Below are 54729 nucleotides of genomic sequence, written 5' to 3'. Positions count from 1 at the left end.
CGGCACCGACCACGCGATGTTCATCAGCGTCTTCCCGGACGAGCTGATGGCCAGGGTGGTCGACTGCCTCAACGCCGGTCGGCGGTGCGCGGAGAAGAAGTCCGCTCCGCGTTGAACCGAACCCGCCCCGCGTCCGTGTCCGCTGTCACCAGCTGTCGAGAGGAGTGGGTGGATGGCGGCTTTGTGGTCCCGCAAACGGGAGACCGCGGCCGACGAGGCACTGATCCGATCCCTCTACGAGGAACACGGTCGGGCACTGCTGGCCTACGCGACGCGGCTGACCGGTGATCGGGCGGCTGCCGAAGACGTCGTCCAGGAAACCCTCGTCCGCGCGTGGCGGCACCCGGAGGCGCTGGTCAACGGCAAGGGCTCGGTGCGCGGGTGGCTGCTCACGGTGACCCGCAACCTGGTCACCGACCGGATCAGGGCCAAGGCGGCACGGCCCAGGGAGGTCGCCGAGTCCCCGGCCACGCCGCCGGTGCAGCGCGACCACGCGGATTCCGTGGTGGACTCGGTGGTGGTGCTCGAAGCGCTGGACCGGCTCTCCTCCGATCACCGCGACGTGCTGATGGAGATCTACTTCAGGGGGCGCAGCGTGACCGAGGCCGCGGAGGCGCTCGGAGTCCCGCCGGGAACGGTGAAATCGAGATCGCACTACGCGCTCAGAGCACTGCGGGAGACCTTCGGCGGACAGCAGGTCGCACTGAAGGGGGTGGCCGGATGACCACCAACCACGATGCGCAGCTGCTCGGCGCGTACGTGCTGGGCGTGTTGGACGAGCGGGAGGCCCGCGCGGTGGAGGAGCACTTGGCGACCTGCCCGCGGTGCCACGACGAGCTGGCCGAGCTGCGGGCGATGGAAGAGGCGCTGGGGGAGGTGCCCCCGGAGGCGCTGCTGGACGGTCCGCCCGAGGACGGCGACCTGCTGCTGCAGCGCACGCTGCGGCAGGTGCGCGCCGAGCGCGGCGGCCAGGTCCGGCGCAGGCGGGTCGGGGTCGGCCTGGCCGCGGCGGCGGTGGCCGCCGTGGTGCTGGGCGGCGGGTTCGCGGTCGGCCGGGGCACCGCGCCCGACGGCGGCGGCCAGGCCGCGTCGACCGCGCCCGCGCCGCCCGCGGGCACCAAGCTCGGCACGGCGACCGACCCGGCGACCGGGGCGCGGATGACCGTGCAGGTCAGACCGGCCGCGGGCTGGGTGCGGGTGAACGCCTCGGTGGCCGGGATCGCGGCGAACGAGAAGTGCAAGCTGATCGTCGTGTCCAAGGACGGCAGCAGGCAGGAGGCCGGTAGCTGGCTGGTCTCCGCGCAGGGTGAGAAGGACGGCACCAACCTCGACGGCTCGGCACTGGTCGCGCCCGAGGACGTCGCCGCCGTCGAGGTGCGCAACTTCGAGGGCGAGCAGATCGTCACGGTGCCGGTCTGACCCACCGAGGGGGAGACGCGCCCCCGCCCGGAGCACGGGCGGGGGCGCGTCGTCTCACGGCTTGAGCACGACCTTGCCGACGGTGTCCCGGCTCTCCAGCGCGCGGTGCGCCGCGGCGGCCTCGGCCAGCGGGAAGGCGGAGCTGACCACGGGCGAGAGCCGCCCGCTGGCCAGCGCGTGCAGCGCGCGGCTCTCCAGCTCGCGCAGGCTGGTGCCCTGGAACAGGCGCGGCCCCAGCGCGACGGTGGCGGTGAGCCCGCGCGCGTACAGGTCGGGCGTCTCGATCCTCGTCGGCGTGCCCGCCGACCAGCCGAACAGCACGATCCGCCCGCCCACGCCCAGCAGCTCCAGCGCCGCGCGCCCGGCCGCGCCGCCCACGCCGTCGAGCACGGCGGTCACCTCGCCGACCTCGGCGCGCACCCGCTCGGCCCAGTCCGGCGCGGTGTAGTCCACCACGTGGTCCGCCCCCAGCCCGCGCACCAGGTCGAGCTTGCCCGCGCTCGCGGCGCCGACGACGGTCGCGCCCAGCGCGTGCGCCTCCTGCACGAACAGGCTGCCCATGCCGCCCGCGGCGGAGGTCACCAGCACCACGTCGGCCGCGGTCAGCCGGGCCACCCGCAGCACGCCCACCGCGGTGCGGCCGGTGCCGATCATGGCCACCGCCTGGTCGTCGGAGACGTGGTCGGGCAGCGCGTGCAGCGCGGTGGCGTCCGCGACGGCCAGCTCCGCGTAGCCGCCGGAGCGCTGCCCGAGGTGCGCGGTGACGCGCTTGCCCAGCCAGCTCGGGTCCACGCCCGCGCCCAGCGCGGCGACCACCCCGGCCACCTCGCGGCCAGGGGTCGTCGGCAGCGGCGGCAGCGGCAGCGGGCCCGCCTGGCCCGCGCGGAGGTGGGCGTCCAGCAGGTGCACCCCGGCGACGGAGACGGCGACGCGGACCTGCCCCGGACCGGGTTCCGGGTCGTCCACCTCCGCCAGGCGCAGGGTCTCGGCGGGGCCGAACTCGTGCTGTCGGATGGCGCGCATGGTGCTCCCCCTCGGTCGTCGGTGGTCGCGACCGTAAGATCTCCAGTTAACTGGAGGTCAATGGCGTGCTGAAGCACTTCGACCACAACCGGCACCACCACCGGTTCCTGCTGCGCCAGGTGCCGCCGGGGGCGGCCACCGCGCTGGACGTGGGCTGCGGGGACGGCGCGTTCGCGCGCGAGCTGGCCGCGCGCGGGCTGCGGGTGACCGCCGTGGACCGGGCGACCGAGGTCACCGCGGCGGGCGTGGACTTCCGGCGGGCCGACGCGATGGTGGACGACCTGGGCGGCCCCTACGACTACGTCTCGGCCATCGCCTCGATCCACCACATGCCGCTGGGGCCCGCTCTCGCGCGGCTGCGGGACGTGCTCGCCCCCGGCGGCGTGCTGGCGGTTCTCGGGGTGGCCAGGGAGCGCTCCGCCGCGGACTGGGCGTTCAGCCTCGCCTCCGTGCCGCTGAACCTGGTCGCGCGCCTGGTGCGCGACGACCCGCGCGGCGACGCCCCGGTCCTGCGCCCCGCCCTGACGCTGCGCGAGATCGGGGCCGAAGCGGATCGCGTCGTGCCCGGCGCGCGGCTGCGCAGGCACCTGTTCTGGCGCTATTCGCTGATCTGGCGGAAAGCGCCCCCACCGGCGGTCACGGCCGGTTAATGCTTTGACTCCGGTTGTCCGCGAGGGGATAGTCGAAGTCGACGCGGAAAGGGGTGAACTCGTGCGCAGCGAGCAGTTCGACGAGTGGACCGGTGCCGCCACGCGCCGCGTGAACGACCTCATCGCGTCGCTCTGACCTGCGGTCGGGCGTCGCGTCCGGCTGCGGAGGAGTGGTGTTCACGGCTATTGGGAAATCTTTGCGGAGCGATTCGTCGGGATAATTCCGGACGATTTCTCCGAACAGGTGTCCCGGCCTTCATGGGGTGGGTCGGGACGGAGCCCCGGCACGGCGGGGCTCGGCACGAGTGGGTGCACTCCTGTCCGGTTGGGGCGGGAGCGGGTCCGTGCGCCCGCTCCCGTCACGGTGCGTTTGTGCGGCAGACCACAGGGGTAGCCGGGGGGCGTCCGGAGCCCGGAAGGAGGGCTCTCGAGTCCTCTTGGGAGGGCGTGATGTCCCACTCGACCCACGGTCGTGTCAAGGTCGCGGGCGTGCAGCCAGCCCAAGTGCTGGCAGGCCTGCTCGGCCTGGTGTTCCTCGTCGTCGGCGTGCTGGGCTTCCTGCGCACCGGGTTCGGCGACTTCGCGGGTGAGCAGCACGCGATGCTGTTCGGCTTCGCGGTGAACCCGCTGCACAACGTGGTGCACCTGGCCTTCGGCGTGCTGGGCCTGCTGATGGCCACCAGGTCGGGGCTGTCCCGGCTGTACGGCTGGCTGGTGTTCCTGGCCTACGGCGCGGTGCTGGTGTGGGGCCTGATGCTGGTCGGCCTGGTCTCGGTCAACCCGGTCGAGCGACTGGGCAACCCGCTGGCGATCAACGCCAACGACAACTGGCTGCACCTGGGCCTGACCGCGGCGGGTCTGCTGACCGCGGTCCTCCCGGCGCGGCGCAAGGTCGTCGTGGACGAGCCCGAGGTCTACGACCACCACCGGGCGCCGGAGCCGGTGCGCGAGGAGAGCATCCGCGACGAGCACGGGCACCCCGTGCCCGAGCCCAGGGTGGAGTCGATGGACCCGACGGTCACGACCCGCCCGATCGACACCCGGCACGACGCGCACGACGTGCACGGCGGTGTCCGCGGAGACCTCCAGGACCAGACCCGCCACGCGGAGGACGCCGCGTCCAGGGCGCGGCACGCGCGCTAGACCCCACAGCGGAACCCGAGGCAGACCTCACAGCGGAACCCGCGGCGGCGCCGGTGAGCCCGAGAGCTCACCGGCGCCGCCGCGTCCGCGTCAGGAGGGCTCGTCCAGCCGCGCCACCTGCTCGTCGTCCAGCTCCAGCGCCACGCCGCCGACGGCTTCCTCCACCTGGGCCACCGAGCTGACCCCGACCACCGGGATCACCCCCTTGCCCAGCAGCCACGCCAGCACCACCTGGTTCGGCGTCGCCCCCGACTCGGCGGCCACCTCGCGCAGCACCGCCAGCCGCCCGGTCGTGCCGGGGTGGTCGTACGCCTCCGGCAGCGGCTTGCCCGCGTAGCCGCCGAACAGCAGCGACCCGTAGGAGACCAGCGCCAGGTCGCCGTCCGCCGCCGCGTAGTCGAACAGCTCCTCGGTCATCAGCGCGTGACCGGCCTCCGGCAGTCGCGCGCCCGGCCGGGGCCGCAGGTAGCTGTGCCGCATCTGCACCGCCGCGTACCGGGGCCACCCGTTGGCCCGCGACACGGCGTGGGCCTGGGCGATGCGCCACGTCGCGTGGTTGCTGCACGCGATCTCGCGCACCGCCCCGGCTTCCACCAGCGACGCGAACCCGCCGAGCGTGTCCTCCAGCGGCACGCCCCGGTCCTCGACGTGGCTGTAGTACACGTCGATCCGGTCGGTGCCCAGCCGCTTCAGGCTGCCCTCCGCCGCCGCGCGGATGGTGTCCCCGGCCAACCCCTCGGCGTTGTCCAGCCCGGTGCCCGGAGTCCTCGGCCGCGCCCCCACCTTGGTCGCCACGACCAGCGAGTCCCGGTTGCCGCGAGCGGCCATCCACCGGCCGACGGTCTCCTCGCTCTCGTCGCCCGTGCCGCCGTCCCAGAACACGTAGTTGTTCGCGGTGTCCAGGAACGTGCCCCCGGCCTCGGCGAACCGGTCCAGGATGGCGAACGAGGTTGCCTGGTCGACGTACTTGCCGAACGGCAGCGTCCCCAGGCACAGGGCGCTGACCTCGACACCCCCGACGTACTTGGTCCTCATGGCGGCCCATCCTGGGTGCTGGAGCGCGCTCCAGGTCAAGCCTGGCATCCTGGACGGCGATGTCGACGATCGCGAAGTGGGCGCCCGCCGCGCTGGCGCTGGTGCTGGTGGCCAGCCCCGGACTGTGGCGGATCAGCAGGCACGTCATCACCATCGCCCACGAAGCGGGGCACGCGCTGGTCGCACTGCTGACCGGGCGCAGGCTGGAGGGCATCAAGCTCAACGCCGACACCTCCGGGGTGACCGTCTCACGGGGCAGGCCCACCGGCCCGGCCGTGGTGGTCATGTACTTCGCGGGCTACGTCACCCCGTCGCTGCTGGGCCTGGCCGCCGCCGCGCTGGTGACCGCGGAGCTGGCCCGCCCGCTGCTGTGGGCCACGGTGGTGCTGCTGGCCGGGATGCTGGTGATGATCCGCAACGCCTTCGGCGTGCTGTCGGTCGTGCTCACCGGCGCGGTGATGTTCCTGGTGTCCTGGTACGCCACGGCCGAGGTGCAGTCCGCCTTCGCGCTGTTCGTCACCTGGTTCCTGCTGCTGGGCGGGGTGCGCCCGGTGGGGGAGCTGCAGAGCAGGCGGATGCGCGGGCGGGCGCGGCAGTCCGACGCCGACCAGCTGGCCCGCATCACCCGCGTGCCGGGCCTGGTGTGGGTGCTGCTGTTCGCGGCGGTGGCGGTAGGAGCACTGGTGCTGGGCGGCCGGATGCTGCTGCCGGTCTACTGAGCAGTCGGTCCCAGGGCGGGCGACCCGGTCGACAGGAACACGCCGATCCCGTCGAGCACGCGCTGCAGGCCGAAGTCGAACCACGCCCGCAGGTCCACCGGGTCGTCGGCCAGCTCGGCCAACCACGGGTACCACCCCGATCCGAGGGCTCCCGCCAGCTTGCCCCGCTGCGCCGCCCACCACTGCCGATCACCGACCCCGCTCTCGCGGGCGGCCTCGGCCCCGCCGACCGCGGTGGCGGCCATTCCCTGCACGTACCCGCTCACCAGCAGGTACACCGACATCGCGGTGCGGGCGGGCAGACCGGGCAGCGCGGCCAGGAACCGGTCGACCGCGGCGAGCACCGGGCGGCCCAGCGGCGGGCGGGTGCTGGCCAGCACGCCCAGCACCCACGGGTGCCGCTGGTAGAGCGCCCACTCCTGGCGCGCTTCGTGCTCCACCAGCGCCCGCCAGCCCGCGGCCGGGGACGGCTGGTACTCGGCCAGCACGAGCTCCACCATCGCGGTGACGAGGTCGTCCTTGCCCGACACGTGCCGGTACAGCGCCGTGGCCGCCGCGTCCACGCGCGCGGCCAGCGCCCGCATCGACACGGCGTCGAGCCCTTCGGCGTCGGCGAGCTCGACCGCCGCCCGCACCAGGGCGGGGCGCTCCAGGGGAACTCGCGGGCCCCGCTCGACCGGGCGGGCCCGGCGGGTGCCGTCCCGGCGGGCCCGGTAGGCCCTGGCCTGGCAGGCCCGCCCGCAGTACCGCCGAGGCCGTCCGCGAGCCGAGCGGACGATCTCGGCACCGCACTGGGCGCACCGCACGCGAGTCCCCCGTTCCCGCACATCCGATTCCGTGACGAAAATACCCAGTTCAGGGGTCCTCCCGCCGGAGTATCGGACTCGTGCGAACCACGATCAGAACCGCGACCCCCGCCGAAGCCGACCGCGTCGCCAGGGCGTACGCCGAAGCCTGCGTCGACGAAGCGGTCACCGGTTGGGTGTTCCAGGGTGACGCGGTGCCCTTCCCCGCGCTGCTCGCCTCGCTCGACGACCCGCTGCGCGGGGGCGGGGTCGTCGTCGCCGAAGGACCGGACGGGATCGAGGGGGTCTCCACCTGGGTCGACTCCGGCGGGGACGCGCCGCACCAGCCCGCCGAGCAGGCCCTGTCGCCCCGCATGGCCGCGGTGCTGGCCCTGACCGCCGAACGCCACCCCGCTGTCCCGCACCTCTACCTGGCCTCGATGGCGGTCCTGCCCGCCGCTCGCGGCCGGGGGGTGGGCAGCGCGATCCTGCGCCACCGGCTGACCGGGGAGCGGCGGCCGGTGTACTTGGAGGCCAGCACCCCGCGCGCCGCCCGGCTGTACGCGCGCCACGGCTTCCGCCCGCTCGGGGAGGAGATCGCGCTGCCGTGGGGCGGCCCCCGGCTGCGGCCGATGTGGCGGGACGCGCCACGGCGGGGGGAGTCCTGAATGGACCTGGAACCACGTGGTTGAGCCGCCGATCCAGGGGTAACCGGGGCCCATGGTGAGCATCGGCTACTTCCTCTCCTGTGAGGAGCACGGCCCGCGCGAGCTCGTGCAGCAGGCCCGATGGGCGCAGGAGGCGGGCTTCCAGCGGCTGTGGATCTCCGACCACTTCCACCCGTGGAACGACGAGCAGGGCCAGAGCCCGTTCGTCTGGTCGGTGATCGGCGCGCTGTCCGAGGCCACCACCCTGCCCATCACCACCGCGGTGACCTGCCCCACGCTGCGCATCCACCCGGCGGTCATCGCCCAGGCCGCGGCCACCGCGGCGGTGCAGACCGAAGGCCGGTTCGTGCTCGGCGTCGGTTCGGGCGAAGCGCTCAACGAGCACATCTTCGGCGACCGCTGGCCTTCCGCCCCGGAGCGGCTGGAGATGCTGGAGGAGGCCGTCGAGCTGATCCGCGAACTGCACCGCGGCAAGGTCGTCGACCACCGCGGCAGGCACTACCGCGTGGAGAACGCCCGCATCTACACCAGGCCCGAGCAGCCGGTGCCGATCTACGTCTCCGCCTTCGGCCCCAAGGCCGCGGAGGTCGCGGGCCGGATCGGCGACGGCCTGTGCAGCACCATGCCCGACGCCGACCTGGTGCGCCGCTTCCGCGAGGCGGGCGGGCAGGGCAAGCCCACCCAGGCCGGCTTCAAGGTCTGCTACGCCCCCACCGACGACGAGGGCGTCGACACCGCCTTCCGGCTGTGGCCCAACGACTACCTGCCCGGTGAGCTGGCGCAGGTGCTGCCCACGCCCCAGCACTTCCAGCAGGCCGCCTCGCTGGTGACCAGGGACGCGGTCGCCGAGGCGCTGCCGGTCGGCCCGGACCCGGACCGCTACGCCCAGGCCGTGCGCGAGTACGCCGAAGCGGGGTTCGACGAGATCTACCTGCAGCAGATCGGTCCGCGCCAGGAGGAGTTCTTCGAGTTCTTCTCCAGCCAGGTCGCGCCCAAGCTCGACCTGGACCGCTAGCACATAACTCAATGGTGCGCACCACGTTTGCCCCCCAGGGGTGACCGGGTACGCCGTGATCACGAATGACAGCCCGGAGTAGGGGGTCCACCCGATGACCAGCACCGCCCGCCTGCCCAAGCCCGTGACCGAAGTCTGGGACTGGCAGAAGGAAGGTTTGTGCCGCGGCCGCGACAGCGCGGTCTTCTTCCACCCGGACAACGAACGAGGCTCGGCGCGGGCGTCGCGCGAGAACCGCGCGAAGGAGCTGTGCGCGCGCTGCCCGGTCCTGATGCAGTGCCGCGAGCACGCCCTGGCCGTGCAGGAGCCCTACGGCGTGTGGGGCGGCATGGGTGAGGACGAGCGGCGTCGCATCATCGCCGCGTCCCGCCGCCGCGTTCGGGCCGCCTGAGAGCGTCGACGCGGAGAAGACGCGGAAAAGGGGCCTTCCCCGGTGGAGGAAGGCCCCTTTTCGCTGTTCTCCTCGCGCTGTCCGCTCGCGCCCGGCCTACTGCTCCAAGCCCTCGCGCAGCTGCCGCAGCGTCTTGGCCAGCAGCCGCGACACGTGCATCTGCGAGATGCCCACCTTCTGCGCGATCTGGGTCTGCGTCATGTTGCCGAAGAACCGCATCACCACGATCTTGCGCTCCCGCTCCGGCAGCTTCTCCAGCAGCGGGTGCAGCGCCTCGCGCTGCTCGATCGCCTCCAGCTCCGGGTCCTCCTCGCCCAGCGTGCTGCCCAGCGAGATCGAGCTGTCGTCGGCCACCAGCAGGTCGTCCAGCGACGCGCTGTGGTAGGCGTTGCCCGCCGCCAGCCCCTCGTGGACCTCCTCCCGGCTCAGCCCCAGGTGCTGCGCCAGCTCGCTGGGCGTGGGCGCGCGGCCCAGCTCCTGCGACAGCCGCGCCGAACCCGCGTTGATGGCCAGGTGCAGCTCCTTGAGCCGCCGCGGCATCCGCACCGACCAGCTGGAGTCCCGGAAGTACTTGCGGACCTCGCCCATGATCGTGGGCACCGCGAAGGACAGGAAGTCGCTGCCCCGCTCCGGGTCGAACCGGTCCACCGCGTTGATCAGCCCGACCGTGGCCACCTGCACCAGGTCGTCGTGCGGCTCGCCGCGGTGGCCGAACCGGCGGGCGATGTGCTTGGCCACCGGCAGGTGCTCGGTGACCAGCTCATCGCGCAGCCGAACCCGTTCCGGGTCGTCCGCAGGCGTCGCGGCGAGCCGGACGAACAGCGGGGCCAGGTGGTCGTAGTCCCCCTGCGAACCCGTCGTCGCCGACCGCGTCGTGCCCCCGTCCGCCGTCGTCACGCATCCACCATCCCCGAGGACCGCTTGACCAGGTCGATGTGCACCTCGTAAGCCTCCTCGCCCGCCACCGGGGCGACCCAGGTGGTCACCGAGTCGACCAGCGCGCTGAGCACCCGCCAGCCGAAGCTGTCCCGGTCCGGCGGCGCCGAGCGCTCCGTGCCCACCGTGGTGGCCACCTGCACCGCCCCGTCGACCACGACGAACCGGGCGCTGAGCACCGCGCCCTTCGCGGCCAGCGAGATGAGCGTGGAGCAGGCCTCGTCCACCGCCAACTTCAGGTCCTCGATCGAATCCAGGTCGAAGTCCTGGCGCATCGCGATGTCGGCGGCCACCGCGCGCACGATCGACAGCTGGGTGGGATCGGCGGCCATCCGCAGCTCCACCCCGGCCAGGGCGTTCTCCGACTCACCGCTGTGCGGCTCCGTGTGCGACACGCTCACCTCATCGTCCGTTCCTCGTCTCGACGTGCACGACGCTAGCGGTACCCGGATTGATCGTGACTCACACGTGTAACCACCGCGTCGCCTGGGAAGTCTGACTGGTGCACCACGGGAGGCACCTGTTGACCGATCAACTCGCCGACCACCACTGGGGCGTGGAGTTCCCGGCTGACGCCCGACGGCTGGCCGCGATCCGCTCCGACCTGGGTGGTTGGCTTGCCATGGCGGGCGTCGGCGAGGACGACCGCTACGACCTGCTGCTCGCTGTGAACGAGGCGATCAGCAATGCCGTGGAGCACGCCTACCCGCCCGACGAGCGGGGGACCGTGCGGGTTGAGGCGGACGCCACACCGGACGGGCGCGTGCGGGTGGTGGTGGCCGACCGCGGCCGCTGGCGGGTGCCGCCGGTCGCGCTGTCCTCCCGCGGCCGGGGGCTGCTGCTGATGCGCGAGAGCGTCGACGAGGTGGTCGTCGACAGGTCGCCCACCGGGACCACCGTGACCCTCGTGCTGGCCCCCCGGCACCTGGGGGGCGGGACGCTGCTGTCCATCGGGCCCCGCGAGGACGTGCTGGTGCGCCAGTGCGACGGGTGGGTCGAGGTGGTGGTGCGCGGGGACGTGCCCCTGCGCGCCGGACCGGCGGTGCGCCGCGCGGTGCTGACCGCGGCGCGCGGCGGCGCGGTGCCCGTGGTGGTCGACCTGCGCGAGCTGGGGGAGAGCAACGAGGGCCTGGTGCGCAGCCTGCGCGCGCTGGCCGACGCGGCTGCCTCGGCGGGGGTGCGGGTGGTGGTGCGGGCCCCGGAGGGCGGGGCCGCGCACCGGGCCCTGGTCGCGGCGGGCGTGGACCAGGTCGTGGACCTGGTGTCGCACGCTAGCCCCGGCCCGCGGCCTCCACGGCCGCGGCCACCGTCGGGTGAACGTTGAACACCCCGCTCAGCCCGGTCGCCGCCAGCGGCCGGGTGACCGCGCGCGCCACGGCGACGACGTGGAAGTCGGCTCCGCCGCGCTCGCTCTGCTGCGACGCCTCCACCAGCACGGCCAGGCCCGCCGAGCCCAGGAAGCTCACCCCGGACAGGTCGAGCACGACGGCGCGGCTGGTGCTCAGCTGCTCCTTGACCTCGGTGCGCAGGCGGGGAGCGGTGAGCATGTCGATCTCACCGGTCACGGCCACGACGGTGACGTCCGCACCCACCCGCTCGACGCCGATGCCGATCTGCTCGCCCGGCCCGCCGGACTGGACGACCGGCTGCCCGGCTGTGTTCGAGGCCACGACGTCAGGATCGCGAACCGTCACAAAGCTCTCCTCTTCAGCTGCTGTTGCTGGGGTGGGGAGCCCTGGCGCGGTGGACCGGGCCGAACGTGAACTGTGCAGCGTGCGGCCGTGCGCGGCCCCGCCTACCGGAACTCCCCGGCGCGGCTGTTGGCTCAACCGCTGCGCCACTACCGTACGGAGCACGCGCCCCTACCACAAGCGCGCCGGTAGCGGGGTGATCGGCTCCGGTGTAGACGGGGGCGCGGTGTGCGGCGCACCACGCGCGGTGAGCGGTTCCGGCCCCGACCGGTCGCCTGCCCCCTCCCGGCGCTCCGGTGGCCCTTCGGCGACCGAACCGGCCCGGCGGGCGAGCCGCCGTCCTCTCGGGAGGGTGTCCCCGGACACAGTCGCGCAGAATTCGACCGGCGGGATAACGCCACGAGGGTCGTGCGCGACACCCCCAGTGGAGGATGGAGAACATGAGCACCAAGACGGAGACCGGCGCAGAGACCGCGCAGCACCGGGGGCCCCGCCCCGGCGCGGGAACGCTGCCCACCGCTCCGTGCAGCGTGGTCTGGAGCAAGGGCCACGCCTACGTCCTGGAGGGCTTCCGGGCCCGCTGGGTCGGCGTGGACGACCGCGGCCGCCCCCAGGTCCTCTCCGCCGCCGACCTCCAGCGCCGCGGGTGGAGCCGCACCCGCTGACCCTCCGGTCCGCAGCCGGAGCCGCGCCTTCGGGCACGAGTTGGTGAACGTCCGAGCACGATCCGACGCCGGAACGCCGCGGTTCCGCGAGTCCGAGCGCGCGAACCGCGCGTCCGGGGACGGGGGTGCTCCGGGGCCCGACGAGCCCGTGGCCTGCGGACCCCGTCCAACCACACGTTCGGGTGGTCTCTCCCCACCACCGGCTGAACAGGTGGCGGCACGGCCGCGTCGCGCGGCAGCGGCGGGGGCCGTGCCGCCCGTCCTGGCCTTAGCATTTGCCCCGTGCCGCATGACCCCGCCGACCGGCTGCTCACCATCCCGAACGCGCTCAGCGTGGTGCGGCTGCTCGGCGTGCCGCTGTTCCTCTACCTCCTGCTCGGCCCGCACGCCGACGGGTGGGCGCTGGTCGTGCTGGTGGCGGCGGGCCTGTCGGACTGGCTGGACGGCAAGATCGCCCGCTGGCTGGACCAGACGAGCAGGCTCGGCGTGCTGCTGGACCCGGCCGCCGACCGGCTCTACATCCTGGCCACCCTGATCGCCTTCGTCGCCCGCGACATCGTGCCGCTGTGGGTGGCGCTGGTGCTGGTGGGCCGCGAGCTGGTGGTCGGGGCCTGCCTGCCGGTGCTGCGGCGGCTGGGCTACGGGCCGTTCGAGGTGCACTACCTGGGCAAGGCGGCGACGTTCAACCTGCTCTACGCCTTCCCCATGCTGCTGCTGGCCCAGGGCTCCTCGACCGCCGCGCAGGTCGCCCGGCCGATCGCCTACGGCTTCATGGTCTGGGGCGTCGGCCTGTACCTGTGGTCGGGCGCCCTGTACGTCTACCAATTCGTGCTCGCGTCCCGACGGCGGCCGGGGGTGGTGGCCGCGTGAGCGGGACGTGGGAAGATCCGGTGGCGAAGATCCACCGTCATGAAGGAGCGCGCCGCGGTGATTCCCGAGGAGCTCAAGTACACCGAGGAACATGAGTGGGTCCTGCGCACCGGTGACAGCACCGTGCGCGTGGGCATCACCGACTACGCTCAGGAGCAGCTCGGCGACGTCGTGTTCGTCCAGCTCCCGGAGCTCGGCGAGCAGGTGGGCGCCGGGCAGACGCTCGGCGAGGTGGAGTCGACCAAGAGCGTCTCGGACATCTACGCGCCGCTGGCGGGCGAGGTGGTGGCCCGCAACGACGCGCTGGACCAGCAGCCGGAGCTGGTCAACACCGACCCCTACGGCGAGGGCTGGATGGTGGAGCTGAGGCTGACCGACCCGGCGGCGGTGGACGACCTGCTCGACGCGGCCGCGTACCAGGAGCTGGTGACGCAGGGGTGACGTCGATCTTCCGGCGGCTCTTCGGTCGGTGGGGGAGCCGCTCCTCAGACGCCGGTTCAGGCACGATAGGTTCTAGTGGTCTCGACGGTTCCAGCAGCAGGAGGAGAGCTCAGGTGAGCACGAACGACGGGCCAGGCGTCCCGCCCGAGCAGTCCCCGGAGCGGACCTCCGTTTTCCGGGCGGACTTCCTCGCCGAGGTCGAGGGCGCCGACGCGCCCGCCCAGGAGCCGGCGGTCGCCGGTGTCGACGCGCTGCCCGCCGGGTCGGCGCTGCTGGTGGTCAAGCGCGGCCCGAACGCGGGGTCCCGCTTCCTGCTCGACCGCGACACGACCAGCGCGGGTCGGCACCCGGACAGCGACATCTTCCTCGACGACGTGACGGTCTCGCGCAGGCACGCCGAGTTCCGCCGCGAGGGCGGCGAGTTCGTGGTGATCGACGTGGGCAGCCTCAACGGCACCTACGTCAACCGCGAGCCGGTCGACCAGGCGGTGCTGGCCAACGGCGACGAGGTGCAGATCGGCAAGTTCCGCCTCGTGTTCCTGACCGGTCCGGGCGCCGGGGGCCAGGGGGCCTGAGCGATGGGGTCCCGGTGACAGCGGCCGGGCGGCCACAACGCGGGGGGTTGAGCATCGGGGCGGTGCTGGCGCAGCTGCGATCCGACTTCCCCGACGTCACGATCTCCAAGATCCGGTTCCTGGAATCGGAGGGGTTGGTCCGCCCGGCCCGCACCGCGTCGGGGTACCGGCAGTTCACGCCCGCCGACGTCGAGCGGCTGCGGTACGTGCTGTCCGCGCAGCGCGACCGCTACCTGCCGCTGAAGGTCATCAAGGAGCACCTCGACGCCGCCGATCGCGGCAGCGGGGCGGCGCGCCCGGCGGGCGGCGCGGTGGACGGGGTGCCCGTCGCCGACCACTTCGCGGGCGCTCCCGCCCGAGGGCTGACCCGCGAGGACGTGCTGGCCCAGGCGGGCGTGGACCGCGCCCTGCTGGTCGAGCTGGAGCAGGCGGGCCTGCTGGTGCCCGACGCCTCCGGCCGCTACGACGCCGACGCGGTGGCCGTGGCGCGCACCGCGCACGCCATGGCGGTCCACGGCGTGGAGCCGCGCCACCTGCGCTACTTCCGCGCCGCCGCGGACCGGGAGCTGGAGCTGCTGGAGCAGGTGCTGGCCCCGCTGTACCGGCAGCGCGCCGCCGGGGCCCGCGCCGAGGAGACCGCGCGCGAGCTGGCCGCGCTGTCGGTGACCCTGCACACGCTGCTGGTGCGGTCCGGGCTGCGCGACATCGCCGCGGGCCGGGTTGCGCCGAGGTGAACACCCGGTTTTTCGGGACGAGGATCGTCGGCGATTGCGCACAGAGCCCGCTTGGCGGGTAGCGTCGGTAGGGCATTTGGGGAATCCTCGTGGAACACGGGGACGCCAGGGTTTCAGCGCGCTGAGGGAGGCGATACCCGATGAGCGAGATGCGCGTCGTCGGAGTGCGGGTGGAACTGCCCGCGAACCACCCGATCCTGCTGCTGCGCGAAACCGAGGGCGAGCGCTACCTGCCGATCTGGATCGGTTCGGTCGAAGCGACGGCCATCGCGTTGGAGCAGCAGGGTGTCCGCCCGGCCCGTCCGCTGACCCACGACCTGCTCAAGGACGTGATCGGCGCGCTGGGCCGCCAGCTGGAGCAGGTCCGGATCACCGACCTGCAGGAGGGCACCTACTTCGCCGAGCTGGTCTTCGACGGGGACGTGCGCGTCTCCGCCCGGCCCAGCGACTCCGTGGCGCTCGCGCTGCGGATCGGCGTGCCGATCCACGCCGAGGAGTCCGTGCTGGCGGAGGCGGGCCTGATCATCCCGGACGAGCAGGAGGACGAGGTGGAGAAGTTCCGCGAGTTCCTCGACTCGGTCTCGCCCGAGGACTTCCGCGGCGCGGACACCTGATCGGAGACGGACGCGAGGGGCCGTCCGCCGGGCTCGACCCGGTGGGCGGCCCCTCGTCCGTGTTGCGGTGCGTTGTGGATCAGGTTGTCGTGTCACCCGTGCGCCACGCCCGCGCACTGCGCGACATCAGCGCTGAGCGACTAAACGCTCACTAAACGTCGCTCGAATGGCTTACAACGACCGACTGGCTCAACCTCAACCTGAGGTTGAGCTTCGGTGCGTCCCGCGCGTCGCGTTGACCTGCCCCCCGGCCAGTCTTACCGTCGGACCCAGGTGAATCGCCACGGTGTGATTCCGCATCGCGGCGGCTTCACGAGGGGCACCGGCCGTCGTGGTCGGACCGAGGGGAGGCAGGCGTGGTCGAGGAAGCGCCCATCCGGGCCGGATTCGGCGAACAGGGTGAGCTGTTCCCGGACTCCTCGCTGCCGGACGAGCTCGTCGGCTACCGGGGGCCCGCCGCGTGCCAGATCGCAGGCATCACCTACCGCCAGCTCGACTACTGGGCGCGGACCGGCCTGGTGAACCCGACGATAAGGAGCGCGCACGGCTCGGGGAGCCAGCGGCTGTACTCGTTCAAGGACATCCTGGTGCTCAAGGTGGTCAAGCGCCTGCTGGACACCGGGGTCTCGCTGCAGAACATCCGGGTCGCAGTGGACCACCTGCGCAGGCGCGGGGTCCAGGACCTGGCCAGGATCACGCTGTTCAGCGATGGCACCACCGTCTACGAGTGCACCTCGCCGGAGGAGGTGGTGGACCTGCTCCAGGGCGGCCAGGGCGTGTTCGGCATCGCGGTCAGCGGTGCGATGCGCGAGATCAGCGGCACCATCCACGAGTTCCCCGCCGAGCGGGCCGACGGCGTCGAGGTCGACAGCGCGGCGGAGGACGAGCTGTCGCGGCGCAGGCGCACCCGCGCCACCGGCTGAACCCGCGCAGGGATTCCCGCGCCGGGATTTTCGCGCTGAGATCCACGTCGCGCTCCGGGGTTCGGAACCGGTTCCGGAGGGTACGCTCCACGCGCAGTCGCTTTATCCCGTGCGGGAGAGTCCGAGCCAGTCTCGGCGCCGAAGGAGCAAATCCTCCCCGGAACCTCTCAGGCGCAAGGACCGCGCGGGTGAGACGCCTCTGGAAAGCGGGTCGGTCCGCCGACCCCGCCGACGGTGCAAGCCCGGTTCCGCCGGGTGAAGCTCTCAGGCGCCCGTCCGGGCGGAAGACAGAGGGGGAGGGCACGGCAGCAGCACGCCCGTAGCCCGACGCCGGAGGCGCACCCATGACGCAGGACCGCATCCCCCTCGCCGCGCTCGAACACGGCACCCCCTTCGCCGACCGGCACGTCGGCCCGCGGCCCGCCGAGCTGGCGCGCATCCTCGACGTCATCGGCGTCGGCTCGCTGGAGGAGCTGGCCCAGCACGCGGTGCCGGAGTCGATCCGCGAGCGCGACCTGGTGCTGGACCTGCCCGCCCCGGCCACCGAGACCCAGGCGCTGGCCGAGCTGCGCGCACTGGCCGCGCGCAACCGCCCGATGACCCAGATGATCGGCCTTGGCTACTACGGCACCACCACCCCGGCGGTGATCCGCCGCAACGTGCTGGAGAACCCGGCCTGGTACACCGCCTACACCCCCTACCAGCCGGAGATCTCGCAGGGGCGGCTGGAGGCCCTGCTGAACTTCCAGACCATGGTCGGCGACCTGACCGGGCTGCCCGTGGCCAACGCCTCCATGCTGGACGAGTCCACCGCCGCCGCCGAGGCGATGACCCTGGTCCGCCGCGCGGGCCGGTCGAAGTCGAACAAGTTCGTGGTCGACGCCGACACCCTGCCGCAGACCCTGGCGGTGATCGAGACCAGGGCCGAGCCGCTGGGCATCGAGGTCGTGGTGGCCGACCTGTCGCAGGGCATCGAGGGCCTGGGCCTGGGCGGCGACTTCTTCGGCGTGCTGCTGTCCTACCCCGGCGCCTCCGGCGTGGTGCGCGACCACGCGGGCGTGATCGAGGAGATCCACAAGGCGGGCGCGCAGGCCGTCGTGGCCGCCGACCTGCTGGCGCTGGCGCTGCTGCGCCCGCCCGGCGAGATCGGCGCGGACGTGGTGGTGGGCACCACCCAGCGCTTCGGCGTGCCCATGGGCTTCGGCGGTCCCCACGCGGGCTACATGGCCGTGCGCTCGGGCCTGGAGCGGCAGCTGCCCGGCCGCCTGGTCGGCGTCTCGGTCGACGCCGACGGCTCGACCGCCTACCGGCTGGCGCTGCAGACCCGCGAGCAGCACATCCGCCGCGAGAAGGCCACCAGCAACATCTGCACCGCGCAGGTGCTGCTGGCCGTCATCGCCTCGATGTACGCGGTCTACCACGGCCCGGAGGGGCTGCGCGCGATCGCGACCAGGGCGCACCGGATGGCCACCGTGCTGGCCGCCGGACTGTGCGAGGGCGGCGTGGAGGTCGCGCACGGCGAGTTCTTCGACACCGTCCGGGCGGTGGTGCCCGGCCGCGCCGCCGAGGTGGTGGCCGCCGCCCGCGAACTGGGCGTCAACCTGTGGCGGGTCGACGACGACACCGTGTCCATCGCCTGCGACGAGACCACCACCCGCGAGCACCTGGCCAAGGTGTGGCGGGCCTTCGGCGTCGAGGTGCCGGACGTGGACGCGCTGGACGCCGACACCGCCGACGGCATCCCCGCCGACCTGCGCCGCACCTCGGACTACCTGACCCACCCGGTGTTCCACGCGCACCGCTCGGAGACCGCGCTGCTGCGCTACCTGCGCGCGCTGTCGGACAAGGACGTGGCGCTGGACCGCAGCATGATCCCGCTGGGCTCGTGCACCATGAAGCTCAACGCCACGGCCGAGATGGAGCCCATCACCTGGCCGGAGTTCGCCGAGCTGCACCCGTTCGCGCCCGCCGAGGACGCCGAGGGCCTGCTCACCGTGGTCGCCGACCTGGAGCGGTGGCTGGCCGAGGTCACCGGCTACGACGCGGTGTCGCTGCAGCCCAACGCGGGCAGCCAGGGCGAGTTCGCGGGCCTGCTGGCCATCCGCGCCTACCACCGCGCGCAGGGCTCGCCCGACCGCGACGTGTGCCTGATCCCCTCCAGCGCCCACGGCACCAACGCCGCGTCGGCGGTGATGGCCGGGATGCGCGTGGTCGTGGTCAAGTGCGACCAGCGCGGCAACATCGACCTGGACCACCTGCGCGTGGTGCTGGCCGAGCACCGCGACGACCTCGCCGCGATCATGCTGACCTACCCGTCCACGCACGGCGTGTACGAGGACACCGTGCGCGAGGTCTGCGGCCTGGTGCACGACGCGGGCGGCCAGGTCTACGTCGACGGCGCGAACCTCAACGCGCTGATCGGCCTGGCGCAGTACGGCAAGTTCGGCTCGGACGTGTCGCACCTGAACCTGCACAAGACCTTCTGCATCCCGCACGGCGGCGGCGGTCCCGGCGTCGGCCCGATCGGCGTGCGCGCCCACCTGGCGCCGTTCCTGCCCAACCACCCGCTCCAGCCCGCGGCGGGCCCGGCCACCGGTGTCGGCCCGATCAGCGCCGCGCCGTGGGGCTCGGCGTCGATCCTGCCGATCTCCTGGGCGTACGTGCGGATGATGGGCGCGGACGGGCTGCGCCGGGCCACCCTGACCGCCGTCGCCGCGGCCAACTACGTGGCGCGCAGGCTGGACGAGCACTACCCGGTGCTCTACACCGGCGAGGGCGGCTTCGTGGCCCACGAGTGCATCCTGGACCTGCGCCCGATCACCAAGGCGACCGGCGTGACCGCCGACGACGTGGCCAAGCGCCTGGCCGACTACGGCCTGCACGCGCCCACCATGTCCTTCCCGGTGGCGGGCACGCTGATGGTGGAGCCCACGGAGAGCGAGGACCTGGCCGAGATCGACCGGTTCATCGAGGCGATGATCTCGATCAAGCGGGAGATCGACCGGGTCGGGTCGGGCGAGTGGCCCGCCGACGACAACCCGCTGCGCAACGCCCCGCACACCGCGGCGTGCGTGGCGGCGGAGTGGGACCACCCGTACAGCCGCGAGGTGGCGGTGTTCCCGGCGGGCGCGGCGGCGCCGAAGATCTGGCCGCCGGTGCGCCGCATCGACGGCGCCAAGGGCGACCGCAACCTGGTCTGCTCCTGCCCGCCGGTCTCGGCGTACGGCGGCTGAGCCCCTGGGGCCCACGCGCCGCGCGCGGCGCGTGGGCCCGCTCCGGTCAGAACTCGTAGTGCCCCGGCTCGCCCATCACCCACCTGATGCGGCCGTGGCCGCGCAGCCCCGCCAGCCCGCCCGACGACGCGACCACGGTGAAGGACCGCTCGGCCACGCCGTCGCGGTAGCCGCCGGTGTGCCGGAGCACGAAGGCGCCCGACCGGTCGCCCAGCGCGCCGGTCACCCTGCCCGGCGTACCTGACAGGGCGTGTCAGGTGCTCGTGGAGACTTGGGTCCATGCGCGCGGCACCTGCTCAGCCTGGTCGCCGCCCGCGCGCTGGCCGACGTCGTGCCCGAGCCGGACGGCTGGACCACGGTGCGGGTGCCGGTCGAGTCGGTCGAGCACGCCGTGGCGGACCTGCTGCGGCTGGGCCCGGAGGCCGAGGTGGTCGAACCGCCCGAGCTGCGCGAACGGGTGGTGCAGGCGCTGCGCGGGATGGCGGCGGTCTACCCGGAGGCGCTCGACCCGGTCCAGCGGCCCGCCACCTGAGGACCCGAACGCTCGGTTCGCGGTGTCCGGACGCTCGGTTCGCGCGTCAGTCGGACAGGAGCTGGCCCAGGGCGGCGTCCACGGCTTGGCCGTCCTCGGCCACCGAGACGGTGCCGCCGGTCAGCTCGGCGATCTCGGCCAGCGGCTCCCGCTGCGCGTCCGGGCCCAGCGCGATGAAGCTGATGGCGACGTCCTTGCCGGGTTCGCGCAGCTCCGCCAGCCGCGACTTGAGCTGCGCGAGGGTCAGGCCGCCCTCGTTGGGGCCGTCGACGACCACGACGACCCGGTTGCGCTTGCCGTCCTGGTGACCCGCCAGCGCCTTCTCGTACACCGCGGCCAGGCTGCCGTAGAGCTGGGTGGCCTCGCCCGGCCGCAGTCCGCCGATGCCGTCGAGCAGCTGCTGGCGCTTGGTGCCCACCGGCCCGGTGGGCACCAGCTCGCGGGAGAAGTCCCACAGCCCCAGCGACCCGGACAGCGACCTGGTCACCTGCCCGGTCAGCGCCTGCTTGACCCACTCCACCCGGCTGCGCCCGCCGCCGCCCGGCCGCCCCATCGACTCCGACGAGTCGACCAGCACGGTCACCACCTGCCCGCCGCTCGCGGCGGCCCACGCGGCGCTGATCTGCTGGGTGGTGTTGGCGTCGGCGGGGACGAGCTGCTCGGTCATGCTCGCCCAGCGGATGCCCGGCGACGGCTTGGGCCGCTCGGTGGTCGCCTCCACCCGCAACCCCGCCCTGGCCAGCACCTGCTGCTCCGAGGGCTTCTGGAGGAACTCGCGGAACGCCTGCGCGGCGCGCAGCTGGGCCTCGTCGACCCAGTCGCCCGCCAGTGCGGTGAACGGGAAGTCCGCCACCGGGGTCGGCCCGCCCGCGGCCACCCCGTACAGCGGGTTCAGCGGCGTGGCGCCGTTGTCCTTGCCGGTGTTGTGCCGGTACAGGTCCACCTCGAACACCGGCACGGCGCTGAAACCCGCCGCGTTGACCTGCGGCTTGTCCGCCATCAGCGCCATGGCCTCCCAGGTGCTGGCGGGCGTGTGCTCGGGCTTGGCCGCCACCAGCGCGCTCATGATGCTCTTCACCGGGTCCAGCGCCAGCATGTCGGTGGTCACCGGGCCCCGGCGGTCCGGGCTCGCGCCCGCCAGCGCCGACTGCACCGCCATCGCGGTGGCCGCGTTCGCGGCCGGGTCGGGCATGGCGACCTTCAGCTCGCCCCACTCCGGCTTGCCGAAGCGGGCCCAGCCCTCGCCCGCCATCGCGGGCAGGTCGGTCCACCGGAAGCCGGAACCGGCCTGCAGCGCCTGCGCGCCCTCCTCGGGCAGCGCCAGCAGCACCGGGCTGGCCGCGATGGACACCGGCACCGCGCCGATAAGCGCGTGGTTCTGCGCGCTGAGCCGGTTGGCCCACAGCATCGAGTCGGTGATCCAGGCGTGCGGCTTGGCGCCGAACTTCTCCTCGTCCCACTGCTGGGTCAGGCCCTGCAGCACCATCTCCGAGTCGATGGACTGCACCTCCACCCGGATGCAGTGGTCGTAGACGACCGGGCGCTGGGCGCTCCACCGCTCGGCGACCTCGCGCACCGCCTCGGCCACGCTGGGCGCGGCGTCGATGCGCAGCAGCGCCTCGCCCTGGTCGCAGTCGCCCGCCTGGGCCGCCGCGCGGCGCTCCACGACGCCGCCGACCCAGCTCCAGCCCAACCAGCCGAGCACGAGCAGGACCACCAGGGAGACCACCGCGACGGGCCACTTGGCGATGCCGCGCCGCACCTTCGTCCGCAGCGCGCGGTGTCGAGACATCGTCTTCCCTCTCAGGCGTCGACTACGGCTGGCGAATCCCGACCGACGTCACGCTAACAGGCGAGGTCTGCGGACCGGGTGAAGTGACGCTGAGTTATACCCCGGCGACCGGCGCATCCAAAAGGGTTCGCGTCAACCCGATCAGCGCAGCTCGCAGCGGCGCGGCCTGCTCGGCGAACGCGCTCTGCCGCCGCACGTACTCGGCCCGCCCCTCGGCGGTCTCGATCGGCACCGGCGGGTAGCCCAGCTCCGCCAGGTCGTAGGGGCTGGCCCGCATGTCCAGCTCGCGCACCCGCAGCGCCAGCTCGAAGCAGTCCGCCACCAGCTCCGACGGCGTCGCCGGGTCGAGCTTGTAACTCCACTTGAAGAGGTCCATGGAGGCGTGCAGGCAGCCCGGCTGCTCCAGGTCCACCTGCGTCTCGCGGGTGGGCTGCAGCGCGTTGAGCGGCCGGGCCTGCGGGGTGAAGAAGCGGAAGGCGTCGAAGTGCCCGCACTGCACCCGCTGGGACTCCACCACCGCGTCGGTGCCCGCGCTGCCCAGCCGCAGCGGCCACGCCCGGTGCCGCACCTGGTCGGGCCGCTGCCGGTAGACCATCGCCCACTCGTGCAGCCCGAAGCAGCCGAACCGGGGCGCGCGGGAGGCGGTGGCGGTCAGCAGCCGGTGCGCGAAGGCCACCGTCTTGGCCCGCTCCCGCGCGAACGCCGCGACGTCCAGTTCCACGCCGTCGGCGGTCTCCCGGTAGACCGGCCACCGCAGGTAGTCGCGGGCCTTCCCGCCCTCCAGCAGCACACCGGGACCGGGGTGCCAGCGCTCCAGCCGGGACGGGCGGTGCGAGTAGTAGCTGAACAGGAAGTCCAGGACCGGGTGCTTGATCCCGGCCGCCTTGCGCTCGTGGTGCGGCCCGGTCCACGCCCGCACGCGGGCGGCGTGCGCGTCGCGGCGCGCGGTCCACTCGGCTTCGGACAGGACGACGACCCCCATGCCCACTACGGTACTTCGCCCCCTGTGAGGGCCGGTCCGAGGCACCTGGCAGGGTCGGGGCATGACGTGGGGGCGGTTACAGGCGGTAGTGGTGTCCGGGTCGGTGGGGGAGGGGCTGCTGCTGACCGCGCTGCCCCTGATCGCGGTGTCGATCACCAAGGACCCTCAGCAGGTGGCTCTGGTGAAGGTGGTGGGGCAGCTGCCCTGGCTGCTGTTCTCGCTGTTCGCGGGGGTGCTGATCGACCGGGTGCGGCGCACGGCCGTGCTCGGCGCGGCCTACGCGGTGCTGGCGTGCGCGGCACTGGCGCTGGCGGTGACCGACGCGGTGGGCGCGCTGACCCTGCCGCTGCTGCTGGGCGTCGCGTTCGTGGTGACCTCGGCCCAGGTGCTCGGCGACGGGACCACCGGCGCGCTGCTGCCCGAGGTGGTCGGCCCGGACCGGCTGGCCGCGGCCAACACCCGGCTGATCCTGATCGACCAGGGCGCGGTCCGGTTCGTGGTGCCGCCGGTGGCGGGGTTCCTGGTCGCCTGGAGCGCGGGCGCGTCGGCGTGGGCGGCCTGCGCGGCGGCGGTGCTGGCGCTGCTGCTGACCCGCGGCCTCTCGTCGGCGGCGGTGACGCCGTCGCGCGGCCACCCGCTGCGCGACATCCCGGAGGGGCTGAAGTACCTGGTCGGCACGCGCCTGCTGCTGGCCATCACGGTCGCGGTGGGGCTGGGGTCGTTCGCCTCGTCGGCGTGGCTGGCGATGTTCGCGCTCTACAGCGAGCAGGAGCTGGGCTTGGGGCCGGTCGGCTACGGCGTGCTCATGACCTGCGTCGCGGTGGGCTGGGTGGCGGGGTCCTTCGCCGTGGACCGGGTGGTGGTGCGGCTGGGCTACGCCTGGTCGATGCGGGTGTCGCAGATCGGCACGGTGCTGCTGACGGCGCTCGTCGCGGTGCTGCCGCCGTGGCCCGCCGCCGTCGGCGCGGTGCTGCTGCTCCAGTCGGCCGTGATCATGCTGTGGAACGTGTGCTCGCAGTCCAGCAGGCAGCGGTTCACCCCAGGCAGGCTGCTGGGACGGGTGCTGACCAGCCACCGCGCCCTGGCCTGGGGGCTGACCCCGCTGGGCGCGCTGGTGGGCGGTCTGGTGGGGGCCGGGTTCGGCCTGCGGGCGGTGTGGGTGCTGGGTGCGGCGGTGCAGCTGGTCGCCGCGGTCGTGACCTGGCGCTACCTGTCGCCCGCGGGATTCCGCGCGGCGGAGGAGGACAGGCGCTCCGCCGCCGAACCCGCCTGAGCCCGGCCGCCGCGCCGGGCTACAGCGGGGGCACCAGGCCGGGGAACTTGCGGGCGCCGTTGCAGTGCGGGCACTCCCGGCCGTTGTCCACCGAGCGGGGGACACCGCCGACGACCGCCATGGTCGGGTGCGCGATGAAGCCCGCCCCGCCGCACAGCTGGCAGATGGTGCGGGGTTCGGAGGTCACGCCGAACAGGTCGTCCTCGTCCTCGTCGTCCTCGTCGTCGAACTCGTCGTCGTCCGGTTCGAAGTCGTCGGGCTCGAAGTCGTCCTCGTCGTCCTCGGCGTCGCGTGGGTCCACGGGCACACCGTAATGTCCGACCCGCCCACCGCGCCGGGCGGGCGGGTCGGCCGGGCTCACAGCTCCCGGCGCACGTGGGTGCCGTCGCGGACGGTGCCCACGTACTCCTCCAGCAGGTCCTCCAGCGCCACCACGCCCCGCAGGCCGCCCTCGGGCGACACCGCCCGCGCCAGGTGGCTCTGGGTGCGCCGCAGCGCCGCCAGCGCCTCGTCGAGGCGGGCGTCCACCGGCACCTCCGGCAGTCCCCTGATCCGGCTGGCGGGCACCCTGGTCGAGGCGTCCGCGCCCGCCAGGTCCAGCACGTCCTTGATGTGCAGGTAGCCGGTCAGCCGGTCGCCGTCGGCGACCGGGAACCGGGAGAACCCGGTCGCGGCCACCGCCGACTCCACCTCGCCCATGGTGGGCCGGGAGGACACCGACGTGACCCGCTCCAGCGGCACCAGCACGTCGGCCACGGTGCGCTCGGCCGAGGACAGGGTCTGCGCCAGCCTGCGGTGCTCGGAGTCCTCCAGCAGCCCCTCCTGCCGCGACTGGGCGATCAGCAGCGACAGCTCGTCGGGGGTGTAGGCGGACTCCAGCTCGTCCTTGGGCTGCACCTTGGCCAGCTTGAGCACGCCGTTGGCGGCCAGGTTGAACAGCCCGATGAACGGGCGCACCAGGCGCACGAACGCCACGTGCACCGGCACCAGCCAGATCGCCAGCCGCTCCGGGTTGGCGATGGCCAGGTTCTTCGGCACCATCTCGCCCAGCAGCATGTGCGCCGCCACGACCAGCATCATCGCGATGGTGAACGCCACCGCGTGCAGCACCACCGGCGGCACCGGCAGCGGGTGCAGCGCCGCCTCCAGCAGGTGCGCCACGGCGGGCTCGGCGAGCCTGCCCAGCAGCAGCGAGCAGATGGTGATGCCCAGCTGCGCGCCCGCCAGCATCAGCGACACCTCGCGGCCTGCGGCGATCACCGTCGCGGCGCGGGACACGCCGCGCTCCAGCATCGTCTCCAGCCGGTCACGACGCGCGCTGATCAGCGCGAACTCCGCGCCGACGAAGAAGGCGTTGCCCGCCAGCAGCAGCACCGCCGTCACCAGCGCCCAGCCCTCGCTCATCGGGCCACCCCCGACTCCACGCCAGCCTCCGCGCCGGACTCCACCCTGGCCACCCGCAGCTCGGCCACCCGGTGCCGGTCCATCCGCAGCACCGTGATGCGCCAGCCGTCGACCCGGATCTCGTCGCCGACGTCGGGGATGCGGCCCAGCTGCGCCAGCACCAGCCCGGCCACCGTCTCGTAGTCGCCCTCCGGCATCCGGAACCCGGTCGCCTCGGCCACCTCGTCGTCGCGCAGCAGCCCGGAGACGAGCCAGCTGTCCCGGCCCAGCGGGCGCACCGGCGCGGCCTCGCGGCGGTCGTGCTCGTCGCGCACGTCGCCGACGATCTCCTCGACCAGGTCCTCCAGCGTCACCATGCCCGCGGTGCCGCCGTACTCGTCGACGACCAGCGCGGTCTGCAGGCCCGACGCGCGCAGCCGGTCCAGCAGCGCGTCGCCCTCCAGGGTCTCCGGCACCGTCTGCACCGGCCGGGTCAGCGCCGACAGCGGCGTGGTCGCCCGCTGCCCGCGCGGCACCGCGAAGACCTGCTTGACGTGCACGATCCCGCGCACCTCGTCCAGGTCGCCGTTGTGCACCGGGAAGCGGGAGAACCCGGTCTCCCGCGCCTTGGCCACCAGGTCCAGCACGGTGGCGTCCGCGCGCAGCGACTCCACCCGCACCCGCGGCGTCATCAGCTCGCCCGCGGTGCGGTCGCCGAAGCGCAGCGAGCGGTCCAGCAGGGTCGCGGTGCCCTCGTCGATGGTGCCGTGCTCGGCGCTGGAGCGGACCAGCGCGCCCAGCTCCTGCGGCGAGCGGGCCGAGGCCAGCTCCTCCGCGGGCTCCACGCCCAGCCGCCGCACCAGCCAGTTGGCCGCGCCGTTGAGGCTGTCGATCAGCCAGCGGAACACCTTGGAGAAGGCCGCCTGCGCGCCCGCGACGGCGCGCGCGGTCTCCAGCGGCCGGGCGATGGCCAGGTTCTTGGGCACCAGCTCGCCGAACACCATCGACAGCGCGGTGGCCAGCGCCAGCGCGGTGACCAGCGCGATCGGGGTGGCCGCGGCGGTGGGCACGCCCAGGCCGGTCAGCGCGGGCGACAGCAGCCGGGCGATGGCCGGTTCGGCGATGAAACCGGTGATCAGCGTGGTGAACGTGATCGCCAGCTGGGAGCCGGAGAGCTGGAAGGACAGCGAGCGGTGGGCCCGGTCCACCGCCTGCGCCTTGGCGTCGCCGACCTGCGCGACGTGGGACTCGACGGTGCTGCGCTCCAGGGCGGTCAGCGAGAACTCGGCGGCGACCGCGATGAAGGTGCCCGCGGTGAGCGCCACCACGGCGACCAGGCCGAGCAGGGAGAGCAGGACTTCGGTCACCGGTCACCGCCGGGGGCGACCGGGAGGGTATGGCAGCCGGGTGCGGAACCCGGCTCAGTACTGCATCCGGGTGACTGCGCGTCGCGCACGGAAGGGATCACTCCTCAGACGGGGGTATGGCGTAGGCCGCCATCTTAGGAGCCAACGCACGTCACCGCAGACCGGTTCCCCCAGGTGACGAGGTGCTCGCGCGCAGCACGACCTCGCCCGCGACCCGGATCGTGCGGGGCGTCACGTGCTCCTCGTCGAGGACCAGGCGGGCGGCGCGCTCGCCCATCTCCTCCAGCGGCAGCCGCACCGTGCTCAGCGCGGGCACCAGGTCGCGCAGCGTCGGGATGTCGTCGAACCCGGCCACCGACACGTCGTCGGGCACCACGACGCCGCGCTCCCGCAGCGCCGCCACCGCCCCCGTGGCCATCACGTCGTTGACGACGAACACGCAGGTCGCGCGGGTGCGGGCGGCCAGCAGGTCGGCCACCGCCGCGTACCCGCCGTCCCTGGTGAACCCGCCGTGCACCACGTTGCGGTCGGGCAGCGCCAGCCCGGCGTCGGCCAGGCCCGCGCGGAACCCGGCCACCCGGTCGCGGGCCACCAGCAGGTCCGGCGGCCCGCCCAGCACGGCGAAGCGGCGGTGGCCCAGCGCGGCCAGCTCCCGCGCCAGCGCCCGCGCGCCCGCCCGGTTGCCCGCCACCACGGTGTCGGTGCCCAGCCTGGCCTGCGAGACGCACGCCACCCGACCGCCCTGGGCGGTGAAGGCCCGCAGCTCCTCGGCCAGCCGCGCGGTGGCGGCCCGGTCGGCGGTGCGGCTGCCCGCGATCACCAGCGCCCGCGCCCGGTGCGCGCGCAGCGTGTGCACCAGCTCGACCTCGCGGTCGGGGTCGCGGCCGGTGGTGCCCAGCACGACCACCAGGCCCGCCGCCTCGGCGACCCTGCTCACCCCCGCGGCGATGCTGGAGAAGTAGGGGTCGGAGATGTCGTGCACGACCAGGCCGAGCAGCGCGCTGCTGTTGCGGGCCAGCGCCTGGGCGGGGGCGTTGGGCAGGTAGCCCAGCTCGTCCGCGCTGCCCAGGACCCTGGTCCGCAGCTCGTCGCTGACCTGCCGGGTGCTGCCGTTGAGCACCCGCGAGGCGGTCGCCAGCGACACCCCCGCGTGCTGGGCCACCTCGGCCAGCGTGACCTGCCGCAACGCCACCGCAGCCTCCTGATCGATCCGGTTGCGGCGAGGGTAACCCGCCACTCGGCCCAGGTCCTCGCGCTTCACCACAGTGAGTCGCGCCCGGACACGGGCCGCCACCGCGCTCGGCGGCCCGTGCCGCGTGCGCCGGAAGGCGGTTGAGCCCTCGGGGGTGGTGCGGGGAAGGTGGTGCGATGACCGACGCGCGCACCTCGGTTCGGAGTCAGCTGGACCCCCTCGGCCAGTACGCGGAGAGCCTGGAGGTCAGCGGTGCCGACCGAATGCTGTTCATCAGCGGCCAGGTGCCCACCGACGACGACGGCACCGCACCCCCGGACTTCGGGGCGCAGTGCCGCAACGCATGGCGGCGGGTGCTGGCCGTGCTGGAGCACCACGACATGCGGCCCGAGAACCTGGTGAAGGTCACCACGTTCCTGCGGGACCGCGCGGACAGGCTGGAGAACAGCCGGATCCGGCAGGAGGTGCTGGGTGGCCACCGCCCCGCGCTGACCGTGGTCGTCGCCGACCTCTACGAGGCCGAGTGGCGGGTCGAGATCGAGGCGATCGCCACGGCCTGACCACCCGCGGCCAGAATCACCCCTGCGGGTGGCGAGCGGGACAGCGGGTGATCCGACCGGCGGTAGCCTGCGCGCATGGCACAAGGCGTGTTCCTCATCACCGGCGCGTCGCGCGGCATCGGCGCGGCCACCGCGGAGCTGGCCGCCGAGGCGGGCTACCGGCTCGTGCTCGTCGCGCGGCGGGTGGACGCCCTGGTCGAGCGGGCGGCCCGGCTGGGCGGGCCGGAGCGGGTGTGGGTCGCGCAGTGCGACGTGCGGGAGTGGGCGCAGGTCTCCTGCCTGGTCGACCGGGTGGAGCGGGAGTGGGGCGGGCTCGACGTGGTGTTCGCCAACGCGGGCGTCAGCGTCGAGACCTCGTTCACCACCGAGGAGGGCGACCCGCCGCCGCAGTGGGCCGACATGGTGCTGACCAACGTGTGCGGGCCCGCCTACACCGCCCGCGCCGCGCTGCCCGCGCTGATCCGCTCCGGCGGGCACCTGGTCCTGACCGGCTCGGCGGCCGGGCGCGGGGTCCGGCCGGGCAACCTGTACTCGGCCACCAAGTGGGCGGTCACCGGGCTGGCGCAGGCCATCCGCGCGGAGTGCGTGGGCACCGGGGTGCGGGTGACGCTGGTGCAGCCGGGCCTGACCGACACCGGCGGCATCCCGGCGTCGCGGGCGCGCGACCCGAAGCTGGAGCCCTCCGACGTGGCGCGCGCGGTGCTGTACGCGATCGGGCAGCCGCCCACGGTGGACGTCAACGAGATCCTGGTGCGGCCGGTGGGGCAGCACGCCTACCGCTGAACGCGGAACGGCTCGGCGACCCCCGGAGGAAGGGCCGCCGAGCCGTGGTCGCGGCCTCAGCTACACGTCGAGCCGTTGACCGAGAACGACGACGGGTCGGTCTGCGTGCCGCTGGACGAGGTGTTGAACCCCGCCGACACCGACGCCCCCGGCGCCACCTTGCCGTTCCACGGCAGGCTCGTCCCGGTCACCTCCGCGCCGCTCTGCGCCCACGTCGCCGACCAGCCCTGGGTGATCTTCTGGTCGCCGGGGAAGGAGAACTTCAGCGACCAGCCGTCCCAGGCCGTGGTGCTGGTGTTGGTGATGGTCACGTACGCGGTCGAGCCGGTGGACCACTTGCTCGACTGGTACTGCACCTTGCACCCGGCCGGGGGCGGGGTGCCGCCCGCCTTCTCCGCCGCCCAGCTGGCCACCCACGCCAACCCCGAGTTCCAGTTGATCGTGACCTCGTTGAGCGAGTACGCCTCGATGTGGTCGACGAAGCACTTCTGCGGCTTGCAGCCCTGGAGCAGGCGGGTCGCGATCGGGTCCTGGAGGGCGCTGTTCGGGCCGCCGGAGAGCACGCCGGGCGGCGCGATCGGCAGCGTCGGGTCCAGCTGGCGGGCCCAGTGCCGGTGGTGGACGTTCTCCACCGGCCGGTCGCCGTACCCGGTCACGTAGGAGTAGCTGGTGGGGTTGCGGCCCAGCAGGTAGTGCAGCACCTCGTACACGCCCTCGCGGTACTTGGCCTGGCCGGTGAAGTCGTGCGCCAGCGCCAGCACCGAGGCGTTGTTGGCGACCTGGCCGTTGGAGCCCCACGCGTAGCCGCCGTCCTCGGACCAGTACGCCGCCGGGTAGCCCTGCTCGGCGATCCGCTGCAGGTGCGCGTCGGCGACCTGGGTGAACCGGGCCCTGGTCGCCGCCACGTCCGCGGCGGGCAGGCCGTTGGGCACCAGCGCCAGCGTGATGTCGCCCAGCGGCCCGGTGGAGGCCCAGTAGAAGCCGCCTTCGTTCAGGCTCCGCCCCTTGTAGTGGGGCGAGCCGGTCACGTCGGCGCGGTAGGCGGCCTCACCGGTGGTGGTGAACAGCTCGGCCGCGGCCCAGTAGAACTCGTCGGTGAACGTGGTGTCGCTGTAGGCGCCGCCGCCGGTGCCGTCGTTGGGGTCGGCGATCTTGTCGGGGTTGGCCTTCGCCGCCGCGTAGGCCTTCACCGCGGCGGCCTGCGCCTTGGCGGAGAACTCGGGGTCGATGCCCTTCCAGATGCGGGCCGCCTGGGCGGCCACGGCGGCCATGTTCAGCGTCGCCGCCGTGCTGGTCGCGGACAGCCTGCGCGGCTGCGGGTCCTCGTGCGGCAGGGTGGGCAGCGCGGTCCAGTTCGCGTCGTGGATCTTGTGGTGCACCATGCCGTCCGGCGCCTGCATCTTGAGCAGGAACTCGACCTCCCAGCGCGCCTCGTCCAGCACGTCGGGCACGCCGTTGGCCTTCTCCGGGATCGCCAGCTTGCCGTCGCCCAGCGCGTCGGCCGTGCCCGCCAGCTTGGCGCGCTCGTAGGTGTTGAGCACCTGCCAGGCGGAGATGCCGCCGTTGACCACGTACTTGCCGTGGTCGCCCGCGTCATACCAGCCGCCGCGCACGTCCAGGGTGTAGCCGCACGGCACACCGGTCAGGCAGGGCACGTCCTTGTCGCCCTGGTTGGGCGCGACGTTGATGTGCCCGGCCGGGCGCGCGTAGGTCTCGCCGACGTACTGCGCCTCGATCGGCGTGCCGCTGCGCTGGTGGTAGAAGAACTGCAGCGAGTCGTAGCGCAGCTTGTCGAGGTGGTCGTCGCCGATGTCGAACGGGTAGCTGCTCTCCTCGCCCACGACGAGCGTGTAACCGGTGCCCGCGGTGTCGTAGGAGGAGAAGTCGATCAGGTGCACGGGGTCGCCGGAGGCGGCGTCGACGCCCTTGGGCGTGGTCCGACCGGTGGCCACGGTGGTGCCCGCGGCGTTCTTCAGCGACCACGCCTGCGGGGTGGTGGCGCTGGAGACCAGGGTGGCGCGCTTGGGCGTGCCCGGCACGTACCCGGTCTGGTCGACCTGGACCTTCTTGGGCGGCTCGCCGACGTCGCCACCCGGCGGCTTGACCCCGCCGATCAGCGAGACGTTGTCCACGCACACGGTGTTGCTCGCGGCCTGCCCGCCCAGGTGGAAGGTGACCTGGGCGTTGCCCGCGTCGGGGAAGTCCAGCTCGGAGGTGAAGGTGAAGGTGAAGCGCTGCTTGGTCGTCGTCAGGGAGACGTCGTGCTTGGCGATCTGGCGGTACGGGCTCACACCCTCGCCCGCGACGGCGGCGATGGGCTGCGGCCTGGTGGCGTAGGCGTCGAAGGCCATGGTGTAGGACTGCCCGGCCTCGAACGGCACGCCGTTCTGGCCGATCAGGGCGTCCCACGGGTTGGTCGTGCCACCGGGCACCGCGGCGCACAGCTCACCGCCGACCAGCCGGTTCGTCACGCCCGTGCCCGCCCACCAGGGGTCGAGGCTGCCGGTGCTGAACGAGCCGTTGACGATCCGCTCGTAGTCCGCCGCGCTGGCCGTGCCGGTGGCCAGCGCGCCGCTGACCGCCACGAGCGCGAGGGTGGCGGTGGCTCGACGGCGCCACGGGGAAGGGGGAAGCGATCTCATCGGATTGGGTCTCCTCCGTCTGCTCTGACGGTTGACGACGCTTCTGGGAACGCTCCCTGGGAGCGCTCCCAGGCGACCATAGGGTGACCGCGCGCACATTCACAAGGGTGAAGTTGACCTCCACCCAACTGGAGGTTCGAGGCTGGACCCCGATCGGAGCGACGTGGAGGTGTGCGGTGCGAGCGGTGTGGTTGACAGCTTTCGGCGGGCCGGAAGTGCTGGTGGCAAAGGAAACCCCGGAGCCGAGCGCTGGGCGCGGGGAAGTGGTGGTAAGCGTTTTCTTCGCGGGCCTGACCTTCGTCGAGACGCAGTTCCGGGCCAGCGGGATTGGGCCGTTCGGCCTCCAGCCGCCCGCCGTGCTCGGCAACGGCGTGGGCGGCGTGGTGGCGGAAGTGGGGGAGGGCGTCGACCCGGCGCTGCTGGGCACGCGGGTGGTCACCGCCACCGGCGGTAGTGGCGGCTACGCCGAACGGGTGGCCGTCGACGCGGGCGCGGTGGTGCCGGTGCCCGAGGGGGTGCCGCTGGACACCGCGGTCGCCCTGCTGGCCGACGGCCGCACGGCGCTGCTGAACCTGCGCGCCGTCGGCCCGGTCGCCGGGCAGCGGGTGCTGGTCCTGGCGGCAGCGGGTGGCGTCGGCACGCTGCTGGTGCAGCTCGCCCGCGCGGCGGGCGCGACGGTGGTCGGCGCGGCGGGCGGGGCGCGCAAGGGGGAGCTGGTGCGCGGCCTCGGCGCGGCCGAGGTCGTCGACTACGCCGAGCCGGGGTGGACCACCGACCCGGTGGACGTGGTGTTCGACGGCGTCGGCGGCGAGCTGGCGCGCACGGCCTTCGGCCTGCTCCGACCCGGCGGCCGGATGCTCAGCTACGGGCTGGCGGGCGGGCGGTGGAGCGACGTCACCGCCGAGGAGGCCGCCGCCCGCGGGGTGACCCTGGTGACCGGGGCGCGGCCGGGTCCGGGGCAGGTCCGCGAGCTGGTCGTGGCCGCGCTGGCCGAAGCGGCGGCCGGGCGGCTGGCACCCGTGATCGGGCAGCGGTTCCCCCTGGCGGAGGCGGCCGCCGCGCACGCCGCGATCGAGTCCAGGGCCACGGTCGGCAAGACGCTGCTGGAGGTGCGGTGATGGACGTCGGCATCACGATGCCCGGCGTGGGCGTCGACCCCGCCGCCTTCGCGCGGCACGCGGAGGAGCTGGGGCTGGAATCGCTGTGGCACGGGGACCACCTGATCCCGGTGACGCCGTTCCTGGACAGCACCATGGTGATGGCCGCGACCGCGGCGGTGACCACGCGGATCGGGCTCGGCTTCGGCGTGATGGTCCTGGCGCTGCGGCCGGTCGCCTGGGCTGCCAAGCAGGTCGCCACGCTGCAGCGGCTGTCCGGCAACCGGGTGCTGCTCGGCGTCGGGGCGGGCGGCGACCCGCACGGCGACGCCGCCTGGCACGCGGTCGGCGTGCCGTTCGCCGAGCGCGGCAGCCGCACCGACGCCGCGCTGCGCGTCCTGCCCGGCCTGGTCCGCGGCGAGCCGACGCCGCTCAACGGCCGGGACGTGGTGCTCGCCCCCGGCGCGCCCGTGCCGCCGCTGCTGGTCGGCGGCGACAGCCGGGCCGCCCTGCGCCGCGCCGCGCGGTTCGGCGACCACTGGTACCCCTCCTTCGCCACCACCGCTCGGATCGCCGCGGGCGTGCGGGAGCTGGCCGACCTCGCCGCCGCGCACGGGCGGCCCACTCCGGGCGTCACGGCGGGAGTGCCCGTGGCGCTGGGGGACGTGCCGGCGTCGGCGCTGGAGCGGCGGGTGCGGGCGATGCGCGACTACGGGCTGGGGGAGGAGCAGGCGCGCGAGGTCCTGGTGACCGGCACGCCCGAGCGGGCGGCGGAGCGGTTCGCCGAGCTGGCCGAGGCGGGCGTGGACCGGGTGGTGGCCATGCCGTTCACCGATGACCGGTTCCGGCAGGCCGAACTGGTGGCGCGGGCCGCCGCGGCACGACCCTGACGCGCCGCCGGAGCACGGGAAGTGCGGGTTGCTCAGGGTGGTTCCGGGACGTCGGGCGGTGATTCACCCGGTCGGACCGCTCACCCGAGGTCCGCGCGGGCCGACTAGACCCCTGTGACCCATCGCCGCGACGCCGTGCCCAGGGCGCTGGTCTGCGCGGGCGCGCTGGCCGCGTTCGCCGGGCTGTGGGTGGTGCTCAGCCCGCCGCCGCAGTCGGCGCTCGCCCAGGGCGCGGCGGCCCGCGCGCTGGCCGCCGCGCGGGAGGCGCCCAGCCTCGACGCCGTCGCCGACCGGGTCGCCGGGCAGTTGCCCGAGGACGCCCGCGCGGTCGTCGTGCTGCCCGTGGCGCCGCACCGCCCGCCGGGCCGTGCCGGGTCGGCACGGGTCTGCGTGCTGGTCGGCCAGTTGGACCCGTCGTCGGTGCGGGTGCTGTCGTCGGTGGGCGGGGTGATCGGCTCGACCGAGGCCCCGGACGGCTGGCAGGCCGCGGTGTCCGTGCCGGTGCCGGTGGAACCCCCGCTGGGGGCCGCGCTGTCGCTGCTGCTGGGCGCGGCCGTGCTGGGCGCGGCGGCCACCGAGCTGCCCCGGCGGCGCACGGCCGCGGCGCGGCGGGAGGAGCACCTGGTGCGCGGGCTGTGCGAGCTGCTGCCGGGGCTGCCCGACCGCGCGGCGTGGCGGCTGCGCACCGTGCTGGTCGCGGCCGGGGTGCGGGTGCTCGTGCCGGACGGCGACCCGGTGGACCCGACCGCGCACCGCGTCGTGGGCACCGAACCGACCGGTGACGCGGCGCTGGCGGGCACCGTGGCGCGGACCGTGCGACCGGGCTTCGCCGACGGCGACCGGGTGCTGGTGCCGCCCGCCGTTGTGGTGTTCACGGCTTCCCGCGCTGGTCGTTGAACGTCCTTTATGGAGTATTAAACAACTGTTATGCCCCAACGAGATCACCGCTCATGAGGAGTCTTAACGAACGGGCGTGAGAGCGCTACCATCAAGTGGTCTGGACCTCGCCTCGTCGCTTTGGCGATGTGGCGAACGGGGGCGTGCGGCGGCATCCAACGGCAGCCTTGACTGGTGTAGACCAATCCGGTTGGGTTGCCCCTGTCACGTCCAGGGCGCTAGAACCGGAAGAGGTGATCACGTGTCCAAAATCCGTGCCGCCGCGGCGATCGCGGCGGCGATCCTGACCGCGGCCGTGTCCGTGGTGGTGTCCACGTCAACGGCGTCAGCCGCGACCTGCGCAGCCGCGTGGAGCTCGTCCGCCGTCTACACCGGCGGTGCGACGGCGTCCTACGGGGGCCGCAACTGGCTGGCCCAGTGGTGGACCCAGAACGAAACCCCCGGTACCTCCAGCGTGTGGGCCGACCAGGGCGCGTGCGGCAGCGGCGGCGGCACCGCGCCCGCCTGCGACTACCCCGCGTGGGTGGCGGGCCAGTGGTACCCGGCGGGCAGCATCGTCAGGTACACCGACGGCAAGTACTACATCGCCGAGCACGACAACCCCGGCTACGACCCGATCATCAGCACTTGGTACTGGGAGCCCTACAACTGCGGTGGCGGCGGCACCGACCCGCAGCAGCCGGGCGGTTTCGTGGTCAGCGAAGCGCAGTTCAACCAGATGTTCCCCAACCGGAACCCGTTCTACACCTACAGCGGCCTGACCGCCGCGCTCAGCGCCTACCCCGGCTTCGCCAACACCGGCAGCGACACGGTGAAGCGGCAGGAGGCGGCGGCGTTCCTGGCCAACGTCAACCACGAGACCGGTGGTCTGGTCCACGTGGTGGAGCAGAACCAGGCCAACTACCCGCACTACTGCGACGCCAGCCAGCCCTACGGCTGCCCGGCGGGGCAGGCGGCGTACTACGGCCGCGGCCCGATCCAGCTGAGCTGGAACTTCAACTACAAGGCCGCCGGTGACGCGCTGGGCCTGCCGCTGCTGACCAACCCGTGGCTGGTGCAGAACGACTCCGCGGTCGCGTGGAAGACCGCGCTGTGGTACTGGAACACGCAGCGCGGGCCGGGCAGCATGACGCCGCACGACGCCATGGTCGGCGGGCACGGCTTCGGCCAGACCATCCGCAGCATCAACGGCGCTCTGGAGTGCGACGGTCGCAACCCGGCGCAGGTGCAGAGCCGGGTGGACGCCTACCAGCGGTTCGCAGGCATCCTCGGCACCACGCCGGGTGCCAACCTGTACTGCTGAGCGGTCCGGCGCACCTGGGCGACCCTCACCGGCCGCCCAGGTGCGCCAGCACCGCCCAGCCGAAGGCGCCGGGGGAGTCCAGCCAGGGCAGCGGTCCCGCTGTCGGCAGGACCACCCGCGTCACGTCGGGCAGCGCGTCGGCCAGCGCCTCGACCCAGGTCGACCGACCGCCCCGCGCGGCGCCCTCGACGACCAGCGTCGGCACCGCCAGCGCGCGGCACTCGGCGGCCAACCCGTTGTCCCAGGCCACTTCCGCGCCCGCGACGAACACCAGCGCGGTGACCCGGTCCGGCTGGTCCAGCGCGTACCGCAGGGCCACCAGCGCGCCGCGGCCGTGACCGAGCAGCGCCGTGCGGGTGAGCCGGAAGTGGCGGCGCACCGCGTCGAGGTCCGCGGCCGCGCGGTCCACGTCATCGGTCCCCGGTTCCCACAGCACCAGGCGCAACCGGGAAACCAGCACGTGCGCCAAGGAGCCGAACACCTCGGGGTCGTCGTCGCACAGCACCAGCGGCGCGCCGTCGCCCTGCACCGAGGCGGGCAGGGCGCGTCCGTCGTACGTGGTGACCGAGTGCTCCACGCCCGCGGTTACCCGACCACGCGGCGGATGACGCTGATCGGCCCGATCGAGTCGATGTCGGCGATCTTCACCGGGACGCCCTCGGTCGAGGCGTGCACGGCGCGCACGCCGTCCACCGCCATCGCGACGTGCGACTGGCCGGAGTAGTAGATGATCAGGTCGCCCGCCTGCACCTGGGCGCGCGTCACCGCGCGGCCGACGGTGGCCTGCGTGTAGGTGGTGCGCGGGATGCTCACCCCCACGTGCCGGTAGGCCGCCTGGGTGAGGCTGGAGCAGTCCCACGAGTCGGGTCCGTTGGAGCCGAACACGTAGGGCTTTCCCCGCTGCGCCAAGGCGAAGTCCAGCGCCTTCCCGGCCACGCCCGAGGGCACGGCGACGGCGGAGGTGTCGCCCTTGTCCGCCAGCACCGCCTTCTGCGGCGCGCTGAGCGCGTTGTACTGCGCCCGCGCGTCCGCGACCTGCTTGTCCATCGCGCTCTTGCGGGCGGAGATGTCGTCGGCCAGCTTGGCGGCCTCCTCGGCGGCCCGCGCGGTCCGCTGCTGCGCGTCCTGCGCGCCCGCCCTGGCCTGCTCGGCGGAGTCGACGGCGGCGGAGAGCCTGCCCAGCGCCTCGTCGTTGTCCGCGGCCAGCACGCCCAGCGCGGACATGCGGTCGAGGAAGTCCTGCTGCGAGTCGCTGACCAGCAGCGCGGAGAGCTGGTTGAACCGCGCGCCCTCGAAGGAAGCCTCGGTGAGCAGGTCGACCTGGCCGCGGAACCGCTCCTCGTCGGCCCTGGCCTGGTCGCCGAGCCTGGTCGCCTCGGCCAGGTCGGCGTTGGCCTTGTCCAGCTCGCCCCGCTTGGCCTTGAGGTCTTCCTGGGCCTTGAGGTGGTTCTGGTTCAGCTCCTCCGCTTCGCGCGTGAGCTGGTTGTACTCCTCCAGCGCGTCGGAGGCGGTGCCGGGCTGTGCGCTGGCGGGGACCGGGGTGACGACCGCCGCGGCGGCCACGACCGCGGCGGCCAGCGCCGCCCTGCGCTTGCCGTGAAATTGGCTCACACTATGGTTTACGCGCCGCCGCGGCCATCGGTTCAGAGCCTTGACCCGGATGACGCTCCGGGCTTATGGTCTAGACCACATAGTCGGATGTGACCTCGACCCTGCGCGGTCCACCCGGCTGGTCCGGCCGCCGCGGACGAAACCCTGCCCAGGGGACCCTGCTGAATCCCCTTCGTAAGGAGCTGGACATCACCATGAACCTCACACGCAAACTCGCCGCCGTGCTCGCGGGAGTGGGCATCGCGCCCTTCATCGTCGTGGTCTCGGCCGGGACGGCGAGCGCGCACGGGTACATCTCGTCGCCGCCGAGCAGGCAGGCGATGTGCGCCCAGGGCCGCGTGACCGACTGCGGTCCGATCATGTACGAGCCGCAGAGCGTCGAAGGCCCCAAGGGTCAGCGCAACTGCCACGGCGGGCTGGGCCAGTTCGCCGTGCTCAACGACGACAACCGCAACTGGCCCACCACCTCGGTCGGCAACACGGTGTCGTTCAACTGGACGCTCACCGCCCGGCACGCCACCAGCACCTGGCAGTACTACATCGGTGACAGCAAGATCGCCGAGTTCAACGACGGCGGGCGGCAGCCCGGCGCCACGGTGACCCACTCGGTCGACCTGGGTGGCCGCACCGGCAGGCAGAAGGTGCTCGCCGTGTGGAACATCGCCGACACGCCCAACGCCTTCTACGCCTGCGTCGACCTCCAGGTCGGTGGCGGCGGCACCACGCCGACCACGACGACGAAGCCGCCGACGACGACCACCACCCCGCCGACCACCACGACCTCCCGGCCCACCACCACGACGCAGCCCCCGGCGGGCGGCACGTGGGCGGCCAACACCGCCTACGCGGTGGGGTCGCAGGTGACCTACGGCGGCGCCTCCTACCGGTGCATCCAGGCGCACACCTCGCTGACCGGCTGGGAACCGCCGAACACCCCCGCCCTGTGGCAGCGGCTCTGACCTGGTGACCCGCCTGTCCGCGCCCAGCCGGGCGCGGACAGGCCCTTCGGTAGGGAGAACCGACTGTGCAGCGCATCGTCGCCCTGATGGCGGGGCTGTTCCTGTTGGCGGGCTGCGGCTCCGACGAGGCCCCGGTGGCCGGGAGCGCGGGCGCGCCCTCGACCGCGGCCCAGGCGCAGAACCAGGACCAGGGCCAGGCCCAGGGCCAGGGCCAAGAGCACAACGACGTCGACGTGATGTTCCTGCAGATGGCCGTGCCGCACCACCGGCAGGGCCTGGAACTGGCGCGGCTGGCCAAGGAGCGGGCCGTGCGCCCGGACGTGAAGACGCTGGCCGCCGCCATCGAGAGCACCCAGCAGTCCGAAGTGGACTCGATGACCAAGTGGCTGGCCGACTGGGGCAAGCCGGAAACCGCGCCGGACGCGCAGCTGCACGCCGCGCACGGCGGTGACCACTCCACCAAGCCGGAGTTCATCGCCGAGGTGGCGGGCAAGACCGGAGCGGAGTTCGAGCGGGACTTCCTCAACCTGATGATCGCCCACCAGCACAACGCGGTGGAGATCGCCAAGCTGGAGCGCGAGGGCGGGCTCCACCCGCCGAGCAAGGAGCTGGCGGAGCGGATCTTCCAGTCCCGCACCGCGCAGATCTCGCAGATGCTGGGCTTCTTGGGCTAGCGGCAGTCGGAGGCGCGGACCCGGCTCGTGGCGACCGAACCCGTCGCCGCGAGCCGGGTCCGCCGCTTCACAGGCGCAGTTCCAGGCGGCTGTCGAAGCGGCGGCGCTCGCCGGTGACCGGGTCGGTGAACTCCAGCGCCTTGGCCAGCAGCTGCAGCGGATCGGTGAAGTCGTCCAGCGGCTTCTCGGTCAGCACCGGGTAGAAGTCGTCGTTCCGGATCGGGATGCCCAGCCCGCTCAGGTGCAGGCGCAGCTGGTGCGTGCGGCCCGTGGTGGGCAGCAGGCGGTAGCGGGCCCAGCCTTCGCGGTGCTCGACCAGCTCCACGTGGGTCTCCGCGTTGGGCGGACCGGGCACCTCCTGGGCGGTGATCACGCCCTTGACCTTCTCGATGCGGCTGCGCACCGTCATGGGCAGCGCCAGGTCCGGGTCGTGGCGGGCGATCGCCTCGTACTCCTTGACCACCGCGCGGTCCTTGAACAGCAGCTGGTACTTGCCGCGCAGCGCGGGCTCGACCACGAACAGCACCAGCCCGGCGGTGGCGCGGTCGAGCCGGTGCGCCGGGATGAGGTGCGGCAGACCCAGGTCCCGACGCAACCGCACCAGCGCGGTCTCCACGACGTGCTTGCCCCTGGGGATGGTGGCCAGGAAGTGCGGCTTGTCCACCACCAGGATTGCCTCGTCCCGGTGCACCACCCCGATCTCGAACGGCACCGGCGTCTCCTCGGGCAGGTCTCGGTGGAACCACACCGACTTGCCGGGGACGAAGGGCGCGTCGGCGGGCAGCGGGCCGTCGAGGTCGTGGACCCGGCCCTCGGCCAGCAGCGCGTCGATGCGCTCGGGCGCGACCTTGGGCAGGCGGTCGAGCAGGTGGTCGCGCAGCGTCGTCCACGGACCGTCGTCGGGCATCCGCAGGCGGGCCGGGTCCAGGCCGTGGCGCTGGGGGAGCGGTGGTCGTTGCTTGCGCCTCATCGACCGGCAGCCTAGGCGGCCCGCTCGTCCGGGGGCGCGGGGACCAGCCGGTAGGCGTCCCCGCGCGCGACCACCCGCCCGGCGGTGGGCGGCGGGAAGTGGCTGCCCAGCAGCAGCGTGCCGGTGTCCGCGAGCCGGGCGAGCAGGTCGCGCCGGGTGGTCTCGGCCAGCACCGGGTCGATGTCCACGCAGCTGCTGATGTCGGGGTGCGGCAGCTGCACGGGGTGGTGCAGGCAGTCACCGGTGATCAGCGCCGTGCGCCCGCCGTCGTCCAGCCGCACCGCGACGTGGCCGGGGGTGTGGCCGGGCGCGGGCAGCAGCCGCACGCCGGGGACGACGTCGAGCCCGTCGGCGGGGACGTCGACGAGGTCGAGCAACCCCGCCTGCTCGACCGGGTGCACCGAGTCGCGGAACATCTGCTTGCGCGGCTCGTCCATGTCGTACCCGGCCCAGAACTCCCGCTCGGCGCGGGAGACGAGGTAGCGGGCGTTGGGGAAGGTGGGTACCCACTCGCCGTCCACCGCGCGCGTGTTCCAGCCGACGTGGTCGGTGTGCAGGTGGGTGGTGACCACCAGGTCGACCGACTCCGGCGGGAAACCGGCCGCCGCGAGCCGGTCGAGGTAGTCGGTGCGCAGGTCGTGCCAGGCGGGGTTGGCGCGGGTCTTGCCGTTGCCGATGCCGGTGTCGACCACGATCCGCAGCCCGCCCGCGCGCAGGGCGAAGCTGTGGGTGGCCAGGCGCAGGACGCCCGCGTCGTCGGCGAAGTCGGGCCGCAGCCAGTCGTGCCGGGCGACGACCTCCTCGGTCGCGCCGGGCAGCAGCCACCGGCCGACCGGGCCCGTCAGCACCGCCTCGTCCACCCGGTGCACGGTGATGTCGCCGACGGACCAGGCGGGCGCGGGACCGGCGGTTCGTGCTGCCTGCATGTCTGCTTCCTCCCGCAGTCGAAGCTAAAGCAATGACTTTGCGTTAAGGCACGATAGGCCCTATCGTCTTCTAACGCAAACCCTTAGCTTTTATCGAGAGGTGCACATGTCCAGTCCAGAGCTCACCCCGCCGGAGGTCGCCCGCTGGGCGACGCGAGCCGGCCTCCCGCTGCCGCACGACCGGCTCGCCACGGTGGCCGACGTCGCCAACCACGTGCACTCCGTCGTCTCCGTCCTGCGCGAGCTGGACTTCGGCGACACGCCCCCGTCCGCCGTCTACCGCGCGGAGGAGGACTTCGATGCGGCCGTATGAGCTGTCCCTCGCCGAGGCCGCGCAGGAGGTGCGCGCCCGCCGGCTGTCCCCCGTCGAGCTGGTGGACTCGGTGCTGGAGCGGATCGACCGGGTGGAGCCGCACCTGCACGCCTACGTCGAGGTGACCGCCGAGCGCGCCCGCCACGACGCCCGACGGGCGGAGGGCGCGGTGGATGGCCCGCTGCGCGGCATCCCGATGGCGCTCAAGGACCTGATCGACGTCGCGGGCGTGGCGACCACGGCCAGCTCGCGGGTCCGGGCCGACCACCGGGCCGAGGCGGACAGCGCGGTGGCCGCGCGACTGGCCGCGGCGGGCGCGGCGCTGGTGGGCAAGACCCACACGCACGAGTTCGCCTACGGCCTGATCACGCCGCAGACCGGCAACGCGTGGGACCGGGGCCGGGTCGCGGGCGGCTCCAGCGGCGGGTCGGCGGTCGCCGTGGCCGCCGGGGCGGCGACCTTCGCGCTGGGGACCGACACCGGCGGCTCGATCCGGGTGCCCGCCGCGCTGAACGGGGTCGTGGGCCTCAAGCCGACCTACGACCTGGTCCCCCGGCGCGGGGTGACCTCGCTGTCGTGGTCGCTGGACCACGTCGGCCCCATCACGCGCACGGTCGAGGACGCCGGCCTGGTGCTGGCGGCACTGGTAGCCCCCGGCCGCGCCCAGTCCTTCGCGGACTACCCGCGTGACGGGGACCTCCGAGGGCTGCGCGTCGGCGTGCCGGTCAACTACTACTTCGACCACGTGGACCCCGAAGTCGAAGCCGCTGTCCGCGCGGCCGTCGCACGGCTGGAGGAGCTGGGGGCGCGGCTAATCGAGGTCGAGATCCCGATGACCCGCTACATCCAGGCGACCCACTGGGGCCTGATGGTCCCCGAGGCCACCGCCTACCACGAGCGGACGCTGCGGTCGGTCCCCGAGCTGTACGCGGACGACGTGCGCGTCCTGCTCGAAGCGGGGGCGCTGCTGTCGGCGGGCGACTACCTGCGCGCCCAGCGCGCCCGCACGCTCATGCGGCGGGCCTGGCTGGACGTGCTGGACGGGGTCGACGCGATCGCCGCCCCGACCGTGCCGCTGACCGCGGTCGAAGTGGGGCGGGACTCGGTCACCTGGCCCGACGGCGCGGTGGAGACCGTCTCCGACGCCTACGTGCGCCTGTCGGCCCCCGCCAACATCGCAGGCGTGCCGTCGCTGACCGTGCCGGTCGGACAGGACCGGGCGGGCCTGCCGATCGGGATGCAGCTCATGGGGCGGCCACTGGGCGAGGCCGTGCTCCTGCGCCTCGGGCACGCGTACGAGCGGACCGGGGCCGCCCCCCGGCTCGCGCCGGTCGCCTGACGCGCCGCCCCGGTCACCGCTCCCAGATGCCCGCCAACAGGTCAGCCAGGGCGCGCGCGCAGCCGTCGAGCAACCGCTCGCCCTTGGCCGCCGAGGCGGTGCGGGCATCGCCCGCCGTGCCCGTCGGCGCGATGCGCTCGAACGGGATGGAGCGGTGGACCGGGGCGCTGTCCTCGGACTGCAAGGAGATCGTGGGCCCCACGGCGGCGGGGACCTTCTCCGCGCGCACCAGTCCGGGGAAGGCCGCCAGCGCCATCGACGTCTCGCCCTCGCAGGCGTGCATGAGCTGGTCCTGCGTCTGGAGCGTGCGCTCGATCACCGCTTTCCCGGCGGTGAAGTAGCTCGTGACCGCCAGCGGCGCGCCCAGTTCCGCGGTCAGCTCGTTGACCAGCGCGTTCAGGGCGGTGACGTTGCCGCCGTGCCCGTTGACGATGAGGACGCGGCCGAACCCGGCGCGCAGCACGGACCGGCAGAGGTCGCGCAGGAGCGCGTGCAGCGTCGGCAGCGAGAGGGTCAGGGTGCCGCCGAAGGCCATGTGGTGCTCGGCCAGGCCGCACCACACCGAGGGGGCCACCACCACCGGCACGGGGGCCATGGCGGCGGCCCGCAGGCACACCTCGGCGGCCAGGAAGTCGTCCACGCCGGTGGGCAGGTGCTCGCCGTGCTGCTCGGTCGAGCCCACCGGCAGCAGCACGACGGCGTCGCGCTCGGCCAGCGCGCGCAGTTCCGGTGCGGTCAGGTGGTTCCAGCGGTGTTCCACGACAGCCTCCTCACTAAAGCTAATTCTTAGCTTTAGTGAGCGTAAGTCGTGCTCGCGGCTTGACGCAAGGATTTTGCTTTAAGGTGGTGTGGTGAGTCCCAGACCGATGGTGCGGCCCGGCGGGCGCAGCGCGCGGGTCCAGGAGTCCGTGCACGCCGCCGTGCGCGAGCTGGAAGCGGAAGTGGGGCGCGGCGCGCTGACCGTGCCCCTGATCGCCGCGCGCGCGGGCGTCACCCCGTCCACCGTCTACCGCCGCTGGGGCGACCTCCAGGAGCTGCTGTCCGACGTCGCCGTCGAGCGGCTGCGGCCGGACGGGCCGCCCGAGGACCACGGGGACCTGGCGGCCGACCTGACGGCGTGGGCGGAGCAGTTCCTGGAGGAGATGGCGTCCCCACCGGGCCGCGCCTACGTGCGCGACGCCCTGCTCGGCGACCCGGACGGGGACAACGCGGGCCAGTGCTCGGACTACGCGGCCGCGCAGATCGCGATCATCCTCGCCCGCGCCGCCGACCGGGGCCAGCGGGCACCCGACGTGGAGGAGGTCATCGACCGCGTCGTGGCGCCGATGCTGTACCGCATCCTGTTCCGCCGCGGCTCCTTCGGCACCGGCTACGCCCGCGACCTGGTCACCGCCCTCCTCGCCCCCCGCGAACCGAGCGCGGGCGCTAATCCGCCGCTTGGCGGAAGGTGACCTGGTAGCCCAGCGCGGTGAGCATCCCGGTGAGCATCTTGCGGGTGTTGTCCTCGGCGCGCTCCGCCAGCCCGGACTCCTTGGCCGCGTCGGCGATCTTCTGCTCCGCCGCGACGTAGAACGGCTGCTGGTCCTGCGTCTCCACCAGCGAGGCCAACCGGTCGAACAGACCGCGCTCCTGGGCGAAGACGTAGCACTTGTCCTGGTGGAGGTTCGGCTTGTCCAGCACCGGCTCGGGCAGGGTCAGCTCGACGGTCCGGTTCTCCTGGGAGATCCTCATCGACTCCTCGGTGAGGCGGCCGAAGTCGACGTAGGCGTTCACCGTGCCCGCCGCCACGAACAGCGTCCGCTGACCCGCCAGGGCGCTGGGCACGTAGCGCACGTCCTTCTCGATGTCGAGCACCACCTGGTAGTCGCCCGCCGAGGCGTGGTACTGGCTCAGGTCGCGCAGCGACTGCAGCACCGCGGGCTGACCGCGGTCCACCGTGTCGGTGCCGAAGGGGTTCCACACCTTCGTCAGGCCGAGCACCGCGACGACCGCCACCACCGTCAGGACCGCGCTTGTCACGAGCACACCGGTGCGCCACCTCATGCGCGGCGGGTACCCGCTCCGGGCGCAGGCGACACCTGGTGACGGCGGAGGAAGCGCTCAGTGACCTTCCACTTTGGACACCCCTGCCCGCGGGCGCGACGTGCCGCTAGGCTCCGGTGGTGCGCAAGAAGATCCTGATCACCGGTGCCAGCTCCGGCCTGGGCGAGGGGATGGCCAGGCGGTTCGCCGCGATGGGCCGCGACCTCGCGCTGTGCGCGCGGCGGACCGACCGGCTCGACCGGCTCCGCGAGGAGCTGACCGCCGCCCACCCCGGCATCACCGTCGCCACCCGGCAGCTCGACGTCACCGACCACGACGCGGTGTTCGCGGTCTTCCGCTCCTTCGCCGAGGAGCTGGGCGGGCTGGACCGGGTGGTGGTCAACGCGGGCATCGGCAAGGGGCGCAAGGTGGGCACCGGCGGTTTCCAGGCCAACCGGCGCACCGCGGAGACGAACTTCATCGGCGCGCTCGCCCAGGCCGAAGCCGCGATGGAGCTGTTCTACGCGCGGGGAGCCGGGCACCTGGTGCTGATCTCGTCCCTCGGCGCGCTGCGCGGGATGCCGCGCAGCGCCGCCGCCTACGCCGCGACCAAGGCGGCGGTGTCCTCGCTGGCCGAGGGCATCCGCATGGACGCGCTGCGCACGCCGATCCGGGTCAGCGCCATCCTGCCCGGCTACATCCGCTCCGAGATGAACCCCGAGGACGCCCTGCTGATCACCAGCACGGAGGTGGGCGTGCGGGCGATGGTGCGGGCCATCGAGCGCGAGGTGGCCACCGCCTGCGTGCCCGCGTGGCCGTGGCGGCTGCTGGCCCCCGTGTACCGGCACGCGCCGCTGCGGCTGCTGGAACGGGTGCTGTGACGGGTGCTGTGACGGTCAGGTCTCGCCCCGGTCCTCCTTCTCCTCGCCCCGGCGGCGCATGAAGGCGAAGCCGGGGATGCCCAGGATCGCCTGCCGCATGTCGTTGACCACGTCCAGCAGCTGGTGGATGTCCGGGCCGACGCGGTCCAGCGTGGCCAGGATCGGCAGCACGTCCTCCGCCATGTGCCTGGCGAGTTCGGGCAGCTGGTCCACCAGCCGCACCGCCGCCTCCACCTCCTGCGGCGTCAGCTCCTCGACGAACCGGGCCGCCAGCGGCTGGGCGCGCTGGGCCAGGGGAGCGTAGACGTCCACCAGCTCGCGCGAGGTCCGCGACAGCTCGCCGACGTCGGCGGTGACCACCTCGGCGGTGGCGGTCACCGCCGACGCGCGGGCCACCAGAGCCTCGGTCTCGGCCAGCACCCCCTCGGTGCGGGTGACCAGGTCGTCGGCCCGGCGGACCACGGACTCGGCGGCTTCCAGCAGGCCCAGCACCCGGCCCGGCACGGAGACGGCGGTCTCGACGGTCGAGCGGGCCAGGTCGAACACGGCGCGCGGCGTCAGTTCCATGCGCACACTCTGCCGCACGCGACGCACCAGGGCCGGTCGGACGTGACTAGCTCAGCGCCAGGTCCACGCCCGCCTCGACGTGCAGGCGGGTCGAGTCGACCACCGGCACCGCGCAGTCGGACTGGTCGACCAGCAGGGTGATCTCCGTGCAGCCCAGGATCACCGCCTCCGCGCCGCGCTCGACCAGCCGGGCCATCACCTCCCGGTAGGCGGCGCGCGAGGAGGGCTCCACGCGGTTGCGGGTCAGCTCCTGGTAGATCACGTCGTGCACGAGCGTGCGGTCCGGTTCGTCGGGCACGACCAGCTCGATGCCGTGCCGCCGCATCCGGTCGCGGTAGAAGTCCTGCTCCATGGTGAACCGCGTGCCCAGCAGACCGACCTTGCGGTGCGGGCCGAGCTTGGCCGCCGTGGCGTCCACGATGTGCACGAACGGCACGTCCACGGCGTCGGTGATGGCGTCCGCGACCTTGTGCATGGTGTTGGTGCACAACAAGATCAGCTCCGCGCCGCCCGCCAGGAGCGCGCGGGCCGCCCCGGCCAGCAGCTCGCCCGCCTCCGCCCAGCGGCCGGTGCGCTGCAACAGCTCCACCTCGGCGAAGTCCACGGTCAGCAGCAGGCTCGGCGCGCAGTGGTGGCCGCCCAGCCTGCGCCGCACCTCCTCGTTGAGCAGGCGGTAGTACTCCGCCGACGACTCCCAGCTCATGCCGCCGATCAGGCCGATGGTTCGCATGCGGCACTCTCGCGCACCGACCCGGCGCGGGCCAACCGCGTTTCCCGCCGTCGATACGAGTCAATATCCAGCAAACGCCCGCTCCCGGTGCCACCCACCTATGGGCGTGTTGGGCGTGTCGCCCCCGCGAGTCGAACCTCCAGACACCACGAATTCAACATTCGCGCACTCTGAGTCGTGCTTTCGTGGTTGCCGGGCCTGCGGGCCACCCCTTCAGGCACTCCGCGTGCGCGGCCCGGCCGTCCCCCCGCCGCCCGACCTCAGGACACCGGGACCTGCTCGGCGAACTGGGTCCGGTACAGCTCCTCGTAGCGCCCGCCCGCCGCCAGCAGCTCCGCGTGCGTCCCCCGCTCCACCACGTGCCCGTCCTCCACCACGAGGATCAGGTCCGCCGCCCGGATGGTCGACAGCCGGTGCGCGATGACCACCGCCGTGCGGCCCTCCAGCGCCTCGCCCAGCGCGGCCTGCACCGCCGCCTCGGAGGTGGAGTCCAGGTGGGCGGTCGCCTCGTCCAGGATCACCACGCGGGGGCGCGCCAGCAGCAGGCGGGCGATGGTCAGCCGCTGCCGCTCGCCGCCGGAGAGCCGGTAGCCGCGCTCGCCCACCACGGTGTCCAGCCCGTCGGGCAGCGACGCCACCAGGTCGGCCAGCCGTGCGCGCCGCAGCACGTCCCACAGCTCCTCCTCGTTCGCCTCGGGGCGGGCCAGCAGGAGGTTCTCCCGGATCGACTCGTGGAACAGGTGGCCGTCCTGGGTCACCATGCCCAGCGCCTCGCGGATCGCCTCGGCGGTCAGGTCCCGCACGTCCACGCCGGACAGCCGCACCGAACCGGAGTCCACGTCGTACAGCCGCGGCACCAGCGAGGCGATGGTGGACTTGCCCGCGCCCGACGAGCCGACCAGGGCCACCAGCTGACCCGGTTCGGCGCGGAACGACACGCCGTGCAGCACCTCGGCACCGCCGCGGGTGTCGAGCACCGCGACCTCCTCCAGCGACGCCAGCGAGACCTTCTCCGCCGACGGGTAGGAGAACCGCACGTCGGTGAACTCCACCGACACCGGTCCCTCCGGCAGCGGCCGGGCGTCGGGCTTCTCCACGATCAGCGGCCGCAGGTCGAGCACCTCGAAGACCCGCTCGAACGACACCAGCGCGCTCATCACCTCCACCCGCGCGCTGGCCAGCGCGGTCAGCGGCGCGTAGAGCCTGGTCAGCAGCAGCGCCAGGGCGACAACGGCGCCGGGGTCGAGCTGGCCGCGCAGCGCGTAGAAGCCGCCGAGGCCGTAGACCAGGGCCAGCGCCAGCGCGGAGACCAGGGTCAGCGCGGTGATGAACACCGTCTGCACCATCGCCCCGCGCACGCCGATGTCGCGCACCCGCCGCGCCCGCAGGGCGAACTCGGCGGACTCGCGCGCCGGGCGGCCGAACAGCTTCACCAGCGTCGCGCCCGGCGCGGAGAACCGCTCGGTCATCTGCGTGCTCATGGCCGCGTTGTGGTTGGCGGCTTCCCGCTCCAGCCGCGCCAGGCGGGTGCCCATCCGCCGCGCGGGCAGCACGAACACCGGCAGCAGCACCAGCGCCAGCAGCGTGATCTGCCAGGACAGGCTGATCATGACCACCAGCGTGAGCAGCAGCGTGACCAGGTTGCCCACCACGCTGGACAGCGTGTCGCTGAACGCCCGCTGCGCGCCGATCACGTCGTTGTTCAACCGGCTGACCAGCGCGCCCGTGCGGGTGCGGGTGAAGAACGCGATCGGCATCCGCTGCACGTGGTCGTAGACCTTGGTGCGCAGCCGCAGGATCAGGTCCTCGCCGATGCTGGCCGACAGCCACCGCGCCAGCAGCCCCAGCGCCGCCTCGACGACCGCGATGACCGCGATGAGCCCGGCCAGCCCCAGCACCACGCCCGAGGGCCGACCGCCGACGATCGCGTCCACCACGCGGCCCGCGAGCACCGGCGTCACCACCGCGAGCACCGCCCCCACCACGCTGACCGCGAGGTACTGCCACAACCGCGATCGGCGCACGTCGGCGAACCGCCATATTCGGCGCAGGCCCGCCACCGAGAACGGGCGTTTGTCGTCCTGGGCGTTCATCGCGTGGTACAGCGACGTCCAGGCAGTGACTTCCATGTCCATGCCGGGAAGGTAAGACCTCGACGGAACTGGAGGTCAAGCGGTTTGCCGCGGGGCGACGACACCCGTGACGGCGACCCCGCGGCGGTGGCAGCGCGATCCCGGTATTCCTCCCAACCGCTCCGGGTGCAGGCTGGAGCGGGCGCGACCGCTCGGCGGTTCCGGGAATGGATCACCGGTCCCGAGCGTTGTGGCGGGGAAGAGCAAACGCGAGGACATCGGGAGGCACGAGGTGGCGCTGGACCCGGAGGAGCTGTTCGAGGTCGACTCCGACGTCCCGGACCTGACCGGAGCGGTGCTGCTGCACCACTTCGCCGGCTTCATGGACGCCGGTGCGGCCGGCGGTGCGCTGGTCGAGCACCTGCTGGAGGCGCACGAGAGCCGCGTCATCGCGCGCTTCGACGTCGACGACCTCATCGACTACCGCGCACGGCGGCCCGCGATGACCTTCGTCACCGACCGGTGGGAGGACTACGCGGCGCCGGAGCTGCTGGTGCACCTGCTGCACGACGCCGTGGGCACGCCGTTCCTGCTGCTCACCGGCCCCGAGCCGGACCGCCGCTGGGAGGCGGTCGCCGCCGCGGTGCGGGCGCTGATCGACCGCTGGGGCGTGCGCCTGGCGGTCGGCTTCCACGGCATCCCGATGGGCGTGCCGCACACCCGCAAGCTGTCGGTGATCTCCCACGCGACCCGCCCCGAGCTGGTCACCGGGACCTCGCCGTTCAACCGGGTGCAGGTGCCCGGTCACCTGTCGGCGCTGCTGGAGCTGCGGCTGGGCCAGTGGGGCCACGACGCGATGGGCCTGGTCGCCTACGTGCCGCACTACCTGGCGCAGAGCTCCTACCCGACGGCGTCGCTGAGCCTGCTGGAGGCGCTGACCAAGTCCACCGGGCTGGTGCTGCAGGCGGCGGCGCTGAACGAGGCCGCGCGCCGCACGGACGCGGACATCGCCCGGCAGGTGGCCGAGTCGCAGGAGGTGGCGCAGGTCGTGGAGGCGCTGGAGCGCCAGTACGACGCCTTCGCCGAGGCCGCCGAGGACTCGACGAACAACCTGCTGCTGGAGGAGGGCGAGCCGCTGCCCAGCGCGGACGAGCTGGCGGCGGAGCTGGAGCGCTTCCTGGCCGAGCAGCAGCGCGACTGAACCTGCTCACCGCCCGCCCGCGGCGTCGGCCAGCAGGCGGTAGGAGTCGAGCAGGGCGGCGCGGTCGTGGGTGCTGGTGGTGACCAGGACCTCGTCCGCGCCGGTGCGCGCCACCAGCGCGTCCAGCGACTCGGCGATCTCGGCCGGGGTGCCGAAGAGGTGGCCGCGCAGCGACTGCTCGAACAGCGAGCGCTCGCGGGCGGTCATCGGCAGGGCCAGCACCTCGGCGGCGGGCCGCAGCGGCGGGAACACGCCGCGGGTGCGCGAGTGGGCCATCGCCCACGCCTCGGGCACCAGCAGCCGCCACGCCTCCTCCGCGGTCGCGGCCACCGCGACCGAGAGCGACACCACGACGTAGGGCTCGGCGGCCAGGGGCGATGGCCGGAACTCCGCCCGGTAGTCGCGCACCGCCCGCAGCATCGGCTCCTCGCCCCGGACCGCGCCGATCACCAGCGGCAGGCCGTGGCGCGCGGCGATCCCGGCCCCGGCGCCGGTGGCCAGCACGAACGCGGGCACCCGCAGGCCCTCGGCGGGCAGGCCGGGCACCTCGTTGGCCCCGGTGAAGTAGCCGAGCAGCTCCGCCAGCTGCCCCTCGAACCGGTCCGCGTCGTCCTTGTCGTGCCCCAGCGCCCGGCGCACCGGCCCGGTGAACCCCACCGACCGCCCCAGCCCCATGTCGATCCGGCCGGGGAACAGCGACTCCAGCACGCCGAACTGCTCGGCGACCACCAGCGGCCGGTGGTTGGGCAGCATCACCCCGCCCGTGCCGACCCGGATGCGCGAGGTGGCCGCCGCCACGGCGGCGGCCAGCACGGTCGGCGCGGAGCCCGCCACACCGGGCACGCCGTGGTGCTCGGACACCCAGAACCGGTGGTAGCCCAGCGCTTCCGCCCGCCGGGCGAACTCCACGGTGTCGCGCAGCGCCTCGGCGGGGGAGTGCCCCTCGCGGGTGCGCGACCGGTCCAGCACGGAAAGCCTCACCCCGTGGTCAACGATCGCCCGCGCGGTGGAATTCCGCCGGTCAGCGCCGTTCAGCGCAGGTCAGCGCCGGTCAACGTGGTGCAGAACCGGTCAGAGCCGGTCGTCCGAGTCTTCCCCGAGCAGCCGCACCCGGCCGTAGGTCTGGAACACCCGCTGGGACACCAGCGTGTGCTGCGCGGCCACGTGCGCGTCCCGCAGGCACCGCTGCAGCGCCGAGGTCTCGAACACGGCGGTCCCGCCGCCGAGGGCGAACGCGATCCGGGTCACCTCGGCCGCCTCCCGCGCGGCGTGCGCGCACGCCAGCCGCAGCCGGGCGCGGTCCGGCACCGAGGCCGCCCGGCCCGCCGCGGTCTGCTCCCACCGCTCGGCCAGCTCCGCGTGCAGGAACGCCCGCGCCGCGCACAGCCGGGCCTGCGCGCGGGCCAGCTCCAGCTGCGCGCCCGCCTGCTCGGCCAGCGGCTGGGAGGTGTGCTGCGGCGTCTTGATCACCGCCAGCTTCTCGATCTCCTCCACCGCCCGCAGCGCGATGCCCATGCCCACCGCCGCGACGCCGACGGCCAGGAAGGACAGGAAGGGGAACGCGGCCAGCGGGTGGCCGAGGTGGATCTCGCCCGCGCGCGCCGCCCGCCGGGTCGGGACGAACACGTCGGTGACCTCCCAGTCGTGCGAGGCGGTCGCCCGCAGCCCGGCCGCGTGCCAGGTGTCGTGCACGGTGACGTCCGCGGCGGGGAACAGCGCGACCACCGGCCCGGCGTCGGTCAGCGCGCCGCCCGCGACCCAGTCGCACAGCGGCACCGCGCTGCCCCAGCCCCACCGGCCGCTGATCCGGTGGCCGCCCTCGACCTCGGTGGCGCGGCCCAGCGGGGCGGCGGTGCCCGCGGCCACCGAGGACGCCTCGCCGAAGACCTCCTCGGCGCCCTCGTCGGACATCCGCCACGCCAGCGCGGAGGTGGCGCTGGTGGTCATCGCGGTCCACCCGGTCGACCCGTCGGCCTGGGCGAGGTCCTCCACGGTCCGCGCCCACGTCGGCAGGTCCTGCTCCGCGCCCCCGAGGCGGGCGGGTGCGAGCAGTCGCGTCGCACCCGCCCCGACCAGCGCTCGGAAGACCCGCCGGGTGATCCGGCGGTCCCGCTCGGCGTCGGCCGCTTCGGCCCTGATCAACGGGTGCAGTGCGCGCACCCGCCCAACCTAGCGCCCTGCGACTAGGACACGGTCCACTTCTGGTTGGCCGTGCCCGCGCAGGTCCACAGCTGGACCCTGGCCCCGTTGTTGGGGTTGTTGTCCTTGACGTCCAGGCACTTGTCGGCCGGGATGTTGACGATGTCGTTGGCCGCGCTGACCGCCCACTGCTGGGCGCCGGTGCCGTTGCACTCGTAGAGCTGGACCGGCGTGCCGTCCGCGGTGCCCGCGTTGGCCGCGTCCAGGCACTTGCCGAACGCGCGGATGGTGCCGTCGCCCGGCCTGCTCCACTGCTGCGCGGCGGTGCCGTTGCAGTCGTGGATCTGGATCGGCGTGGCGTTGGCGGAGTTGCCGTTGGCCACGTCCAGGCACTTGCCCGCCAGACCGGTGATCCGGCCGCCCGCGCCGCCGCCGCTGGTGCTGCTGACCCGGACGTAGTCGATCACGAACTGCTGCGGGAAGACCGTGCTGGCGTCGGGGTAGCCGGGCCACTCGCCGCCCACCGCGAGGTTGAGGATGATGAAGAACGGCTTGTCGAACACCCAGCGGTCGCCGCCCAGGTCCGCGGGGGTGCGGCGCTGGTAGACGTGGCCGTCGACGGACCAGGCGATGGAGTTGGGCGTCCAGTCCACCGCGAAGGTGTGGAAGCCGTCGGCGAAGTTCGGGCCGTTGTAGGCCATCCCGATGCCCTCGGCGCCGGAGTAGCCCGGACCGTGGATCGTGCCGTACACGGTGTTCTGCTGGTGCCCCAGGAACTCCATGATGTCGATCTCACCGCTGCTCGGCCACGGCACGCCGTTGTTGATGTCGCTGCCCAGCATCCAGAACGCGGGCCAGATGCCCTTGCCGCGCGGCATCTTCATGCGCGCTTCGACGCGGCCGTAGGTGGTGCTGAACTTGCCCGCGGTGTTGATCCGGGCCGAGGTGTACTGGCAGCGGCCGTACCAGCAGTTGTAGTTGCCGGGGTTCTCCTTCCGCGCGGTGATCACCAGGTTGCCCGCACCGTCCAGCGCGGCGTTGCTCGCGGAGTCGGTGTAGTACTGGTGCTCCTTGTTGTTGCCGTGGTTGTCGCCGATCTCGGTGTTCCACCTGGCCGCGTTCACGCGGCTGCCCGCAGGACCGTCGAAGTTCTCCTCCCAGGTGACGGCCGTGGTGCCGACCTCCTGGGCGGCGGCCTGGGGGGTGGCGGCGGGGGGAGCGCCCGTGGCCGCCGTCATCGGGGCGACCAGCCCGCCTAGGGTGAGCACGATCGCGCCCACCAGCACTCGTGTCCGCATTGACGTTCCCTTCACTCTGGCGGCGGCGCACAGAAGTTACTGCATGAGCTTGAATCAAGTCACGATGAAAGTGGGGGCGCTTTACTGTCGTGCGTGCCGGGACACCCACCGGCCCGACGAGGAGGTCGACACCCATGGCCCTGCTGCGCAGCTACGTGTCCGGTCGCTGGCACACCCCCACCGCGGAGGGGACGCCGCTGCGCGACGCGGTGACCGGCGAGGAGATCGCCCGCGTCTCCTCGGCGGGCGTGGACATGGCCGCGGCGCTGGAGCACGGCAGGCGCGTGGGCGGCCCGGCGCTGCGCGAGCTGACCTTCCACCAGCGGGGCGCGCTGCTCAAGGCGCTGGCCTCCTACCTGCGCGAGCACCGCGACGAGCTGTACGCGCTGTCCGCGCGCAGCGGCGCCACCCGCGCCGACTCGCTGATCGACGTGGACGGCGGCATCGGCGTGCTGTTCGGCTACGCGGGCAAGGCCAAGCGGGAACTGCCCAACGACAGGGTCTACGTCGAGGGCGCGGTGGAACCGCTCGGCCGCGGCGGCACGTTCGCGGGCCAGCACGTCGGCACCCCGCTGCGCGGTGTCTCGGTGCAGATCAACGCCTTCAACTTCCCGGTGTGGGGCCCGCTGGAGAAGTTCGCGCCCGCGTTCGTCGCCGGGGTGCCCTCGCTGATCAAACCCGCCTCGCCGACCGCCTACCTCACCGAGAAGCTGGTCGAGCTGATGCTCGCCTCCGGGCTGCTGCCCGAGGGCTCGGTGCAGCTGGTCTGCGGCAGCGCGGGCGACCTGCTCGACCACCTCACCG

At 73.5% G+C, this 54729-nt stretch carries 60 protein-coding genes and 1 riboswitch (1 of these 61 running past the window's edge); of the genes, 34 read left to right on the top strand and 26 right to left on the bottom strand.

Annotated elements, in window-relative coordinates; all coding sequences use genetic code 11:
- The 3 genes in view from IEZ00_RS20080 to IEZ00_RS20070 are tightly spaced (at most 57 nt apart) and all read left to right on the top strand, a layout consistent with a single transcriptional unit that may run on beyond the window.
- A protein-coding gene (locus tag IEZ00_RS20080; RefSeq protein WP_229795917.1) for a DUF1996 domain-containing protein crosses the window boundary here: on the top strand, positions 1-115 show its final stretch. The gene continues 818 nt to the left of window position 1, outside the view; the window shows 115 of its 933 coding nt (coding positions 819-933); the start codon falls outside the window, past its left edge; the stop codon is at positions 113-115.
- Between the two features lie 57 nt (positions 116-172).
- Entirely contained in the window at positions 173-724 is a 552-nt protein-coding gene (locus IEZ00_RS20075) for a sigma-70 family RNA polymerase sigma factor (protein WP_189224811.1), read from the top strand.
- Positions 721-1419 (top strand): anti-sigma factor family protein, encoded by a 699-nt coding sequence (locus tag IEZ00_RS20070; protein ID WP_189224810.1) that lies wholly within the window; start codon positions 721-723, stop codon positions 1417-1419. Before IEZ00_RS20075 ends, IEZ00_RS20070 begins: the two co-directional genes overlap by 4 nt.
- A gap of 54 nt (positions 1420-1473) precedes the next feature.
- Here the strand turns inward: IEZ00_RS20070 and IEZ00_RS20065 are convergent, their stop codons facing one another.
- Positions 1474-2442, bottom strand: coding sequence for a zinc-binding dehydrogenase (locus tag IEZ00_RS20065; protein ID WP_189224809.1), 969 nt, complete (start codon positions 2440-2442; stop codon positions 1474-1476).
- Positions 2443-2507: 65 nt separating this feature from the next.
- On the opposite strand from IEZ00_RS20065, the gene IEZ00_RS20060 reads away from it, so the two are divergent.
- Complete coding sequence (locus IEZ00_RS20060) at positions 2508-3092, top strand: class I SAM-dependent methyltransferase (protein ID WP_229795916.1); 585 nt, start codon at positions 2508-2510, stop codon at positions 3090-3092.
- A gap of 450 nt (positions 3093-3542) precedes the next feature.
- Positions 3543-4235, top strand: a complete 693-nt coding sequence (locus tag IEZ00_RS20055; RefSeq protein ID WP_189224808.1) for a DUF4383 domain-containing protein — start codon at positions 3543-3545, stop codon at positions 4233-4235.
- A 90-nt stretch (positions 4236-4325) separates the two neighbouring features.
- On the opposite strand, the gene IEZ00_RS20050 is transcribed toward IEZ00_RS20055, so the two are convergent.
- Complete coding sequence (locus tag IEZ00_RS20050; RefSeq protein ID WP_189224807.1) at positions 4326-5270, bottom strand: aldo/keto reductase; 945 nt, start codon at positions 5268-5270, stop codon at positions 4326-4328.
- A gap of 59 nt (positions 5271-5329) precedes the next feature.
- On the opposite strand from IEZ00_RS20050, the gene IEZ00_RS20045 reads away from it, so the two are divergent.
- The gene (locus IEZ00_RS20045; RefSeq protein ID WP_189224806.1) at positions 5330-5989 is read left to right on the top strand and encodes a M50 family metallopeptidase; all 660 of its coding nucleotides are present in this window, start codon (positions 5330-5332) and stop codon (positions 5987-5989) included.
- Here IEZ00_RS20045 and IEZ00_RS20040 read toward each other — a convergent pair.
- A complete protein-coding gene (locus IEZ00_RS20040; RefSeq protein ID WP_229795915.1) occupies positions 5983-6795 on the bottom strand; it encodes a TetR/AcrR family transcriptional regulator in 813 nt (270 codons plus the stop codon). The genes IEZ00_RS20045 and IEZ00_RS20040 overlap by 7 nt on opposite strands.
- Positions 6796-6875: 80 nt before the next feature.
- Here IEZ00_RS20040 and IEZ00_RS20035 point away from each other — a divergent pair, with 80 nt between their 5' ends.
- The 3 genes from IEZ00_RS20035 to IEZ00_RS20025 all read left to right on the top strand — a co-directional run bounded on the left by IEZ00_RS20035 (position 6876) and on the right by IEZ00_RS20025 (position 8848).
- A complete protein-coding gene (locus IEZ00_RS20035) occupies positions 6876-7442 on the top strand; it encodes a GNAT family N-acetyltransferase (RefSeq protein ID WP_189224805.1) in 567 nt (188 codons plus the stop codon).
- 52 nt (positions 7443-7494) lie between these two features.
- Positions 7495-8457, top strand: coding sequence for a TIGR03557 family F420-dependent LLM class oxidoreductase (locus IEZ00_RS20030; RefSeq protein ID WP_189224804.1), 963 nt, complete (start codon positions 7495-7497; stop codon positions 8455-8457).
- A 94-nt stretch (positions 8458-8551) separates the two neighbouring features.
- A complete protein-coding gene (locus IEZ00_RS20025; protein ID WP_189224803.1) occupies positions 8552-8848 on the top strand; it encodes a WhiB family transcriptional regulator in 297 nt (98 codons plus the stop codon).
- Positions 8849-8944: 96 nt separating this feature from the next.
- Here IEZ00_RS20025 and IEZ00_RS20020 read toward each other — a convergent pair whose 3' ends face one another.
- Positions 8945-9745, bottom strand: a complete 801-nt coding sequence (locus IEZ00_RS20020) for a SigB/SigF/SigG family RNA polymerase sigma factor (RefSeq protein WP_189224802.1) — start codon at positions 9743-9745, stop codon at positions 8945-8947.
- The gene (locus tag IEZ00_RS20015) at positions 9742-10179 is read right to left on the bottom strand and encodes an ATP-binding protein (protein WP_229795914.1); all 438 of its coding nucleotides are present in this window, start codon (positions 10177-10179) and stop codon (positions 9742-9744) included. Before IEZ00_RS20015 ends, IEZ00_RS20020 begins: the two co-directional genes overlap by 4 nt.
- A gap of 128 nt (positions 10180-10307) precedes the next feature.
- On the opposite strand from IEZ00_RS20015, the gene IEZ00_RS20010 reads away from it, so the two are divergent.
- Complete coding sequence (locus IEZ00_RS20010; protein ID WP_189224800.1) at positions 10308-11108, top strand: ATP-binding protein; 801 nt, start codon at positions 10308-10310, stop codon at positions 11106-11108.
- Here IEZ00_RS20010 and IEZ00_RS20005 read toward each other — a convergent pair.
- Complete coding sequence (locus IEZ00_RS20005) at positions 11056-11454, bottom strand: STAS domain-containing protein (protein ID WP_229795913.1); 399 nt, start codon at positions 11452-11454, stop codon at positions 11056-11058. The two genes, IEZ00_RS20010 and IEZ00_RS20005, sit on opposite strands and share 53 nt — an antisense overlap.
- A 461-nt stretch (positions 11455-11915) precedes the next feature.
- Here IEZ00_RS20005 and IEZ00_RS20000 point away from each other — a divergent pair, with 461 nt between their 5' ends.
- The 8 genes from IEZ00_RS20000 (at position 11916) to gcvP (ending at position 19530) form a co-directional block, all read left to right on the top strand.
- A complete protein-coding gene (locus tag IEZ00_RS20000; protein WP_189224798.1) occupies positions 11916-12140 on the top strand; it encodes a hypothetical protein in 225 nt (74 codons plus the stop codon).
- Between the two features lie 273 nt (positions 12141-12413).
- Complete coding sequence (gene clsA, locus IEZ00_RS19995; RefSeq protein WP_189224886.1) at positions 12414-13010, top strand: cardiolipin synthase ClsA; 597 nt, start codon at positions 12414-12416, stop codon at positions 13008-13010.
- Between the two features lie 39 nt (positions 13011-13049).
- Positions 13050-13451 carry a glycine cleavage system protein GcvH gene (gcvH, locus tag IEZ00_RS19990; protein ID WP_189224797.1) on the top strand — a complete coding sequence of 134 codons (402 nt, stop codon included), beginning with the start codon at positions 13050-13052 and terminating at the stop codon, positions 13449-13451.
- Positions 13452-13564: 113 nt separating this feature from the next.
- Positions 13565-14026, top strand: a complete 462-nt coding sequence (gene garA / locus IEZ00_RS19985; RefSeq protein WP_189224796.1) for a glycogen accumulation regulator GarA — start codon at positions 13565-13567, stop codon at positions 14024-14026.
- Positions 14027-14040: 14 nt separating this feature from the next.
- A complete protein-coding gene (gene ftsR / locus IEZ00_RS19980) occupies positions 14041-14760 on the top strand; it encodes a transcriptional regulator FtsR (protein WP_189224795.1) in 720 nt (239 codons plus the stop codon).
- 140 nt (positions 14761-14900) lie between these two features.
- Positions 14901-15374 carry a bifunctional nuclease family protein gene (locus tag IEZ00_RS19975; protein ID WP_189224794.1) on the top strand — a complete coding sequence of 158 codons (474 nt, stop codon included), beginning with the start codon at positions 14901-14903 and terminating at the stop codon, positions 15372-15374.
- 356 nt (positions 15375-15730) lie between these two features.
- The gene (locus IEZ00_RS19970; RefSeq protein WP_189224793.1) at positions 15731-16297 is read left to right on the top strand and encodes a MerR family transcriptional regulator; all 567 of its coding nucleotides are present in this window, start codon (positions 15731-15733) and stop codon (positions 16295-16297) included.
- A gap of 102 nt (positions 16298-16399) precedes the next feature.
- Positions 16400-16490, top strand: a riboswitch (glycine riboswitch).
- A 151-nt stretch (positions 16491-16641) separates the two neighbouring features.
- A complete protein-coding gene (gene gcvP / locus IEZ00_RS19965; RefSeq protein WP_189224792.1) occupies positions 16642-19530 on the top strand; it encodes an aminomethyl-transferring glycine dehydrogenase in 2889 nt (962 codons plus the stop codon).
- Between the two features lie 46 nt (positions 19531-19576).
- On the opposite strand, the gene IEZ00_RS19960 is transcribed toward gcvP, so the two are convergent.
- Positions 19577-19756 (bottom strand): DUF3224 domain-containing protein, encoded by a 180-nt coding sequence (locus tag IEZ00_RS19960; protein ID WP_189224791.1) that lies wholly within the window; start codon positions 19754-19756, stop codon positions 19577-19579.
- Between the two features lie 45 nt (positions 19757-19801).
- Here IEZ00_RS19960 and IEZ00_RS19955 point away from each other — a divergent pair, with 45 nt between their 5' ends.
- The gene (locus IEZ00_RS19955) at positions 19802-20062 is read left to right on the top strand and encodes a WYL domain-containing protein (RefSeq protein ID WP_229795912.1); all 261 of its coding nucleotides are present in this window, start codon (positions 19802-19804) and stop codon (positions 20060-20062) included.
- A 46-nt stretch (positions 20063-20108) separates the two neighbouring features.
- Here the strand turns inward: IEZ00_RS19955 and IEZ00_RS19950 are convergent, their stop codons facing one another.
- On the bottom strand, positions 20109-21854 hold the full coding sequence (locus IEZ00_RS19950) for a substrate-binding domain-containing protein (protein ID WP_189224789.1): 1746 nt from the start codon (positions 21852-21854) through the stop codon (positions 20109-20111).
- A 94-nt stretch (positions 21855-21948) separates the two neighbouring features.
- Positions 21949-22836, bottom strand: coding sequence for a 3-methyladenine DNA glycosylase (locus IEZ00_RS19945; protein WP_189224788.1), 888 nt, complete (start codon positions 22834-22836; stop codon positions 21949-21951).
- A gap of 61 nt (positions 22837-22897) precedes the next feature.
- On the opposite strand from IEZ00_RS19945, the gene IEZ00_RS19940 reads away from it, so the two are divergent.
- Positions 22898-24109: an MFS transporter gene (locus IEZ00_RS19940; RefSeq protein WP_189224787.1), complete on the top strand. Its 1212-nt coding sequence runs from the start codon at positions 22898-22900 to the stop codon at positions 24107-24109.
- 19 nt (positions 24110-24128) lie between these two features.
- Here IEZ00_RS19940 and IEZ00_RS19935 read toward each other — a convergent pair whose 3' ends face one another.
- From IEZ00_RS19935 to IEZ00_RS19920, 4 genes are all read right to left on the bottom strand, one after another.
- Positions 24129-24410, bottom strand: coding sequence for a hypothetical protein (locus IEZ00_RS19935; RefSeq protein ID WP_189224786.1), 282 nt, complete (start codon positions 24408-24410; stop codon positions 24129-24131).
- Between the two features lie 56 nt (positions 24411-24466).
- Positions 24467-25513 (bottom strand): hemolysin family protein, encoded by a 1047-nt coding sequence (locus IEZ00_RS19930; protein ID WP_189224785.1) that lies wholly within the window; start codon positions 25511-25513, stop codon positions 24467-24469.
- Positions 25510-26859, bottom strand: a complete 1350-nt coding sequence (locus IEZ00_RS19925) for a hemolysin family protein (RefSeq protein WP_189224784.1) — start codon at positions 26857-26859, stop codon at positions 25510-25512. The genes IEZ00_RS19930 and IEZ00_RS19925 overlap by 4 nt, the downstream gene beginning before the upstream one ends.
- A 151-nt stretch (positions 26860-27010) precedes the next feature.
- Entirely contained in the window at positions 27011-28051 is a 1041-nt protein-coding gene (locus IEZ00_RS19920) for a LacI family DNA-binding transcriptional regulator (RefSeq protein WP_189224783.1), read from the bottom strand.
- A 176-nt stretch (positions 28052-28227) separates the two neighbouring features.
- On the opposite strand from IEZ00_RS19920, the gene IEZ00_RS19915 reads away from it, so the two are divergent.
- Together IEZ00_RS19915 and IEZ00_RS19910 are read left to right on the top strand one after the other, a co-directional pair.
- Complete coding sequence (locus tag IEZ00_RS19915) at positions 28228-28611, top strand: RidA family protein (RefSeq protein ID WP_189224782.1); 384 nt, start codon at positions 28228-28230, stop codon at positions 28609-28611.
- Between the two features lie 75 nt (positions 28612-28686).
- Positions 28687-29394, top strand: coding sequence for an SDR family oxidoreductase (locus tag IEZ00_RS19910; protein WP_189224781.1), 708 nt, complete (start codon positions 28687-28689; stop codon positions 29392-29394).
- A gap of 56 nt (positions 29395-29450) precedes the next feature.
- Here the strand turns inward: IEZ00_RS19910 and IEZ00_RS19905 are convergent, their stop codons facing one another.
- Positions 29451-31979 carry a glycoside hydrolase family 9 protein gene (locus IEZ00_RS19905; RefSeq protein WP_229795911.1) on the bottom strand — a complete coding sequence of 843 codons (2529 nt, stop codon included), beginning with the start codon at positions 31977-31979 and terminating at the stop codon, positions 29451-29453.
- Between the two features lie 233 nt (positions 31980-32212).
- Between IEZ00_RS19905 and IEZ00_RS19900 the strand changes: the two genes are divergently transcribed.
- The 4 genes from IEZ00_RS19900 to IEZ00_RS19885 all read left to right on the top strand — a co-directional run bounded on the left by IEZ00_RS19900 (position 32213) and on the right by IEZ00_RS19885 (position 36223).
- Entirely contained in the window at positions 32213-33154 is a 942-nt protein-coding gene (locus IEZ00_RS19900) for a zinc-binding dehydrogenase (RefSeq protein ID WP_189224779.1), read from the top strand.
- A complete protein-coding gene (locus IEZ00_RS19895) occupies positions 33154-34023 on the top strand; it encodes an LLM class flavin-dependent oxidoreductase (RefSeq protein ID WP_189224778.1) in 870 nt (289 codons plus the stop codon). Before IEZ00_RS19900 ends, IEZ00_RS19895 begins: the two co-directional genes overlap by 1 nt.
- A 114-nt stretch (positions 34024-34137) precedes the next feature.
- Positions 34138-34920 carry a nucleotide exchange factor GrpE gene (locus IEZ00_RS19890; protein WP_189224777.1) on the top strand — a complete coding sequence of 261 codons (783 nt, stop codon included), beginning with the start codon at positions 34138-34140 and terminating at the stop codon, positions 34918-34920.
- A 241-nt stretch (positions 34921-35161) separates the two neighbouring features.
- Entirely contained in the window at positions 35162-36223 is a 1062-nt protein-coding gene (locus tag IEZ00_RS19885) for a glycoside hydrolase family 19 protein (protein ID WP_189224776.1), read from the top strand.
- A 25-nt stretch (positions 36224-36248) separates the two neighbouring features.
- On the opposite strand, the gene IEZ00_RS19880 is transcribed toward IEZ00_RS19885, so the two are convergent.
- Together IEZ00_RS19880 and IEZ00_RS19875 are read right to left on the bottom strand one after the other, a co-directional pair.
- Positions 36249-36800 (bottom strand): alpha/beta fold hydrolase, encoded by a 552-nt coding sequence (locus tag IEZ00_RS19880; protein WP_189224775.1) that lies wholly within the window; start codon positions 36798-36800, stop codon positions 36249-36251.
- Between the two features lie 8 nt (positions 36801-36808).
- Positions 36809-37834, bottom strand: a complete 1026-nt coding sequence (locus IEZ00_RS19875) for a C40 family peptidase (protein WP_189224774.1) — start codon at positions 37832-37834, stop codon at positions 36809-36811.
- A gap of 194 nt (positions 37835-38028) precedes the next feature.
- Between IEZ00_RS19875 and IEZ00_RS19870 the strand changes: the two genes are divergently transcribed.
- Positions 38029-38793, top strand: a complete 765-nt coding sequence (locus IEZ00_RS19870) for a lytic polysaccharide monooxygenase (protein WP_189224773.1) — start codon at positions 38029-38031, stop codon at positions 38791-38793.
- Between the two features lie 65 nt (positions 38794-38858).
- The gene (locus tag IEZ00_RS19865; protein ID WP_229795910.1) at positions 38859-39467 is read left to right on the top strand and encodes a DUF305 domain-containing protein; all 609 of its coding nucleotides are present in this window, start codon (positions 38859-38861) and stop codon (positions 39465-39467) included.
- Between the two features lie 67 nt (positions 39468-39534).
- Here the strand turns inward: IEZ00_RS19865 and IEZ00_RS19860 are convergent, their stop codons facing one another.
- Positions 39535-40437 (bottom strand): pseudouridine synthase, encoded by a 903-nt coding sequence (locus IEZ00_RS19860; RefSeq protein ID WP_189224772.1) that lies wholly within the window; start codon positions 40435-40437, stop codon positions 39535-39537.
- An 11-nt stretch (positions 40438-40448) separates the two neighbouring features.
- Positions 40449-41363: an MBL fold metallo-hydrolase gene (locus IEZ00_RS19855; protein WP_189224771.1), complete on the bottom strand. Its 915-nt coding sequence runs from the start codon at positions 41361-41363 to the stop codon at positions 40449-40451.
- Positions 41364-41469: 106 nt separating this feature from the next.
- Here IEZ00_RS19855 and IEZ00_RS19850 point away from each other — a divergent pair, with 106 nt between their 5' ends.
- On the top strand, positions 41470-41676 hold the full coding sequence (locus tag IEZ00_RS19850; RefSeq protein ID WP_189224770.1) for a hypothetical protein: 207 nt from the start codon (positions 41470-41472) through the stop codon (positions 41674-41676).
- On the top strand, positions 41663-43015 hold the full coding sequence (locus tag IEZ00_RS19845; RefSeq protein WP_189224769.1) for an amidase: 1353 nt from the start codon (positions 41663-41665) through the stop codon (positions 43013-43015). The genes IEZ00_RS19850 and IEZ00_RS19845 overlap by 14 nt, the downstream gene beginning before the upstream one ends.
- A gap of 13 nt (positions 43016-43028) precedes the next feature.
- On the opposite strand, the gene IEZ00_RS19840 is transcribed toward IEZ00_RS19845, so the two are convergent.
- Positions 43029-43775 (bottom strand): creatininase family protein, encoded by a 747-nt coding sequence (locus tag IEZ00_RS19840; RefSeq protein ID WP_209621222.1) that lies wholly within the window; start codon positions 43773-43775, stop codon positions 43029-43031.
- A gap of 91 nt (positions 43776-43866) precedes the next feature.
- On the opposite strand from IEZ00_RS19840, the gene IEZ00_RS19835 reads away from it, so the two are divergent.
- Positions 43867-44466: a TetR/AcrR family transcriptional regulator gene (locus IEZ00_RS19835; protein ID WP_229795909.1), complete on the top strand. Its 600-nt coding sequence runs from the start codon at positions 43867-43869 to the stop codon at positions 44464-44466.
- Here IEZ00_RS19835 and IEZ00_RS19830 read toward each other — a convergent pair.
- Positions 44441-45034: a DUF4230 domain-containing protein gene (locus IEZ00_RS19830; protein ID WP_306344684.1), complete on the bottom strand. Its 594-nt coding sequence runs from the start codon at positions 45032-45034 to the stop codon at positions 44441-44443. The two genes, IEZ00_RS19835 and IEZ00_RS19830, sit on opposite strands and share 26 nt — an antisense overlap.
- Positions 45035-45177: 143 nt before the next feature.
- Between IEZ00_RS19830 and IEZ00_RS19825 the strand changes: the two genes are divergently transcribed.
- A complete protein-coding gene (locus IEZ00_RS19825; protein ID WP_189224767.1) occupies positions 45178-45918 on the top strand; it encodes an SDR family oxidoreductase in 741 nt (246 codons plus the stop codon).
- 15 nt (positions 45919-45933) lie between these two features.
- Here IEZ00_RS19825 and IEZ00_RS19820 read toward each other — a convergent pair whose 3' ends face one another.
- The 3 genes from IEZ00_RS19820 to IEZ00_RS19810 all read right to left on the bottom strand — a co-directional run bounded on the left by IEZ00_RS19820 (position 45934) and on the right by IEZ00_RS19810 (position 49350).
- Complete coding sequence (locus IEZ00_RS19820; protein ID WP_189224766.1) at positions 45934-46485, bottom strand: hypothetical protein; 552 nt, start codon at positions 46483-46485, stop codon at positions 45934-45936.
- Positions 46486-46531: 46 nt separating this feature from the next.
- Complete coding sequence (locus tag IEZ00_RS19815) at positions 46532-47215, bottom strand: aspartate/glutamate racemase family protein (protein WP_189224765.1); 684 nt, start codon at positions 47213-47215, stop codon at positions 46532-46534.
- Between the two features lie 260 nt (positions 47216-47475).
- A complete protein-coding gene (locus IEZ00_RS19810; RefSeq protein ID WP_189224764.1) occupies positions 47476-49350 on the bottom strand; it encodes an ABC transporter ATP-binding protein in 1875 nt (624 codons plus the stop codon).
- A 229-nt stretch (positions 49351-49579) separates the two neighbouring features.
- Between IEZ00_RS19810 and IEZ00_RS19805 the strand changes: the two genes are divergently transcribed.
- On the top strand, positions 49580-50488 hold the full coding sequence (locus IEZ00_RS19805) for a proteasome assembly chaperone family protein (protein WP_189224763.1): 909 nt from the start codon (positions 49580-49582) through the stop codon (positions 50486-50488).
- Positions 50489-50494: 6 nt separating this feature from the next.
- On the opposite strand, the gene IEZ00_RS19800 is transcribed toward IEZ00_RS19805, so the two are convergent.
- The 3 genes from IEZ00_RS19800 to IEZ00_RS19790 form a co-directional block, all read right to left on the bottom strand.
- On the bottom strand, positions 50495-51469 hold the full coding sequence (locus IEZ00_RS19800) for an MsnO8 family LLM class oxidoreductase (RefSeq protein ID WP_189224762.1): 975 nt from the start codon (positions 51467-51469) through the stop codon (positions 50495-50497).
- 90 nt (positions 51470-51559) lie between these two features.
- On the bottom strand, positions 51560-52648 hold the full coding sequence (locus tag IEZ00_RS19795; protein ID WP_189224761.1) for an acyl-CoA dehydrogenase family protein: 1089 nt from the start codon (positions 52646-52648) through the stop codon (positions 51560-51562).
- A 23-nt stretch (positions 52649-52671) separates the two neighbouring features.
- Positions 52672-53925, bottom strand: a complete 1254-nt coding sequence (locus tag IEZ00_RS19790; protein WP_189224760.1) for a glycoside hydrolase family 16 protein — start codon at positions 53923-53925, stop codon at positions 52672-52674.
- Positions 53926-54059: 134 nt separating this feature from the next.
- Between IEZ00_RS19790 and IEZ00_RS36840 the strand changes: the two genes are divergently transcribed.
- Positions 54060-54729, top strand: a 670-nt coding sequence (locus IEZ00_RS36840; RefSeq protein ID WP_229795908.1) for an aldehyde dehydrogenase family protein, incomplete at its 3' end; no start/stop codon positions are given.

The organism is Saccharothrix coeruleofusca (genome assembly GCF_014648515.1).
Taxonomy (GTDB): domain Bacteria; phylum Actinomycetota; class Actinomycetes; order Mycobacteriales; family Pseudonocardiaceae; genus Actinosynnema; species Actinosynnema coeruleofuscum.
The sequence above is the reverse complement of the archived record's forward strand: the minus strand, read 5'-3'. Positions and strand labels throughout refer to the sequence as shown.

Coding starts and splice junctions, on each gene's coding strand:
- IEZ00_RS19860 (WP_189224772.1), bottom strand. CDS start 40,437: ATGAGGCGCAAGCAACGACCACCGCTCCCCCAGCGCCACGGCCTGGAC.
- IEZ00_RS20075 (WP_189224811.1), top strand. CDS start 173: ATGGCGGCTTTGTGGTCCCGCAAACGGGAGACCGCGGCCGACGAGGCA.
- IEZ00_RS20055 (WP_189224808.1), top strand. CDS start 3,543: ATGTCCCACTCGACCCACGGTCGTGTCAAGGTCGCGGGCGTGCAGCCA.
- IEZ00_RS19855 (WP_189224771.1), bottom strand. CDS start 41,363: ATGCAGGCAGCACGAACCGCCGGTCCCGCGCCCGCCTGGTCCGTCGGC.
- gcvP (WP_189224792.1), top strand. CDS start 16,642: ATGACGCAGGACCGCATCCCCCTCGCCGCGCTCGAACACGGCACCCCC.
- IEZ00_RS19895 (WP_189224778.1), top strand. CDS start 33,154: ATGGACGTCGGCATCACGATGCCCGGCGTGGGCGTCGACCCCGCCGCC.
- IEZ00_RS19975 (WP_189224794.1), top strand. CDS start 14,901: ATGAGCGAGATGCGCGTCGTCGGAGTGCGGGTGGAACTGCCCGCGAAC.
- IEZ00_RS19945 (WP_189224788.1), bottom strand. CDS start 22,836: ATGGGGGTCGTCGTCCTGTCCGAAGCCGAGTGGACCGCGCGCCGCGAC.
- IEZ00_RS20030 (WP_189224804.1), top strand. CDS start 7,495: ATGGTGAGCATCGGCTACTTCCTCTCCTGTGAGGAGCACGGCCCGCGC.
- IEZ00_RS19815 (WP_189224765.1), bottom strand. CDS start 47,215: ATGCGAACCATCGGCCTGATCGGCGGCATGAGCTGGGAGTCGTCGGCG.
- IEZ00_RS20025 (WP_189224803.1), top strand. CDS start 8,552: ATGACCAGCACCGCCCGCCTGCCCAAGCCCGTGACCGAAGTCTGGGAC.
- IEZ00_RS19850 (WP_189224770.1), top strand. CDS start 41,470: ATGTCCAGTCCAGAGCTCACCCCGCCGGAGGTCGCCCGCTGGGCGACG.
- IEZ00_RS19930 (WP_189224785.1), bottom strand. CDS start 25,513: ATGAGCGAGGGCTGGGCGCTGGTGACGGCGGTGCTGCTGCTGGCGGGC.
- IEZ00_RS19810 (WP_189224764.1), bottom strand. CDS start 49,350: ATGGACATGGAAGTCACTGCCTGGACGTCGCTGTACCACGCGATGAAC.
- gcvH (WP_189224797.1), top strand. CDS start 13,050: ATGAAGGAGCGCGCCGCGGTGATTCCCGAGGAGCTCAAGTACACCGAG.
- IEZ00_RS19790 (WP_189224760.1), bottom strand. CDS start 53,925: ATGCGGACACGAGTGCTGGTGGGCGCGATCGTGCTCACCCTAGGCGGG.
- IEZ00_RS19910 (WP_189224781.1), top strand. CDS start 28,687: ATGGCACAAGGCGTGTTCCTCATCACCGGCGCGTCGCGCGGCATCGGC.
- IEZ00_RS19870 (WP_189224773.1), top strand. CDS start 38,029: ATGAACCTCACACGCAAACTCGCCGCCGTGCTCGCGGGAGTGGGCATC.
- IEZ00_RS20045 (WP_189224806.1), top strand. CDS start 5,330: ATGTCGACGATCGCGAAGTGGGCGCCCGCCGCGCTGGCGCTGGTGCTG.
- IEZ00_RS19915 (WP_189224782.1), top strand. CDS start 28,228: ATGACCGACGCGCGCACCTCGGTTCGGAGTCAGCTGGACCCCCTCGGC.
- IEZ00_RS19820 (WP_189224766.1), bottom strand. CDS start 46,485: ATGGAACTGACGCCGCGCGCCGTGTTCGACCTGGCCCGCTCGACCGTC.
- IEZ00_RS19950 (WP_189224789.1), bottom strand. CDS start 21,854: ATGTCTCGACACCGCGCGCTGCGGACGAAGGTGCGGCGCGGCATCGCC.
- IEZ00_RS19940 (WP_189224787.1), top strand. CDS start 22,898: ATGACGTGGGGGCGGTTACAGGCGGTAGTGGTGTCCGGGTCGGTGGGG.
- IEZ00_RS19845 (WP_189224769.1), top strand. CDS start 41,663: ATGCGGCCGTATGAGCTGTCCCTCGCCGAGGCCGCGCAGGAGGTGCGC.
- IEZ00_RS20000 (WP_189224798.1), top strand. CDS start 11,916: ATGAGCACCAAGACGGAGACCGGCGCAGAGACCGCGCAGCACCGGGGG.
- IEZ00_RS20050 (WP_189224807.1), bottom strand. CDS start 5,270: ATGAGGACCAAGTACGTCGGGGGTGTCGAGGTCAGCGCCCTGTGCCTG.
- IEZ00_RS20070 (WP_189224810.1), top strand. CDS start 721: ATGACCACCAACCACGATGCGCAGCTGCTCGGCGCGTACGTGCTGGGC.
- IEZ00_RS20065 (WP_189224809.1), bottom strand. CDS start 2,442: ATGCGCGCCATCCGACAGCACGAGTTCGGCCCCGCCGAGACCCTGCGC.